Below are 57,671 nucleotides of genomic sequence, written 5' to 3'. Positions count from 1 at the left end.
AAGGGAGTACGGCAGATGGTGCTTTATACTTTCAACAAGAAGTATGAAGACTTTGTTACCGCACGTCTTCATAGTCAGCAGATACCTTTCATTATTCAGCCGGTCGGAAACAGCAGTTTAAACCTGTTCTTCGGGCGCAAGGAATGTTTAGATGCTATACGCTTATTCGTAACCAAGCCGCTAAATCAGCTTACCCCGGAGGAGGATTTCATACTGGGGGCAATGCTTGGATATGACATTCGTGTGCAGTGCGAACGCTATTGCGAAAGAAAGTGCCGCACTTGCAACCGAGTACAATAATACTATGGTTATGGTAGAGGCCATACCAAGGTTAGTAATGAAAATCTTGTTCGCGAAATAAAATTATTTCATAATGTTTTTGTATAGGATTAAGGCTGGCTGTGAAGTCAGCCTTTTCTTTTGTCTTTTCTTCGTCCCCAATAGGTTTTTGTAATGTACGTTGGCGAGTAGAGGAACAATTTATCACGTTCATAGCACCGAAAGAACGGCAAGTTTCCCTATAATTTCTTTTTCCTCTATGTTTCCTGCGAACCTTTAAACTAATATGCAGAAATACCTCCGACCTTGTAAAGATTATTTCTTTAAAAAGTGGTAGTTGCGTTTTGGCATTGCGAAAGCGGCTGTTTTGCAGCGCAAAGCCTACGCTTTTACAGTGCAAAACAGCCGCTTTCGGAACGCAAAACAATAGGTTTTGCAATATGTTGATAGCGAGATGGTTAAGTGCTAAATACATTTACGAAAAACATTTACACTCTTATTGCTCGCTTTTCGCTATGCAAAGGGTTTGTTACAGAGCTTTATCTCCTTTTGCTTGCTTGATAGTATTTCATTGCTTCGGGCAGCCAGCTTGAATGTTCTTAATGCGGTTGGCGTCAGAAGGGTGGCTGCTCAGGAACTCCATTGGCGCACCTTTCGACGAAGCAGCATACGTTGCCAAAAGGGAATGGCGTTTTGAGGGTCGTAACCTGCCATGGCAGCAAAGATAAGTCCCATATAGTCGGCTTCTTTCTCGTTCTTTCTGCTATACTTCAGGTTCAGAAGCGATAAGCCTGTTGAGGCTACCGAACTTACAATATCGCCGGTACCGCTACCAACAGTAGAGTTTAGCACCGTTCCTAAAATAGCCGTGCCAACGCTTTGGTTTTTCTGCTTTGTTATTTGTTCGGCACTGTGCTTTGCTACTGCGTGCGCTATTTCGTGCCCTAACACGATGGCAAGGCTCGCTTCGTTTTGTGTATAGGGCAACAAACCTTCGTAAACAACGATTTTGCCGCCCGGCATACAGAAAGCATTGGCTTGTTTGTCCTGCACAAGATTAAATTCCCATTGGAAGTTTTTTACTTCGTTTGCATAGCCGTTATTGCGCAAATAGGTTTCTACGGCATTGGCAAGTTTGCGCCCAACGCGTGTTACCATTTGTGTATTCTTTGTGTTTGTCGATTTCTTTGTGCTCGACATAAACTTTGCATACTGCGTTTTGCTTAAGCTAAGGAGTTCTGCATCGCTTATGCTAATTTGGCGTGCGCGCCCCGTAAGGGGTACAGTGGAAGTAGTTCCGCATGCGGCAAGCGTGGCGATAACGACGGTCATCACTAAATACTTAATCTTTTTCATCTTTTCTTTTCTTTTAAATATCTTGGCTGTCGTGCAGCCTTCTCTGTTTATTTTGGTTGCGAAAGTACGAACTTTTTCGCTAAGAACGTTGCCTTTGCTGCTTTTTTGTAAAAACAAATCTCTTATAATTTGTTTATTTAACTAAGAATAAATAAATTTGCAGTATAAAAGTTACAAAACTGTAAGTAGGTGTTCATAATTAATTGACATTGTATTTACGGCTATTTCCCAGTTAGTCTTCCGTCTTGAAGAAAGAGTGTAGCGGGCTACACGACTGATGAAAGGCGACAGACTGACGGAAAAGAGACGTGAAGACGATGGCAAAGTGAAAGCATAAAAGATAAAAGCAATATAGATACGTTTAATTTTGAACACCTACTTAACAGCGATTATAATTTATTAAATCATAAGAATATGCGAAGAACTGCCACATTGTTACTGTTGTTGCTCACTACTCTTTGGGCATCGGCACAAAACAAACACACTTATTTGCCCGATTTTAAGAAAGGGCAAACTGTAATTTACGAGTATTTATTGAAGAAGACATATCAGCGAAACAGTGATAATACCACTGTTGATGGGCTGGAATTAAATTCTCCATTTGCAACTTCTATGGGAGAATTTAATTTAATAGATATGGTAAAAATGATTCCTACCGGCGACAATATATCAAATAAATTCTCGCTGAAAGTACTCGAAGCAACACCATACGCCTATATTATGGAATTAAAACTTATTGATGTAGCTTGCCAAAAGAGATTATTAAAGATGAGAGTGCAAAGGAAATCTTAGATATAATTAACTTGGTAAAGAGTCTCAAACTGCGTTTGATGATGTCAAGAAAGTTAGGTGAATGGGTAGTAATCAACACTGATGAGTTGTACAGACAACTTATTGCTGAAGCTCGCAAGCAGAAACTTTCTGTTTTGGAGAACGAAAATGAGGAGAATGATAAAGAGCTGATAGCAGCAATGCAGAGAGAAAATGCAATAAATATCTTCTTTTCTATGTTTGTACCGGGCTTTAATGTCTTTACTGAAGCCTATCACCTACGTTGTGAAGATGGGCATCGGGAAGAAGGAGAACTAAAGGAAGAAGAGGGTAAATTTAAGTTCGTAAGCGATGTAACGAAAGGTAAAGGTAAAGAATTGAACCTTAAAATGAATATGGATATGTATTTTAAATTACGCAAAATTTACGACGATACATATATAAACGATATGGATTCTGTTGTTGTAGACTCTGTTGAAGGATATAATATCGAAATGGATACAATTGCAACAGATGACGAAGACTCGCTATTATACGAAGATTGGAGTGTGTTGTGCAAGGCTCAGAATATAATAGATGTGAAAATGGATAAGAAAAGTTGGTTAAAGGAGTACGAAAATACTGTCATCATTAACTATCCGAATGGTGTTGGCACTATTTATCAAGTACTAAGGCGGCGCAATGACTAAAGAAACAGACAAAATGAAAACAATAAAGAAACAACAAAATAAGATGCGGATATTCTTAACTATCATAACAATGCTTGTAGCCAACGGCTTATGGGCACAGAAGAACAGCGGCTATAGCCCTAAGTTTAAGAAAGGACAGTCTGCTGTTTACGAGTTTTCACTCGAGCAGACACAGAGCGGCACCCCCGATTCGATAAACACAATGCTCGACTTTACCGCTATTATCGGAAGAGATAATCTCCTGTCTAATGAAATAGAAAGGCGAGAACCCAATCTTTCGTGTAAGGTCCGTTTAACGGTTTTAGATGTTTCTCCGTTCACTACAACCATGCAAGTAGACCTTTTAGAGAGTGTCAATTATAGCAAAAAGAAGATAGAATCGTTTTCCGATAGTTTGTTTTACCACTGGTCGGCTGATATTTTGAAAAAGCGTCCGCTTATTCTTACCTTTACTTCCGATATGAAATCATACGTTGTGAGCAATTCGGAAGACTTGCTGCCTGACTTGTCTGAAGTCCTATTAAAGTTGGTTTATGGTGAAAACGCTTCAAGATTGGCAACCCCCTTATACAGCTACAATAGATATGCAGCGCAGGTTTTGCGCTTAATGGATAAAAGTAATATTCGGTTCTTAGCCAATTTTTATATTTTATATGCACCGAGTCTGCTTGATTTAATTCAAACCTTTGCCAATCCATCGCTGACAGAAGGTACTGTTACGAAAGGACGCCCGCTTGATGGAACAAACAGAGAAATGAAGTTTTTTACATCAACGACAACCCAAAATAAGAAGGGCGAATGGACGTATATTTCCGATTTTGAAGAATATACCACTCCTGTTTATAGTAGCGATAGGGAAAGCGACTGGGAATATGGTGCTGCCGTTGATAGTGTTGAAATCGATACGGTGGATAGTTACGATTATGAAGACGATACGGCAATGGTTGATACGCTTTATACAGATACTGCAGAATGGGACTCAACGGAATGGGATTCGGTTGCGGAAGATTATGAATATGAACCCGATACTGCCCTGACCGAAGCCGATAGAATGGCAAAGACACACAGTGAAACACGTATAGGGAAGGACGGTTGGCCAACAGAAATAAACAAAACGATTATGTTAGAAGATGACGGTGTTGCTTGGATATACCGCAGAAAACTTAAGAAGGTGGAGGAAATACAGAGAAAGAAGTAGAGAGAATACAAGAAAAGAAGTAAGGAAAATATAGCAAAGAGGGACTTTTAGTTCCTCTTTTCATTTTCTTTACTAAAAAGTTGTTGGTTTCGTTTTAAAGTATTAACTTTACATTCTAATTATATAAACGTGGCGTTATGATACAATATTTTTTAGAAAATCTTTGGTTGGCATGGCTTTTAGCAAGCCTTTTATGTCTCGTATTAGAATTAACCAATGGCGATTTCTTTATAATGTGTTTTGCCATAGGTGGTGTTGCAGCAACCATTGTCTCGGCTTTCAGCGATAGTTTTACGTTGCAAGTTATTGTTTTTGCCGTGGTTAGTGCATTAAGTATCTTCTTTGTCCGCCCATTTGCACTGAAGTATCTGCATAAAAGCAAGGATACCAGAGTAAGCAATGCCGATGCCATTATCGGCAGAATAGGCAAAGTTACAGAACCAATAACAGCAAATGGACACGGGAGAGTAAAGGTAGACGGTGATTCTTGGAAAGCTGTTGCAGCCAATAACCTTGCTATCGAGGAGGGAACAATGGTGCGCATCGTGGCTTTAAACTCGATTATCGTAACCGTGGAGAGAGCAGAATAGTTTACTTTTTATAAACAAATAAATAACTTTACCATTATGAACATTGGAACTTATGTATTGATTGCCATCGTTATATTGGCAGTCGTCTTTGCTAAAAAAGCAATTGTTATAATCCCACAGAGCGAAACGCGCATCATCGAACGCTTAGGACGATACTTCGCAACTTTGCAACCGGGTATCAATATCATCATTCCGTTTATCGATAGAGCGAAAGAAATGGTGGCAGTGCGCCGCGGACGCTATGTCTACACGAATATTATCGACCTACGCGAGCAGGTTTACGACTTCGACCGTCAAAATGTTATCACGAAAGATAATATTCAGATGCAAATCAATGCTTTGCTTTATTTCCAGATTATGGACCCTTTCAAGGCTGTGTACGAAATAAACAACCTGCCAAATGCTATCGAAAAACTGACGCAAACCACGCTTCGTAACATCATTGGTGAGATGGAACTCGACCAAACGCTCACTTCTCGCGATACCATTAACACGAAGTTGCGTTCAGTTCTCGACGATGCAACCAACAAATGGGGTATTAAGGTGAACCGTGTAGAGCTCCAAGACATCACGCCACCGGAGAGTGTGCTGCAAGCAATGGAAAAACAGATGCAGGCAGAACGTAATAAACGTGCGACAATTCTCACCAGTGAGGGTGAAAAACAAGCAGCCATACTTCAGTCGGAAGGTGAAAAGACATCGCGCATCAACCGTGCAGAGGCTGACAGACAGCAGGCGATATTCATTGCAGAAGGTCAGGCGGAAGCACGAATACGTGTTGCTGAAGCCGAAGCGGTGGCAATTCAAAAAATCACAGAAGCTGTCGGACAAAGCACAAACCCGGCAAATTACCTCATTGCACAGAAGTATATCCAGATGATGGAAGAACTTGCGAAGAACGAAAACCAAAAGACGGTTTACCTTCCATACGAAGCAACGGGTGTAATGGGCTCGATTGGCGGTATAAAAGAAATGTTTAAAGGAGAATAAAAACATAAATGACAGAAACAAATAGCGAACTTAAAATCTGTATTTTCTGTGGCGCACGCCCCAATTTCATGAAGGTTGCGCCCATTATCAGAATTATTAAGAGGAAGCAAAACGAGGGCCGGGACGGTAGAAACATTGCTTATTCGTTGGTCTATGCAGGTAGTGAAACCGACCCGACATTGGAGGACAGCTTGTTTGAAGACTTGCAAATTCCACGTCCTGATGTATATCTCGGTGTGGAATGCGAGAACTTGAACGAGCTAACGGGGCAGGTAATGTCGAAGTTCGAACTGTATTTGCAGCAGAACAACACACACGCCGTTGTGGTTGTAGACGACCTTGCATCGACCATGGCAGCAGCCATTGTGGCAAAAAAGCAGGGCATAGCCTTGGCGCACATTGCTGCCGGAACTCGTTCGTTCGATATAAACATGCCGAAAGAAATAAACCGTTTGGTTATCGATGGGCTGTCGGACGTGCTTTTTACCGCAGGTTTGAGCAACAACAGCATTGCCAACAAAGAAGGCGCAGAGCTTTCTCGTGTCTACATGGTCGGCAATATTCTTATTGATAACATTCGCTTCAATCGTGAACGAATGGGCAATTTGTCGTTAGCAAACATAGCTTCGGTGAGCAATTTGCACTTGAAACCAAAGCAATATTTAATGTTTACGCTAAACCGTAAGGTGCTGATGAACGACAAAGCGAATTTAGAACGTATGTTGAAAGCAATGTTGGAAGCAGCCGGCAACATGCCTATTGTTGCTCCGTTGCGCGAGAATGCCGCCCAAATAGTGCGTTCGCTCGATGCCGCAAAGCACCCAAATTTATGTATTGTCCGGCCTTTGGGCTACTTGGAGTTTAGCTATTTGTTGTCGAATGCAGCAGGAATTGTAACCGATTCGGGCAATGTTGCCGAAGAAGCCACCTTTACCAACGTGCCGTGTGCTACGCTGAACAGCTACACCGAGCACATTGAAACCGTGAAACAAGGTACAAACGTCCTTGTCGGAGAAGATGCGCAGAAACTTCATGCTGCCGTTTCCGATATGGTTGGCGGTAAGTGGAAGACTGCCACAATTCCCGATAGGTGGGACGGTCGCTCTGCCGAACGCATTGTTCAGACCCTTGTCGATTTAGTGAAATAAGTAAAATAGCAAGCGGATATGTCGGTTATGGCATATCCGCTTTTGTTTTATGGCTCTCTATTTAACCGCTGTTTTCTTTCCATTGTGTACAGAAATGTTGCTGTCCGATAGAACTTCAGACTTACAATACATTTCTGAACTTGCCTTTAAACAGCCAATATTATTTCGGTCTTTTCTGCGTTTTCCTTTATCGTTAGATGTGTATGAAATCATCAAAAAGTTTTGTTGGTAGAATTATTTACACGTAAAGAAATATTTATTTACGTGTAGAGAAATATTTACTTACACGTAGAAAAATATTTCTTTACGTGTAAAAAATTTAATAATGTTGCTTTAAAATGACTCTTCCTCCTCATTAGCTAATTCGGTAGACACATCTTTTGCAGTCATACCGAATTGATAGACACAAGCCGGAAAGCTGTGCCGAAAAAGTAAAATCTTGCATCTTTCAATTTTAGTTCTAATTAAACATTCGCATTCTTTTGGTTATTTAGTTTTTTGTATCTTTGCCTTTGATATGCACAAAGGTAAAAATAATTATACGTTTCTTACAGAAGAGCCCATTCATAAGGTTGTCGTAACAATGGCTGTGCCCACCATTATTTCGATGTTGGTAACGAGCCTGTACAACATTGCCGATACTTACTTTGTGGGACAGATAAACACGCAGGCTACAGCAGCTGTGGGCATTGTGTTCTCGGTGATGTTTTTCATTCAGTCGTTTGGTTTCTTTTTCGGACATGGGTCGGGCAATTACATCTCGAGAGAGTTGGGTGCGAAACGCCACCATAACGCTGTTCGTATGGCATCGACAGGTTTTTACTTTTCGTTTCTGTTCGGTCTGTGCATCATGGTAGCAGGCTTGGTTTTCCTCAAACCATTGTCGGTTTTGTTGGGAAGTACTCCTACCATTCTGCCTTATACCGAAAAGTATTTGGGTATCGTGCTTCTTGGTGCGCCTTTCCTTACTTCTTCGCTTACGCTGAACAATCAAATGCGCTTGCAAGGCAATGCCACGTATGCCATGTATGGCATTGTTGTGGGAGCGGTGCTGAATGTTGCACTCGACCCGATACTGATTTTCGGCTTCGATATGGGAATAACCGGTGCTGCCATTGCCACTGTTACAGGACAAGTAGCGTCGTTTCTTATTCTTTTTTATATGGCTCGGCAGGGTGAGAACATCGGTATTTATTTCCGAAACTTTGCTCCTTCGTGGCAAGCGTTCAAGGAAATATTCTTAGGAGGTAGCCCGTCGCTCTCTCGTCAGGGCTTGGCGTGCTTGGCAACCATGTCGCTTAACATTGCAGCAGGCTATTATGGCGACGAAACAATTGCGGCAATGAGCATCGTTACACGCATTTCCATGCTCGTACTCGCCACCGTTATAGGGCTGGGGCAAGGTTTTCAGCCGCTGTGTGGCTTCTGTTATGGGGCAAAACTTTACGATAGATTGAAAGAAGCCTATAAGTTTACCGTGAAAATGGGTACCGTTTTCCTGCTTGTCTGCACGCTCATAGGTTGGATTTTCAGCAGTTCTATCATCGGGTTGTTCCGCAACGACGCACAAGTTATAAGCATTGGTGTTGTGGCACTGCGTTGGCAGCTTTGCACCTACCCATTCAATGCGTTCATTGTAGCCAGCAATATGCTTGCACAGACATGCAGGAAGCCTTGGAGAGCTAACTTCTTGGCTGCCGCCCGTCAAGGATTGTTCTTCATTCCTTTAATTTTTATACTTCCGAAGTTCTTCGGTTTGTTGGGAGTAGAGATGTGTCAGGCGGTGAGCGATGCACTTTCGTTTTTAGCTACAATCCCCATTATGATTTATACGTTCAAGGAATTTAGCAGAGAACAAATAGAATTTAATCAACATAGATAAACAAACAGATTATGGAAAATAAAGTATTTACCGTAAACGGTATGAAGTGTGAACATTGCAAGGCAAGTGTAGAGAATGCCATTAAAGGCGTTGCAGGTGTTGAAATGGCTGAAGTGAACTTGGCAGAAAGGACAGTTAAGGTTTCTTACGACGAAAACTTGGTAAAGCCGGAGCAACTGAAAAGTGCGGTAGAAGCATCAGGTCGTTTTGAAATGATACTATAATAAGGTATTTATAAAGTAGGAATTGGAAAGAGGAGAATAATGTGAAGAAAACTATTCCGGTAATTGGTATGGCGTGTTCGGCATGTTCTGCCAATGTAGAAAGAAAGCTCAACAGTTTAAACGGTGTAACTTCTGCTTCGGTTTCGTTGCCTTCTCGCACCGCATTGATAGACTTTAATCCTGATGAAATATCGTTAGAAGACCTGAAGGCAGCTATTAATGCCATCGGTTTCGACCTTGTAATAGAAGAGGGACGCTCTGCCGTTGAGATTGAAAAGCGCGCTTTTACGTTGTTGAAACGCAAAACTGCTTTGTCGTGGCTGTTTGCCATCAGTATTATGGCGGTGTCTATGCATTGGATAGATGTAGGAAATGCAAACACAACCAACCAGATAGCGTTGCTCATAGCACTTGCCAATATGGTGTATTGTGGTCGTCGGTTCTATGTTTCTGCATGGAAGCAACTGCAAAATGGCTTAGCAACATGGACACGCTTGTGGCTTTGTCTACGCTGATAGCTTTCTTGTTCAGCGTCTTCAACACTTTTTGGGGCGAAACGGTATGGGGAAGTCGTGGCATAGCGTGGCATACCTATTTCGATGCTTCGGTTATGATAATCACTTTTGTGCTTACGGGCAAGCTCTTGGAAGAGAAAGCGAAAGACGGAACAGCATCGTCTATTCGCCAAATGATGGGAATGACACCCAAAACAGCCCATATCGTAGATGGCGAAAGGGTAGAGGAAGTGCCTATTTCTACCATCGAAGTGGGCGATTTGCTTGAAGTTCGTACAGGCGAGAAAGTACCTGTGGACGGCGAAGTGGTTTGGGCGGAGAGCTTTATGACACCCGATGCTGCCTATATAGACGAGAGTATGATAACGGGCGAGCCTAATCCTGCACAAAAACGGAAGGGCGACAAGGTGCTTGCAGGCACTATTCCAAATCAGGGAAAGCTAAGAATGCGTGCCCGACAGATAGGCAAGGACACTGTGATAGCGCAGATTATACGCATGGTGCAAGAAGCACAAGGCTCTAAAGCTCCTGTTCAGCGTATCGTAGACAAGGCTGCTTTGGTATTTGTTCCCGTTGTTGCATCGATAGCCCTCTGCACTTTCCTTCTGTGGTGGCTTATTGGTGGCAATGCGTATCTGCCGCAAGCCATTCTGTCGGCTATTGCCGTGTTGGTCATTGCTTGTCCGTGTGCAATGGGTTTGGCTACACCGACAGCGTTGATGGTGGGCATAGGCAAGGCTGCCGAGAAGCAAATACTTGTCAAAGACGCTGCTGCGTTAGAAAATCTGCGTAAGATAGACGCGCTTGTAACCGATAAAACGGGTACATTAACCATTCCAAATAGAAGCATAGACTTCACTAAATCAGACGATTTGGCTTTGGAAGAACGCGAAACACTAAAGCCCAATGCCAGAAAAGCAATGGAAACATTGCAGGAAAACGGTGTGGAAGTTTATATGATGAGTGGCGATAAGGAAGAAGCTGCAAAGTATTGGGCAGAGAAAGCGGGCATAAAGCACTATCAAAGTAAAGTGCTGCCACAAGATAAGGAAAATATGGTGCGCCGTTTGCAGGCTGAAGGCAAGCGTGTAGCGATGGTGGGCGATGGCATAAACGACACGCAGGCACTGGCTTTGGCAGATGTCAGCATTGCAATAGGCAAGGGAACAGACGTGGCGATGGACGTTGCGCAAATCACGCTTATGGGCGACGACCTTCAAACCTTGCCCGAAGCCTTGTTGTTGAGCCGCCGCACCGTGCACATGATATGGCAAAACCTGTTCTGGGCATTCATTTACAACATTGTTTGCATACCGCTTGCAGCAGGAGTGCTATATTTGTTCGGCATCGATTGGCAGATAACGCTTCGTGGGCAAGTGCATTGATGGCATTTTCGAGTGTTAGCGTTGTGCTCAACAGCTTACGATTGCGACTGATGAAGTAAATTCTATCGGAGATATAGATAGGGTTAGTAGAAATATATAAATGTCGGAACGATTTGGTTCTTGCTCATAGCAGATACTGAAAAACTGCTTTGGCTTTGTAAAAATTGTTCCGTTAAAAAGTGGCAACTACGCTTTGACACTTCAAAAGCGTAAGTTTTGCCCATCAAAACCTATTGTTTTGCTCTTCAAAACCTACGCTTTTGAATTGCGAAACAATAGGTTTTATAATGCGCTGACAGCGAGTAAGTTATCCGAAAAATAGTCTTTCAAAAAATATTTATACTTCTGTTCTCTGCTTTCTGAATACAAAACGAGGAATGCAGGAGCAATAGGGTGGAAGTCTAAAATGTGGCTTCCCATTCCTTTTATAACTTTGTAACAAACTTTATAGCTTACTTTATGCATAATATTTCGTAATTTTGACTTAATTGAGAGGTAATTCTGCTATTTTAAGAAAATAAATTTTGTTTTTGAAAAAAAAATACTTATCTTTGCGAAAACCATATACAATAAGGAATTAACCCTCTTCTACTAAAATGAAGTGATTTCACTTAAATAAAATATTACTAACAATCATCAACCCAAGAACGTATGGAAAAGAGAAAACTATTAATCGCAATTGGGCTGGTTCTCGCAAACAGCTCCTTTGCACAGAGTGTGTCTGAAATGACAATCAAGACAGGCGCAGGAAACAAAACCTACAAGATTAGCGAGTTGAAGAACATCGTCGTTGATGCCGGTTCTAATGTGTTACAGGTAAACAAAAACAATTCGGGAAGTTCGGAAACCTACAAGTTTGCCGACATTCAAGGTATTGTTTTCGATGTCATCTCAGGTATCGGTGAGACTCGGCTGCCCGACAGCAATTTGAGTATCTATTCTCCTGCCAACAGCAATCTCATTTATGTTAATGGTCGTGAGCAGGGCAAGCATTACGAGATAGGCATTTACAACGCCAATGGGCAGGTCGTGCTTCGGGATACCGACTGGCAAGGACAGGCAGTGGATATTTCCGGACTCGCCAAAGGTATTTATGTATTCAAAATTAATAACACAACATTCAAATTTAGAAAGTAACCATGAAGAAGTATCTAATCCTTTTACTTGCCGTATGCCAAGGAATGGCAGCTATGGCACAGCAAAACACTTCATATAAAATGAAGGTAACGCTCAAGTCGGGTAAGAAGATAGCACTTCTTGCAGAAGACATAGATTCGCTCACATTTGCCCAATACGAAAAGGCACAAGTAAATTTAAGCAAGCGTTTCGTTACGTCGAGTACTATTGCGGTGAATATGGAACTTCAGGAAAACTGCGGGCGTTTCTATGCACTCTGCCTGCCTGCTGAACAAAAAATCCCCGAAGATAAGTTGAAAGACTATATTATCGAGCACAAGACATTGGATAAGAAAACTTCTTATAAGAAGTCGTTCGATATGCTCGAACCCGAAAAAGAATATACCGTATATGCACTGGCTTTCGACACGAACGATATTCCGAGCGAAGTAAGCAAGCTGACACTTAAAACCGGAAAAGCGGAAGACGACGAGTTGGCTATAAAAATAAACAAGATTACGTGCAGAACTGTGGATTATTCCGTAAAATCTAAAAAACCGAATGTTAAGTTCTATACTTTGTGCTCTGAACTTGACAAGTATTATCAGGATTGCGACGAACTCGAAAACAAGGGCGATGTAGTTCAGCATTATATCGCAATGTGGACTTACTTTGCCTCGATGTATGGCACAACATGGCAGAGTATAATGAAGAACGACCTTAAATCAGGCAGTTACCAAGACGTACAGAACAGCTTGCGTTGGAATGCAGACAGATGATTGTGGCTTTCGGAATGAACGATGACGGTGAACTCGTTACGCCTGTTTACACGAAAACTTTCAAGACACAGGCTCCTACACCGTCAAGCAACCAAATCAAAATCGAACTTAAGAAAGTGGCATATCGCGATGTTGTCGTAAAAACGACCACAACGAACAACGATAGTTACTATATCGGAGTGCAGCCCGCTTCTTACGTAGAGAAATTTGCAACTGCCGAGGAAATGATTAATCACCTTTGCTACGAATCAAGCATAGAAGAACAAAACTTCCATGGCGATACCGAAGCAGAGTTCTCTCCCGGACGCCCTGACCAAGATTATTATGCAATAGCTGTGGGATTGGACGACAATGCACCATGTACCACACCGGTTTTAGTAAAGTTTCACCACCCAGCTAAACAATAATTTGCATGTAACCGAAACAGTTGATACGTTCAAAAGAAAAAACAAAAGAAGAAGAAAATGAAAAAGATTATAGTTTTAGCGATGGTAGCATTGGTTTCAACCATGTCGTTCGCCCAAACAGACAATAGCGAGATACTACGAATACATAAGAAAGACAAAACCTATACCGGGGTTCTCCTAAATCAAATCAATGATATTGCATTCGAGAAAGTCGAACCTATGGAGATGGTTGTCGATGTAGAAAAAGTTACTAACAATGAAATGATAATAGATTTCAAGATGCCTGAGAAGTGCAAGAAATGGTATTTGAAGGTATCTACGGAAAAATTAAACGGCACACATGCCGAGCTTCGCAAACAGATAACGGAGGCTCATAACAACGAATATACAACAGACCAGTACCTTAAGTTCCAGAACTGCGTTCCCAACACGGATTATTATTTCTATATTCTTATGTTCGATGAAGACGAAGTGCCTTCAGGCATAACAGAGGTTAAGGTTACTACTCTTGCTGTTGTTGCCGATTTTGAAATATCGTACGAAGTTGAAGGAAACGAAATAAAAATGAATGTTACCCCCGCATATAAAGATTCGGTATATCTGTTCGAGATGTATACACGCGAAGAGGCTCCGAATGATGCTGACGTAGTGCCGAAATTGAGAAAACAAATCGACCATTTGGTGGAAGTTGCACAACAGACAGGCTTCTCGGTGGAAGACCTTCTTGCTGAATACACAACAAAGAATAAAGGTGAAAAGGTATTCAAATCGTTGAAAGAAAACACCGAATATGTCGGATTTGCTTTATACATAAATCCTAAAACGGGAGAATTTCTTTCCGAACCGGTTATCAAATCCGTAAAGACGGAGAAGGTTAAACCTTCCGATAATAAAATAACTATTGAGGTTTCCGATATTAAGCCGCGCAGTGTAGAGGTTCATTTCAAAACAACGAATAAAGACAGATATGCAATGGCTTTCTTCAAATGGTCCGGGAAATGGAAGACATATAGTGATGAAGAAATCGTTGATATACTCACCATGCCTACCTATGCGCAATATATTCGCATATATGAAGGCGACAAAGATGTGCAGCTTCCAAATCTTTCGCCCGAAACGGAATACTGTGTAGTTGCATTCGGATATTCGGGCGGAGTAGCCACAACGCCATTAGTAAAGAAGTTCTTCACCACTGCTAAAATAAAAGTAGCCGATGTCTCATTCAGTTTGATTTATAATAAGTATTACGATGGAGATGAACTTATTCAAGCCTATCCCGGTAAATTTGATGGAGCGGAAGGAAAAGCTGTCTTGCCGGTGAAGGTGAAAATAACGGGAGAGGCAACAAAGTTCTATTACGGATTGTATTCGGAAGACCTCACCGACCCATCGTCGCGTACTGACGAAGACCTCGCTAACGAATTGCTGACTTATGGGATTTCCGATGCAGAAACAGCATTCTTTGTTCCTTACGAAACAGTTTGCACTGCTGTAGGCTATGCCGTAGATGCAGAAGGAAATCATGGTCCGGTGTACCGCCAGCGCATTTATCTGACTAAAAGCGGCGTGTCGCCTGTGAGTGAACTTAAGACCACAAATTTTAAGATAAAGAAAATCTTAGAAAGTCATAACACTTCAAAGGAAAGATAGCCTGTCCTTATTTCTTTCTTCTCTGAAAAAGGTAACTATTAAGCAGGTTTCTGCATTTTATAGCTTTAAAATCTGAAGTAGGGAAGAGAACCAAAAATAAGTTATAGCGCATTCCGGTAAATGCCTCTTGAAAGTAGAACAAAACTTTCGAGAGGCATTTCGAATTTTATATACCTTAGTGGATATAGGCGTGTTCTATAAAACTTCCATCATAACGTGAGTTCGGTATAAGAATTATGCCAGTATATTATTCATACTGATACTTGAAGAAAGAACGAAAAGAAGGTAATAAAGGTGTTAATATTTTTCGCAAGCGTATCTATTGATTAACCGTCTGTCTGTCAGTGAATTACAAAATCTATTGTTTTATGTTCCAAAAGCGGCTGTTTTGCACAGTAAAAGCGTAGGTTTTGCGTTGCAAAACAGCCGCTTTAGCAATGCTAAAACGCAGTTATCACTTTTTAACGGAATCATTATTACGAAGTTAAGCTGAAGAACGCTCACTGCTTCATCAGAAGATTTGCTTAAAAACATCTGTGAGATTACCTGTTTAACCTGCTTTCTTATGCCGAATTTACGTTAAGTAGTGCCTTATTAAAGTATATTGAGTTACGGTCTCTGCCCGTTGTTTCTTTGATGGTTATTGCTCTCTTTGGGCTTATGCTCTTAGAGAAGACATTTATAATTCTTCAACCCTATGTTATTATAGTGCAAATTTTGTCTCATCGTTCAAGGTCGTTGCACCAATGTTGAAGTTATCGGTAACGGCAATGCCTTTATGTATTCATAAACAAAAAGCGAACTATTCCAAAAGGAACAATTCGCTTTTTATAAGTTTTTATTAAACAAGAATGACCGTGTTTATTTTGCGTAAGAAACACTGCGTGTTTCTCTAATGACGGTGATTTTTACCTGTCCGGGATAAGTCATTTCGTTTTGAATCTTTTCAGCAATCTCGCTACTCAATTGTTCGCTCTGAATATCGTTCATCTTGTCGGCACCTACAATCACACGGAGTTCGCGACCTGCTTGAATAGCATAGGTCTTGGTAACACCCGGATAGCTCATTGCAATGGCTTCCAAATCGTTCAAACGCTTGATGTAAGCCTCTACGATTTCGCGGCGTGCGCCCGGACGTGCGCCTGAAATTGCATCGCAAACCTGAACGATAGGTGCAATAAGACTTGTCATTTCTGTTTCGTCGTGGTGCGCAGCGATAGCATTGCAGATTTCGGGCTTCTCTTTAAACTTCTCAGCAATACGACCACCGTATAATGCGTGTGGAAGTTCTGTTTCTTCGTCAGGCACTTTACCAATATCGTGCAATAAGCCTGCACGTTTTGCCTTCTTCGGATTTAGACCAAGTTCGCTTGCCATAATGCCACAAAGATTGGCGGTTTCGCGAGCATGTTGGAGCAGGTTTTGTCCGTATGAAGAACGATATTTCATCTTACCGACGATGCGGATTAGTTCAGGATGCAAACCGTGGATACCCAAATCGATAGCTGTGCGCTTACCCGTTTCGATGATTTCGTTGTCTAATTGCTTTTTAACCTTTGCCACAACTTCCTCGATGCGGGCCGGGTGAATGCGGCCGTCGGAAACCAATTGATGGAGAGCCAAACGGCAAATCTCACGGCGAACAGGGTCGAAACCGGATATGACGATTGCTTCAGGAGTGTCATCGACAACGATTTCAACACCGGTAGCTGCTTCAAGGGCACGGATGTTGCGACCTTCGCGCCCAATAATTCTACCTTTTACTTCGTCGCTGTCTATGTGGAACACGCTAACCGAGTTTTCGATAGCTGTTTCGGTGGCAACACGTTGAATGGTTTGAATGACAATTTTCTTGGCTTGTTGGTTCGCGTTCAGTTTTGCTTCATCAACAATTTCGTTGATATATGACGCTGCATCGAGCTTGGCTTGGTCTTTCAAACTTTCTACAAGGCGGGCTTTTGCCTCTTCGGCACTCAAGCCGGAAAGTTCTTCGAGTTTAGCACGTTCTGCTTCTTTCTGCTTTTCTAACTCTTGTTCCTTAACCATCAACAACTTCTTGTCGTTTTCAATGCGCTGCTGCTGTTGTTCAACCTCTTGCTTGCGACGGTTCATTTCGTCTAAACGTTGGTTCAAGGTAATCTCTTTCTGTCTTAGACGGTTTTCGTTTTGCTGAAATTTATGGTTTCTTTGTTGCACCTCCTTTTCAAGTTCGCTCTTCTTGTTAAGGAATTTCTCTTTAACTTCGAGTAGTTTCTTTTCTTTCAACACATCGGCATCTTTTTCAGCTTTCGCCATAATGTCTTTGTATTGACCGTTAATTATGTAACGGAATGCAGTGTAGCCGACAATGAGACCTACAACGAGACCTACGAGAGCTACAATTATTGTTATCAGACTCATTTAAATTATTTATAATGTTATTTATTCTTGGTTATTTCTTAAGTGCTTCCTCTATCTCTAAAGTGAGTTTTCCAAGAATGTCATTGAATGGTGCAGTGTCGTTGCGTGCGCCTTCTTTTTTATAATGAAGGGCTATATCTAACATTGCCATGTACAGAATGTCTTTATCGCTCTTTTTACCTTTAAAATAGGTTGCATAGGTGTTTACAGTATCTGTAATTAGTTTTGAAGCGGCACGGTAGTATTCTTCGTCTTCGCGAGGAATATTTACCGATAGCTCTGTATCGTATACATGTAACCTAATATGCAATTTATCGTCTGCCATTCAATTCGAGGTTATTTCTCACTAATGAGTGTGATGCACTTGTTTACATCGCGGATAAGTTTGGATATTCGTTTCTGTGCGCCTTCCATATCGCCATCAGAAATTTCTATCATCTTAGCCATCTTTAATGAATTATAGTCGCTTTGCGCCTGTTTCAGCTGTGCTTCGAGCTTTGCAATCTCTTTTTCACGCTGATCCACCAAATCGTACAACTCGTCGTTTTCCTTTTTTACCTCTTCATACTGAAGAATCATTTGTCTAACACGAGTTGCAAAAGTATTCAGTGTCTTTTCATTCGCATTCATTTGCCTATATCATTTTGGCTACAAATTTACGTTAAAGTTTTAATTTAACAAAATTTCCGACCGATTTTTTCTATTCTACAACAGAACAAAGTTTTATTTTGTTGCTGTATTGTCGGCATTTTGCTTTGGTTCTTTCTTTGCCAAGAGGACGATTTGGTACACAAATTCTGTTGCCCATTGGCGTGAAAAACCAAGCCGTTGCGATAGCTGACGAACCGACATGACAGCCTTTATAACAGCCGGGTCGGTGTAGCTGTTTTTAGTGTAAATATCATTAATCGTCTTTTCGGTCATCGTGTAGATGATTTTCTTGAAGAAACCCGGCACGCGGAGTTTAAATTTCATCAGGTTCCCAATAAGCATCATCAGGTCTTGGGTATAGGCTTGGAATTGATAAAGATAGCTTTGAGCATCTTGTATCTTCTTACAATTCTTCTTGATGCTGGCGTCTACTTCGTCGAAGAACAGGTCGTTGGTGCCGTATAAGTTCTTCATCGTTTTTCTTATACTGTTCTTTTCGCCCACTCCTAATTTATTATTGACAGTCGGAATGCGGAAAGTTTGCTTGTAAGTACGAAGGTCGGGCAACATGGTTAAATTCGTAATACCCAACCGCGCGGCAAGGGCAGCTTGAAAATACACACGCACTAAAGTCATGTAGTCGTTCATGCCGCCGACTTTTTCTTGTTCTTCGTTATTTCCTTTGAATATTTTAGAGAAAATTCCCATTTTAGTTCATTAATGAATTTGATTAATAATTGAGTTTGCACTCTTTCACGGTTGCAAAGTTAAGAAAATAAAATAAGATTTTAAGGTAATAAGTATATTTTTCTTTTTGTTGTTCAATGTAGATGCTGAAAAATATCTCTGATTTTGTAAGAATAATTCTGTTAAAAAGTGATAACTACGCTTTGATACTTCAAAAGCGTAGGTTTCGCCCGCCAAAACATACGCTTTTACCTTCCAAAACCTACGCTTTCGGAATGCGAAACAATAGGTTTTGCAACACGTTGAAAGCAAGTAAGTTAATCGGTAGATACATTATGGAAGAATATTTACACTTTTGTTATCTGTTTTCTGTTATATGTTGTCGGGAGCGTGATAAATCATTTTCCTACGTTTTCTACGGATTAGTTGGTAAAATCTCTGCTGTATGGAGCTTATGTAAGGGTGTGATTTATTACATTCCTTATACTATTTGGTCTGTCGTAAAAGCAAAAGTAACTAAAGAACTCACTTCCGTGCAGGGAAGTAACCCCTGATTTTATGCGATGCAAAAAGTTTTACCGGATAGTGATAATTTTTTTCACAGATGCCTTGAATATCAATTTAATTGATTACCTTTGCAGGCAATAAACAGAATAACTCAGAATTGAATGAGGAGAACTAACTATTTGCGAGTAACTATTGGAATGTTTCTGCGAAATGTGAAGATTGGAAAAATCGTATTGTCTGCTTATTCTGACTGGGCATAAATCAATATAATAAGTATTTTAAATAAAATAAGTATGAAAGGTATTGTTCTCGCAGGAGGCTCGGGCACTCGCCTTTATCCGATAACGAAAGGCATAAGTAAACAGTTGATACCTATTTATGATAAACCAATGATTTATTATCCTATTTCCGTATTGATGCTTGCCGGCATAAAGGAAATATTGATAATATCGACCCCATACGATTTGCCGGGTTTTAAACGTCTGTTAGGCGATGGGCATGAATTTGGAGTAAGTTTTGAATATGCAGAACAGCCTTCGCCCGATGGGCTGGCACAAGCTTTCATTATCGGCGAACAGTTTATTGGCAACGATTCTGTTTGTTTGGTTTTGGGCGATAATATCTTTTACGGTGCAGGCTTTACGGGAATGTTGAAGGACAGCGTAAGAAATGCAGAACAAGACGGTAAAGCCACTGTGTTCGGTTATTTCGTAAACGACCCTGAACGTTATGGTGTTGCAGAATTTGATAAGGAGGGAAATTGCCTTAGCATTGAAGAGAAACCCGAACACCCAAAGAGCAATTACGCTGTGATAGGATTGTATTTCTATCCAAACAGTGTTGTGGAAATAGCGAAGCATATAAAGCCTTCGGCACGAGGCGAACTTGAAATAACAACCGTAAATCAAGAATATTTAATCAAGAAAGAACTGAAGGTGCAAACATTGCAACGTGGTTTTGCATGGTTGGATACCGGTACGCACAATAGCCTGTCCGAAGCAAGTACATTTATAGAATGTATAGAGAAACGCCAAGGTTTGAAAGTTGCCTGCCTTGAAGAAATAGCATATAAAAAAGGTTGGATAAGCAATCAACAACTTAGAGAAAATGCAGAGCCTATGAAGAAAAACGAATACGGTCAATATCTTCTTTGCCTTGCTGATGAGAACAATCAATAGAATAATGCATTATTATGATAGAAGAAAATAAGAACGTAGAGAAAGAATACGGACAAGAAGAAGCTGGGAAATCGTTTATAAATTTTCAGTTGATTTACCGTACCATTGTTCTTAATTGGTATTGGTTCATACTTTCTACAATTATTTGTGTGGGGTTGGGAGCTATCTATTTGCGCTATACCACACCAACTTATCAAACTGTTGCAAAATTGCTTATCAAAGACCAAGACGATGGCAAGAGAACAGGAATTAAGTATTCATCAAATCTTGGAACTATTTCTAATTCAGAAGGTCTTGATAACGAGATGGAAATACTCGGCTCAAGGTCTGTTGCCCAAGATGCCGTACGCGATTTGAAGCTTTATACAACCTATTCGATAAAGGGCAGATTAAAGACTTTAACATATTATGGCGACCAACCTTTGAGTGTAGACATCGACAAAGAACACTTGGAACGCTTGAACAGACCTATACAGTTTACAATTAAGCGTGATAGCAATACTTTCATTTTGTCGGGCACTTATTTTGTTCCAAAGAACGAACGCGACGCTGAAGGACCATTTACGATAGAGCGTAAGTTCTATTCGCTGCCACATACAATTGTTACTCGTGCAGGAGCAATTACGATAAACTCTAATAATGGTAGAATTTTGCGTAAGGGCGAAGAACTGAATGTAACCATACAATCGCCTAAAGATGCTTGTGGAAAGTATGTTAGTGGTTTGCAAATAACGAACAGTTCAAAAGGTTCAAATATAGCCTTGCTTAGAATAGTAGACGAAATACCTAATCGAAGCATCGACTATCTGAAGCAACTCGTTGTTGCTTATAACCGTCAAGCAAATGAAGATAAGAATACGATAGCACTTAGTACCGACCGTTTCATCAGTTCTCGTCTTGGCAAAATCAGTCAGGAATTGGGCGTAACCGAAGGAAAGCTGCAACACTATAAGCAGCAAAACGGTATGGTAGAACTGCAGATGAATGCTGCAAGCAGTTTTTCGAACCAAACAGCGTCTGAACAAAAACTCGCAGAATTGGAAACTCAAATCCAATTATTCAATAGTATTGCTTCGGAAGTAAAGGGCTCTTCAAAAGATTTCTCACAGGTGATACCTTCAAATATCGGTTTGAGCGATGCTACTGCATCAAGTCTTATAGATAAATACAACGAGCTGGTGTTGCAAAGAAATCGCCTTCTTCGTAGTGCATCTGTAAATTCGCCGGTAGTAGAGCCACTTACTGACCAAGTCAGAACGCTTAATATAAACATTCGTCGCGCTATTGAAACTGCACGCAACAATTTGGAAATTCAGCGAGATGCTATTGTTGGTCAGTTTAATAAATATAATTCGGAAGTAGCTGAAGCTCCCAAACAAGAACGAATGATACAGTCTATCGGTCGTGAGCATGAAGTTATGTCAGGATTATACTTGATGTTGTTGCAGAAGCGTGAAGAGAACAGCATTTCTCTTGCAGCAACTGTAGATAAAGGTAAGTTGATTGATGAACCACAGTTTGCAGGTATAGTAAGTCCGAATACACAAATGATTTACCTTATCGCATTAGCAATAGGTCTTCTTTTGCCTGCGCTTATCTTGTTCCTTATACAGCTCTTTAGATATAAGATAGAAGGACACGAAGATGTGGCACAACTTACCAAGTTGCCAATTATTGCCGATGTTCCTGTTGCAAGTGAGGCTGCAAAGGGTAAGGCAGATATTGTGGTACACGAAAATCAAAACAATCAAATGGAAGAGGTGTTCCGTGCAATGCGTACCAATATACAATTTGTATTGGAAGAAAATCAAAAAGTTATTCTCTTTACATCATCAACGTCAGGCGAAGGTAAAACCTTTACAGCTGCCAACCTTGCAGTCAGCTTTGCATTGTTAGGCAAAAAGGTTGTTCTTGTAGGCTTGGATATTCGCAGACCACGCCTCGCTGAACAATTCAAGATAAATGACCATAAACATGGTATTACCAACTTATTGGTGAAGAATGAGCCTACTTTGGAAGATTTGAATGCTCAAATCACTCCATCGGGTGTGAACGACCAGTTGGATTTATTGATGGCAGGACCTATTCCTCCAAATCCAACGGAATTGATTGCACGTAACTCTTTGAATACAGTGTTCGAACTATTGCGTCAAGAGTACGACTATATACTTGTCGATACTGCACCTATCGGACTTGTTACCGATACATTGCAGATTGGTAGAATTGTAGATACAACCATTTATGTGTGCCGTGCCGACTATACATTGAAGTCGTCTTTCGATATGATTAACGAGCTTTCAGAGGAAAAGAAACTTCCAAAAATGAATATCGTTCTCAACGGTGTCGATATGTCGAAAAAGAAGTATGGCTACTACTACGGTTACGGTCGTTATGGGAAGTATGGCCGCTACGGACAAGGAAAATACGGCAAATATGGTACATACGGTAAGTATGGAAGTTTCGGAGATTATCGCAATAGTAAGTATGGAAATAAGAACGATAATTCTATTAAACGATAATAATTAAGTAAATGATATACAAGAAGTGTGTCAGCGTTTATACATTGCCACACTTCTTTTTCTTTATACGACTATGGTTATAGCAGTAGACTTTGATGGAACAATAGTGGAACATAGGTATCCGCGCATTGGAAACGAAATTCCATTTGCTATTGACACTTTAAAAGAATTGATAAAAGACGGGCATCAGCTTATACTTTGGAGCGTCAGAGAGGGCAAACTATTAGAAGAGGCTGTAGACTGGTGCCATGAACGTGGTGTTGATTTTTGGACAGTAAATAAAGATTATCCGGAGGAAGAACCGTCAAAGAATAACCATTTCTCGCGAAAATTAAAGGTAGATATGTTTATCGACGACCGTAATATAGGCGGATTGCCCGATTGGGGAACTATCTACCACATGATAAAACATAACGAAACGTGGGAAAGTATGCGTTACAGCCATAATAATTCTGCTTACGAACAACCTAAAAAGAAAAAGCATTGGTGGAATTTTTAGTAACTTTCCTATCACCTTTCTAATATACAAAAACCACCTCCATTGCAATGCAACGAGGTGGTTTTTCTCTTTTTATACAGTAAAACCGCTATGCTTTAATTGTCCATTCCATGTTTTCGTTCGACATCTCATCAGTCTCTTCCTCAATAGAAACTGTTGATGGGTCGGGACTTTTAATTACAATCTTAATATTTGTCATCACATTGCGTTTCAGTACAAACCCTTTCGTTTCTGTCTTTATCGTTCCATCGCCTTTTGTCCATTTCAACACAAAGTTAAATTTACCGCTATAACCATCTTCTGTTGCTTTATCTGTCTGGGTAAAAGAATAAATAGCCTGATGGTCGAAAGTTGTATCAGAAGCCTTTATCGTTTCCTTGTAATCGTCTAAATAGCTGACTTCGAGAGTTCCTTCTTCGGGTGGCGCAATGGTTAGATGCAATCCGAACACTGCCCGTTTTACTTTTAACGATACGGCATCGGTTGTCTTAGGGGTGAAGTCCGATAATGTACCATATTGTTTTATCAGTTTAGGACACCAAACTTGTTTATTTCCCGTAACAGTAGTTTTGCCTTGTGGAGGAAATGCAAAACTTACCGAACTTGATTTTACGAACAAGTTGTCTGCTTTAGTCGGCTTTTTGTTTGTTTTCACAAAAGGTTCCATATAGCCATCTATTGAAAGATAGACACCGTCTTCGCCCTCTTCAACTATCAGACATTCAAAGCGGTAGAGGCAATCCTCGTTTAAAGCAATTTTTATTTTTGAAGGGTCATCAAACAATCCGTAGGCATATTTGGTGTAAGACTTTCCGTTTGCTTTCTTCTGAAAAACATTAATGCCATACAGTTTCTTCCCTGCACCCCGGGTTCCATTTGCAAATAAAGGTGTTTCAGAAGTCGTTATTTCCTCGTTTATTCTGACCGAAACCGTTTTCATCTTACCTTTACCTTGATTCTCTTTCCCTATTCCTTCTTCCAAGATAGCTTTCCCACAGCTCGCAAAGCATACAGCCATTGCGACAGATAGTAATGTGTAAATTGTCTTTTTCATTTCTATTTTAATAAGTTAACGACTGCAAAGGTAACATATTTTTATCTTATATCCAAACCATATTAGCAGTATTAGAACATGAGTTCGATATAAAAGTTACGCCGGTATTTATTTATAAGATATTTAAAGAAGAATTGATTGTGATTTAATATGCTTATAATCAAAAAGTAACGAAGTATATTTGTCTTCAAATTCTTACACCAAGCTCACGTTATTCATGAACGTTTTCGTTCCGCCAAATGAGCAATGCCAAATTTATTTAAGCATTTTCATGGCGAGGAAACGCACTTTTCGGGAACGAGAAAAGAGTGAAAAGAAGACCATAAAAACGTAAATATTTTTCACAAGAGTAGCTGTTGCATAACTTGTTATGTATCAATGTATTACAAAACCTATTGTTTCGCGTTCCAAAACCGTAGGTTTTGCACGGTAAAAGCGTAGGTTTTACATTGCAAAACCTACGGTTTCGCAACGCCAAAACGCAATTATCAGTTTTTAACAGAATTATCTTTACAAAACTAAACGAAAAACCTCTCTCTTTATTTCATTAAGTGGGCTTGCTTAAAAGCGTCTGTGAGATTACCGGTTTAACCTGCTTTCGTATATCGAACTCACGTTTTTAGAGTATCTGTATTTGTCGATAGCGCAAGTTCAATATTTGAACTTTCCCCACCTCAGCTGAATACTCCATCTCCCAATAATACAAAAAATCTACTTGTTTGTTCCTCCATTACAATTTAATTTGGTATTTTTGCACTAATCAAATTTAATTTGATTAGTTAAGAAACTTACATACTTATGATATTGAATATTATTATTAAAAAGGTTCTTCCTATCTTAACTTTAGGCATCGGCTTTGCTTTTGCCATTATTGTTGGCTTCAGTAATGTTGAAATCATTCCGTTACACATAAACATTCACGGCGAAGTGGACAACTATGGCTCCAAATGGGAACTATTTACACTCCCTGCTATCGCCTTGCTCACCTATCTGTTGATGTGGTGGTTGGAGAGAAATCCTAAACTCTACAACTTTCCAAGCTCGAAGAAACACAGTCGGAAAGAGCAAGAGAAAATCGGAGTAGAACTCATCAGTTGGCTGAAAGTAATTACTATTCTGATGCTTGTTCTAATAGAAATTTTGTTGATTGTAAACCCCAACCTTGTACTTTGGGGCACTTTTCTCTTCAGTGCTCTGTTGCTTTATGTCTGCATTAAATACACATTGAAATTGCTGTAAACAGGTTGATATTTTGAAAAAAATATGTAAGTTTGCATATTATAAATAACGAATAAATTGAAGACGATGGTTCGTTCCTTCGTTACACATAAATAAACCTAAACACGTATGAACTTTTTTCAGAAACTATTTGGTAGCAAAGAAGAAACCAAAGAAGAAGTAAAAGTACAAAACGAAGCAAAAGATTTCGATGTATTGAAATATGACGGCGTCAGAGCATGAAGACAGGCGAGGTAGATTATGCCGTGAGATGCTTTAAGCACGCATTGGAAATAAAAGACGACTTGGAAATTCACGACCACCTTTCTATCGTCTATGCCTCAAAAGGTATGTTTTCGGAGGCTTATGAAGAACTGCAAACACTAAGCAAGGCACAGCCCGACAATGTTCAGATATTCATTCGTATGGCAAATATAGCTTCATGATGGAGAACTATGGTGCAATGGCAACTGCCTGCGAAAAGGCGATACTCATAGATTCAGAGAATGCAGCAGCGCACTATCTGTATGCCGAAGCCTGCAAGGGACAGGGCGACGACGTTAATACCATAGCCATGGCAACAAAGGCTATCTCGTTAGACAGCAAGCAAGGCAACGCTACTTGCTGCGTGGCGAAACCTATTTGCACACACAGCAATTTGCAGAAGCCGAAGCTGATGTTGCTTGGTTGCTTGAACACACGGAAGACAACGAAGATGTGCTGTTGCTGAAAGCCCGTTTGGAACACGCTTTAGCGCATAACGCCGCCGCTATACAGTGGTACACAAAAGTTATCGATACCTATCCGTTCTCTCTTCCTGCCTACACAGAGCGTGGTGAACTGTATGCAGAGATGGGAAAAACAAACGAAGCTGCCGACGATGCCGCAAAAGTAGCAGAACTAAACGCAGAGACGTGATAAATAACGCCTCTGCAATATCGGACAAAATTATAAATAACAAAATGAAGGAACGTGATAAACCACGCTCCTTCAAGACTACAAAAATGGAATTGGAACTACAACCGTTAGGACTCCCACATAAAGAACACCAACCCATCATAATAGCAGGACCATGCTCGGCAGAAACCGAAGAGCAAGTGATGAATACTGCCCGACAACTTTCGGCAAGGGGTTGCGAGATATTTCGAGCCGGTGTTTGGAAACCGCGCACCAAGCCCGGGGGCTTTGAAGGCAACGGCGAAAAGGCATTGCCATGGTTAAAACGGGTGAAAGACGAAACGGGAATGCTTATCGCCACCGAAGTAGCAACGCCCGAACATGTGGAATTAGCTTTAAAATACGATATGGATATTCTTTGGATTGGTGCACGTACAACAACCAATCCATTTGCCATGCAAGCATTAGCCGACTCGTTGTGCAGCGTAAAAGACATTCCTGTTTTGGTGAAGAACCCTATAAATCCTGACCTTGATTTATGGATTGGCGCATTGCAACGCCTGAACCAAACAGGCATAAAACGGTTGGGTGTTATACATCGTGGCTTTTCAAGTTACGAGAAAAAGATATATCGCAACTTGCCAATGTGGCAAATTCCAATCGAATTGCATCGCCGCATACCCGACCTGCCCATTATTTGCGACCCCAGCCATATTGGTGGACGACGCGACCTCATAGCACCACTTTGCCAGCAAGGACTGGATTTAGGTGCCGACGGACTGATAATAGAAAGTCATTGCAATCCCAATAAAGCGTGGAGCGATGCCGAACAGCAGGTAACGCCCGAGCAATTAGAACTCATTCTTTCGCAACTTATCGTGCGCAGCAAGCACACAACAAGCGAAGAACTGCACCAACTGCGCTCACAAATAGACGAAATGGACAGTTCGCTCATCAATTTACTTGCCGAACGATTTAAACTTTGTCGAGAAATAGGCAAGTTTAAAAAAGAACATAATATGACGGTTTTACAATCGGAACGCTACAACGAAATGTTGGAGAAATGTTCGCAACAGGCAAATGCAAGCGGAATAGATGCTAAATTTGCAGCTCGCATTCTCGAAATCATACACGAAGAAAGCGTACGCCAGCAACTTATTATCCTCAACAAGTAAGTGCTTGACCCGATGAAAAAACTGTGCTTGTTGGTTTTCTGCTTTCTTTCTTGCACATTGGTGGCACAAGAACGTTTACGCATAGTAGAATGGAACGTAGAAAACTTGTTTGACACAGAACACGATTTGCAGAAAAACGATTTGGAATTTACACCTAACTCGCCTCGCCATTGGACACGCACAAAGTATTGGGAGAAGCTGAACAAAGTAGGACAAGGTATTATTTCGTGTGGCGAAGATTCTATAAGGACTTATCTGCCTGACTTGATAGGACTGTGCGAAGTAGAAAACGACAGCACCATGATTTACCTTACGCAACGCTCGCTACTGCGAAAAGCACGCTACCAATACATTATGACTGCCTCGAACGACAAGCGCGGCATAGATGTCGCCCTACTTTACTCGCCTTTCACCTTCCGAATTTTGAAAGGCGACACCATTCATATCCCTCCATTAAAAGAAATGAAACCTACTCGCGACATACTGCACGTTATGGGCGAGTTGGCGAATGGCGACACGCTGCACGTCATTCTCGTCCACGCACCAAGCCGTTCGGGCGGTGCAACCTTTTCAGAACCATTCAGAATACACGTTGCCACACAACTTTGCAACACCATCGACTCAATTAAAACAACTGAAAAGAATGCTAAAATAATAACAATGGGCGACTTCAACGATTATGCTGACGATAAATCGTTACGGAAAATCTACGAACACGGAATGACAAACATATCGCGCAATGCTACAGGAAAGAACGGCGCAAAAGGAACCTACCGTTATCGGGGAAAATGGGGCAGCTTAGACCAAATACTTGTAAGCGAGAACTTACTGCCCCAAATACAGCAATGCAGAATAAACGATGCAACTTTCCTGCTCGAAGAAGATACCGAATATGGAGGTGTAAAGCCTCGCCGATTTTACAATGGCATGCGCTATAATGGCGGATTTAGCGACCATCTGCCACTGGTATTCGACCTTTTATATTAAGGATTTGCAATGATGCAAGTCTCGCAAAAATACCCTGCTAAACAGCTGTTAAAGTCTTAACGGAGTTACGGCATTCATCGCAACTCCGTTACGGCAATCGTCGCAACGGAGTTACTGTAATCGTCGTAACTCCGTTACGAAAAATGCCGCTGCGTAGTACCGATGGTACCCGTCTTTCAACAGATGGTTATATGGAACCTTTTATAAGAACAAAACGCCAATTAAAGCATAGCGATGCTACTGTATAAAAAGAGAAAAGCCACCTCGTTGCATTGCAATGAAGGTGGCTTTTATATGCTGTCCGGTAAACATTTTCCACACATAAAAGTTAAGGGCTGAAAGCCTCACTTGGATTTCAGCCCTTTTTAGTTACTCTTGTTTTTCCGGAAAGAACGACCATTATCTAACAATGCATGTATCTTAGCAAAGATGATGCGTCATGTTTACTTCTTCTCTTGTTTGTCATAATAAAACCCCAAAAGTTTTATGTCTGACTTTTGGGGTTTGGTTCACAGGTTGCAATAATAACTTCTGTTATTATATTGCGTTCCTGACTTATTTTACAACTACCTTTTCAATCTTGCCGTTCTTGTACTTCAAGATGTTCACACCCTTTTGTGGAGTGTCAATCTTCTGACCTGCGAGGTTGTAGCGAGCTACGATTTCATTATCAGCATCCATGCTTGCATCTTTAATGCCTGCAGTAGTAGTAACTTCAACCATATTGGTCTGGTTTACAACAAGTTCAGAGATAGGAGTAGTGCCCAACTTAGGAGCTACGAAAGCAATAACGTGCATCTTCTCTGCATTGTATCCGGCAGGTACATCGTAAGTGAATTGCTTGTTGAAGTTGTCGCCGGTCCAAGCAATGTTGTCGCCATTAATGTTTGTCAAGCACTGACGGAATGTGTTGTTGTGAACATAGTTTTTAATCGTTTGTCCATTATCAATCTGTGGATTAACGAGTCCATCTTCTGTTACATAAACATAAAGTGCATAATCCTTGAGGAAGTCAGCTGCGCTCTTAACGCCGGTACCCTTCACGTCAATGACCATTTGATTGTTTCCATTTGCGAGTTTGTCAGCCTTTGCAACAATGTCGATATTTACAAATGCAGGGAGTTCTTCGTCTGTTTGGTCTAAAATTTTGCTAAACATTTCAACAGCTTGGTTAATTGCTCCCTCTTTGAAAGCAATTACTGTTGTAAGTGCACCATCCATAAGAGTTCTGTTAAATGCTGCCATTGGATATCCATTTGCACCAAGTGCCTTCATGATAGCAATACTTTGGTTTGTTTGGTATGGGTCGTTCTGCCCCATTGGACCATGAAGTGCTACCCATGCTAAGTCTTTGCGCTTCTCTTGCAGTTTCTTCAAAAGTCTTGAACCGGTAGGACAATAAGTACAAGTTACAGCGGTAAACTGTTCTATGAGTTGCTTTTGTCTCTTATAGCCTGTATCGTAGATGTTTATATCCGACTCGTAAACATCGTCTTTTGTGTCGCCGGTTGGTGCAGCACCGTCTACCTTTGTGATAGCGAACTTAAGCTTGTGCGAACCAAAGTCGATATTTGCTGTAGAGAATTCAATCTCATTGCTCTTTATATTTCCATCTATAACACCTGTTATTGTTTGTTCTTTTACTTGTTTGTCATCGATTGATGTTACCAAGGTATAAGAATTGATAGGGTCTGTACCTGAGTTAGAAACTTTCAACCAAACCTTTGTGTTGCCTGAACGTTTTATGAACTTAGTATATACGGCACCTTTAATAGCGATGTCTTTTGCAGGATAGTCTTTTTCTACAAGTGCCTGAATGCAAAGGTTTCCTCTTTTTTCTGAATCAAAGGTGTACAGCTTACCGTTGAATTCAACGTATGTTGTAACAATCGTTCCTTCCTTCAGCAATGAGATAGGATAGCATTCTTCTGACTCTCCTTTCTTCTGTGTATAGGTGTATCCTAACATTACGCCTTCTATCTTGCTGAAGTCAAGCGTGTAAGGTGTATTAAAGGTAACGTCGTTCCAGCCTTTCTTGGTATTTTCTATCTTCTGTTCAGCTACTAAACTTGTTTGTATTTTACCGTCTACAGTTTTATAGGTAAACAGTTTTGCCGTGATAGCACCAACACCATTGGCAGCCAATGCGACACGCATGCCAACAACTTTACCTTTATCGAACGCACTAACAAGGTCTTTGTCTACTGCTGTCATCAAGGTAAGTACGCCTTCATTGCTTGTAAAGCCGATACCTTTTTCTTGATAGTTGTCGCTAGTGTAGTTGCCCATGTAACGCTGGTTCTTGGGCAAGTTAGCTCTTGTAGCTTTAGCGTTATTTTGATACTTTACAGAACTAATGGGTTGAGCAAGAGTGAAATCTGCTTCTGTCAGCTTTAAGCTACCGTTCTGTGCTGTAGCAAAAGTTGTCATTGCAAGTGCAATACAAGATAATAGAAATTTTTTCATTTGTTTTTGGTTTAGTTAATATTCAGTTATTACTATCTATCGGTTTTTCACATAGCATATCTAAATCTTTAGATTAAGGATTAGCTATTTATTTTCCATATCATGAAATCCATTTGAACTTCTTTTTGACGTGAAACGTTTATTGTAAAATGATGACTTCGCAAAAGTACAAATAAAAAATAAAAAAAACTATTTTTTTTAGAAGATTTTTTTCTTATTTTATCTCCATTAACTGTGTATTATAGTTAATGCACCAATAGGAAAGAGTTGGTTTTGATAGTCCTCCTGTGGGGGAATAAACTATCGGACACAAAGCAGCCAGCCCACATCGTACAGCAAGGCGAAGTATCTCGTTTTCTTAGCCCCTGCCTCGATGTACTTTACAAACTTCTTCGCGAACACACAACCTTTGCCTTTCCTTGCTGCCTTGTTGTAGGGGCTGGTAAATCTTAAGGGAGTTTTCTTTACAAAACTGTGGCTAATTTCAATTATATGCATTGAAATAAAAAAGGAAAGCCACTTGTCGGTAGTTGTGAAATGATGATATAAAATAAGATGGACTTGACAAGCAAATCCACCTTATATATAATGTGTAAATTTATGTTCTTAGAAGAACAAGTAGCGATTGTCTACTACCTTTGCGTTCAATACTAAGTCTTGTATGAAACTGCTTGCAACCTGCATATTTTGCTGCATGCACATTTGCATCTGCTTTGCTTCTTCGTACTTAACGCCTGCGCGCATTGCTTTCTTCACTACTTGGAATACATATACGCCTGCATTACCTTTAACCGGTTTCTTAGAGAACTTGCCTGCGGCTGTTGCTGCAACTGCTCCTGAGAGTGCCGGCTCGGTAGCACCGGTAGCTTGAACAAAGGCCGGAGCAGCGAAAGTGATTTGGTTTACTTCGCTAACCTTGGCACCTTTGGCTTGCGCTGCGGCGATGGTGTTCACGCCATTGAGCTTAGATATAAACTGTTCTGCTTTCTTATCTTTGATAACTTCGCGCTTTAAGATTTCCTTTACTTCGGCGTCGTCCCATGGGCGATAGCCTTGTGGGTGAATCTTTGTCAATGCTACCACCATAAAGTGGTCGTTGTCGCCACATTCGTAAAGTGGAGAAACATCGCCTTCCTTAGCTTCGAATATCCATTTCAAGGCATCGCGAGTAGCGTGAACGCCTGCAAGATAGTGTTCGGCAGTGGTTACGTTCTTGTTTTCTTGTACCTTGTAGCCATATTTTGCTGCGTTCTTTTCCAATTCGGCAAGTGTTGTGCCCTTTGCAACGTATTCAGAGAATTTGTTGAAAGCTGCACTGCGGGTTTCCTTAGAGAAGTCGATGGCTTTCTTGATAATTGCAGCATTGGTCTTTGTCTTCATCGCTTTTTTGTCGAGCACCTGAAGAATTACGTTGCCTTGTGTAAGTGCCAAGTTCTGAACACCGTTTACTTCGCCATTCATAATGGCTGTGATGTACTGGCGGTTGTCTTGGTTCATGGTTGTAGCGTGTTCGTATTGCTGACCTGTGAACCATACCTTTTCGCCTGTTTGGCCGTAACGCTTGGCAATTGCTTCAAAGTCTGCACCACCTGCCAATGCCTTTTGGATTGAGTCTGCCTTTGCAGCAGATTGTTCCTTTGTTGCTGCAGCAACTTGGATTTGGCGGAACTGAACAGAGTCCGGTAACTGTTCCTTGCTTAGAACACGGATAATATTCAATGTGTTATCTTCCTTATTTTCTGTAACGTTTGTTGTTCCAACGTTCAAAGAGTCAATCTTGCCTGCAATGTCAGAATATGCCTGATAAGCATTGCTGCTTACCGGCAAGCCGATGTAAGGTATTTGGCTGCCGCTTTTGCTGATAACAAGTGCCGGGTCGGCTGCTGTTGCCAGTTGCTGTTGGTAAGCGTTCATTTCCTTTACAATAGCGTTGCGGTCGGCTTGGCTTGCCAAAATTTGGAAGTCTACATACTTCACATCGCGGGTTTCGATGGTCTGACGGAACATTGGCTTCAGTTCTTCGTACTTAGCCTTCAAGTCTTCGTCGGTGTATTTCACGTCAGCATCTTTCACAGAAGTGTATGCCATTGAAGCCAACTGCACCTGCGCTTCTTCGTTCTCGTCGTTGAAAGCAAGTTTAGCTTCAGCCTTGTTAGAAAGAACGCAGCTTGCATAAAGTGCTTGGAACTTCTGACCTAAGAGCTGTGAACGGAGGTTCTTTTCTACAAACATCCAATAGTTGTAGGCTGTCTTCATTTGTTCAGCCTGCTGCGGATTTGCAGTCTTTGCCTTGTTGTAGGCATCGATGAACTGCTTCAATGCGTTTACGTCGAAGCGTCCTGTCTGCTGGTTGATGAAAGGAGTTTGAGATAACATTGGGTCTGTACCTTCGTTGAGAACGTTTTGCAATTCTTGTTCGGTAACAGTCAAGCCAACTTTCTTTGCATCAGCTTCAAGTACGTGGTTTGTTACCAGCTGCTGCCAAACTTGGTCTTTTACCTGATTGAGTTCGCTCTCTGACAAGTTGTCGCGTTGCATTGTGAACTTGATGGCGTCTTGATACTCATCAACGAGCTTCTGAAAGTCTTGCACGTTGATTTTTTCTCCCAAGACTTCGCCCACTTGTTGTCGTGCTTCGCCTTTGATACCGTTACAAGAACGGAAAGCCTCTTCAGCAATAAATGCAAAAAGACCCAAGCCGATTATAACAATCAGCGTGATGCCTCTGCGTCTGATTTTTCCTAATGCTGCCATTTTTTTTATTTTATTTATTTTTGATTTATTTCTTTATCAGTGCAAAAATTGCGTACAAAAATACAAATAAAAAGATAATTAAAATAATAATTACCGAAGAAAATGCGCTAAACGCTAACTTTTAGTTTCACAAGTTCTATTTTTGTCATTGTATTCTTGATTATTTTAAATTCATATTTCCCTATTTTAATTAATTCGTTTAATTTAGGAAAGCTCTGGTATTCGTGCAGTATAAAGCCGCTTATGGTCATATAGTCATCGCTTTCCGGTAAGTCCAAATCGAACATATCATTTACCTTTTCTATCTCTAAACGAGCGGAGAGAATGTATTCGTTGTCTGCAATTTTCTTTGCAATGTACTTTGCATTGTCGTGTTCGTCTTCAATATCGCCGAATATTTCCTCTACAATATCCTCCAACGAAACAATTCCACTGGTTCCGCCAAACTCATCGACAACCACGCCAAGGCTCTTTTTCTGTTGCAGGAAGGTATGCATCAGCTTTTGGGCTGTCATTGTTTCGGGCACAAAAGGCATCTTTCGGATATGGTCGTGCCACACTTGTGGGTTCTTGAACATTTCGGAAGAGTGGATATAACCCTCTATATGGTCGATGTCGTCTTTGTAGACAACAATCTTGGAGTTCCCGCTTTCAATGAATTTCTGTTGTAATTCGGCAACGGGACAGGTTATATCAACAGCTTTTATTTCTGTACGAGGCACCATACAGTCCTTTACTTTCGTGTCGGTAAACTCTAATGCGTTCTGGAATATCTTTACTTCCTCTTCCAACTTTCCATCGTCTTTTGCGTTCTCGATGGAACTTTGGAGCAGGTAATCTAAATCTACTTTAGTGAAAGTACCATCGTTTTTCACTTCATCAACTTTCACGCCTATGGTTCTTAACATGATGCGCGATATAAAAGTAGAGAAACGACTGATGGGCCATAATACGATGAAGAACAGATAAGCGAGTGGGGCAAAGAAAGACAGCAGCGCGTTGGGACTGCTTTTAAACAATACTTTCGGAATAAATTCGCCTGTAAATACAACGATAATGGTTGAAAGAATGGTGTTTAAGGCAACCTGCGTGATGGGTGAAAATGACAGGAAGAGTGTGGCGTTGAAGATGTCGGCAAACAATATTCCATACAAAACCAACACGATATTGTTACCTACGAGCATTGTTGAAACAAAGCCGTTGGGGTTGTGATAAAATATTTGCAGGCATCTTTGTGCAAAGCCATTCTTTTCTTTGTCCATTTCTGCAAGCATTCTGTTGCTTGAAACGAAAGCTATCTCCATTCCTGAAAAGAATGCAGACAATGTCAATGACACTAAAATTCCTATTATTAAACTAATATTCAATGTTTCTCCTTATCGATTTAATACTACTCCTTGTAAGTTCTTGTGAGCCATTGTGTCTGTCGGCGCAGGCGGCATCGACACTGCTCCGTCGCTGTTTGGTACAAGTTCCCGCTCGTTGAATATACCCCAACCTTTCGTTTGTCGTATTTCATAGACCGTCATTTGCTCATCGCTCTTGAACCAGTTGCCTTCCAAAACCTTGTCAGGAGTTTTTATACGTGAATACTTGCGCGACCATATTTCGTGGTTTCGTTCGTCCCAAAATAGTTCGCTGCTATAAAATTTCACCTTCTTTGCGGTAACTATCTGCACGTGTCCGTGAAGTTCCCAACGGCGTTCTTTGTCGTAATAGATGGCCGTGTCGCACTGCATAAATCCCACAATGTGCTTTTTAAGGTCGAACTGTGTAAGTAATAAACCCTTGTTGAAAGTCCACCGTGAAGGGTTCTTAACTTCGTTCACTTCCCATTCTTCGGCAATAATACGATACTTGATGACCCCTGAGTCGGAAATCAACGTATTGACACCGTATGTTGTCATGATAGGAACAGAATCGCGCTCGTGTATGGCAGGGGCTGTATTTCCACGTTTTTCGCTGCATGAAGCCAAAAAGGGTATGACACATAAAGCAATTATCATGCAAGAGATGAAAAGTTTGCTTTGTTTCATATTGCAAGTATAACAGGTTTTATCGTACCTTAAACTTAGCGAACCAGCGTTCGTTGAAAGTAAGACCTACATTGATGCGGAACATATTTTCTTTTATCAAACCTGTGGCATTTCTGTTCACCCATTCTACACCGATGTTGAGCAAGCTCCTGTGGTTATAGTTGTTTGCGATAGGAATGCCTAATCCAACGCTTGCAGATATTTCTTTTGGACCATCTTGCTTGTTTATTATTATATAAGGTGTAGAATAGCTTACACCTGCACGGTAGTGCAACTGGCTGAAGAAATTGCGATAGCGTTCGCCTTTGCAGTATTCGCCACCCAATGTCAGCTTTTGCATATCTTTAAGTTGTCCTCCCTCAAGCGTGTAGCTTGCTTTATCATTGACAACGTTGAACTGTGGCATTTTAATATCTGCCCACTTCTGTAACTGATAGTCTACTCCCAACTTCAGGCGGTTGTTGTGGTTCCACATCAAGCCTACACCGAAAACGTGAGGCAGCCTCAAAGCGTCTTTTATTGCATAGTTTGTTGTGTCATTCACAGCAGTCTGCGAGTTCTTGGATATAATGTTGCACACTGCATCAGAGTTGAGCTTGTGTCCTAAAGAATAGGTCAAGCCCAAAGTAATGGCATTCTTTTTAGAAAGTTTCTGCGTATATTGCAAGCCGAAATCAACTTTATAGCTTTTAACTTCGTATGTATAAGTTTTCGACAGCGTGTTTATATACGAGTCGCTGTAACTATTTACGACAGTACGTTCCAAGTCTCCCCAAAGGTAAGCAACGTTCGCACCGATGGCAAGTCCTTTAAATGGCTCCCAACCAAGCCCAAAATAAGCCTGTCTTATACTACCTGTTCCTGTGAAAGTATTAGAATATGTAGGCTCCGGCAACGATGGATTGGGAATGGGGTTTACATTACTGCGGTTTGTATAACTGTATCCTACATTTGTATAAGGCATCAAACCGAAGCTGACACCTACGTGCTTAAAAGCCTGAAAGGCTGCGTTGATATATTCTATATTGCCATTGTTGGCATTCTTCTTGCGCCCATTCTCCTCAAAGTTGGTCATTTGCAAACTTACACCTGCATCGAATATAAACGAAAGCGAATCCAAGGCTGAGTATGAAGCAGGGTTTTGAAAGTTTATTTGGTTGTGTTCGTGGAAACCGTATGCCAATCCGTTCATGCTGCGATTGAAGCTTGACGACTGTGGAGACAATGTTCCTAATCCAAATTGACTATATGGAGAATTAGTGCACTCTGTGCCATTGCCGTAATTGCTAAGGCTACGCAGAGGACTGCTGTGAGTATTTTCTTCATTTGTTTGTAATTTCAAAAAATATAAACAGTGCAAAGTTATTAAAAAAAAATGATAACATAGAAATTCTATATACTATTTTGATTTTTAATAAGGTTTCTTTGCGGTATCACAGTTTTTCATTACCTTTGCCAAACAAATGAAAAAGCTCGTTCGATATATAGTTGTCTGCATTTTGCTATCAGTTTTGCCACTGGCTGCAAAATCGGAATTATTGACCTATTCGGACTCTGTCGAAATATCTCTTTTAACTTGTACGCCCGGCAATGAAGTGTGGGCGCAATACGGGCACACAGCCATACGCTATAACGATGTTGCAAACGGTAACGACCTTGTTGTAAATTATGGCGTATTTTCGTTTGAGCAATCTTATTTTATTCCTCGTTTCGTATTGGGATTGACCGATTATAGTATTGGCATATCTACAATGGAAGAGATGCTTTTCGTATATTCACACGAGGGTAGGGGCATTGTTGAACAGGTATTGAACCTTACCAAGGAGGAAAAGTATAAGATTTATCTTGCTTTAAAAAAGAATTTGCTTCCCGAGAATGTTGTGTATAGATACAATTTCTTTTACGACAATTGCACCACAAGAGCACAACATATGCTTCTCGACCATTTAAGCGGTAGCACTAAATATATCTCTGAAAATACAAAACCCCTGCCTTCATTTCGTGAAATGATACACGAATGGAACAAGAACGATGCTTGGACGCAGTTTGGCGAAGATATATTATTAGGTGTAACTGCCGATTTGCCCGTTAAAACAGAAGAACAGAAACTGTTTTTACCTGATAACCTACGCAAATACATCGCAAATGCAATACACAACGGACAGCCTTTGGTGAAGCAGACATCGGTTATCTTGCAACCGAACAAACCTTCAGGAGAGGAAAGTATCTTTATTTCACCCTTTCAAGTTGCAATTGTATTCGCCGTTCTTGCTATTTCCATATTGCTCATAGAGTATAAAAAGAAAATGGCTTTATGGGGCTGGGACATTCTGCTGATGGCTGTTTCAAGTATCATAGGACTTCTACTTTTCATTATGATATTCTCTCATCACCCCTCTGTAAGCCTCAATATGATAATATTTTTGTTCAATCCGTTGGCATTGTTCCTCATTCCTTCGGTTGTAAAGAGTATCAGACACAAGCAGAACCATTGGTGGTGGACAGCTTGGGAAGTGTCAATCATAATTGGATTTATCGGTGGCTTTTTCCAAAAAATTCCTGTTCCGGTGTTAATTGTGGCACTATTCTTGCTATTCAATTGTATCTTCCATCGATGGTTGATTAAAAATGTCTATGTAAAGACAATAGAAAACAAAGCAAAATGATGAATAAATACATTACCGCACTGCTCGTAGTGTTAGCAGCAACAGGCGTAGAAGCACAGACATACCAGTCTGCGCTGAAGGCGGCAATGGGCAATTCTACCTTGGAAGAGTTTTGCAATCATCTTGAATTGAAGGGTGTAGAGACTGACATACTGTCGATTATCGAAGCCTACAAGAATATTTCAAAGGAAGAAGAAAACAAGCCTGCAGCCACACGTCTTGCTTTGTTTGAGAGACGGAAAGCTGTACTCAACGTAGGAAAATTAGGAAAACCTCGAAAAACAATATCAAGCTATTTGCCGAATCCCTCGGTCAATTCGGCTATATTAATACGTGCACCGAGTCGTTTTATCTCATAAATACGCTTTGATAAGTGTAACCAATTACAGCGAGAAAATAAAACAATATTCACACAGTGGACTTATAACAGATTAAATTAATGACAAACAAGCACGTCCGCTGAAATACAGACATTAAAATGAACTTCACAAAATTAATGAAGTCTCTATTTGGAGACAAATCAACACGCGATATGAAACTCATTCAACCGTATGTTGATAAAATTAAAGCTGCCTATCCGGCTATCAAGGAACTTAGCAACGACGACCTGCGTGCTAAAACAAAGGAAATACAACAATATGTTCAAGACGCCGGCAAACAGCAACGCGAGGAAATAGCAAAGCTCCGTGAAAGCATTGAAGATACACCAATTGACGAGCGTGAGGATATTTTCAACAAGATAGACAAACTTGAAAAGGAAGCATTGGATAACTACGAAAAGGCATTGGACGAAGTTATGCCTATTGCTTTCTCTATCGTAAAAGATACCGCTCGCCGCTTTACAGAGAACGAAGAAACCATTGTTACGGCAAACGACTTCGACCGTGAGCTTGCAGCCGACCCACGAAAAGACTTCATAACCATCGATGGCGACAAGGCTATCTACCACAACCATTGGACAGCAGGCGGCAACGACCTCAAGTGGGAAATGGTTCACTACGACGTTCAGCTTTTTGGCGGTACGGTACTCCATCAAGGTAAGATAGCCGAAATGGCAACGGGTGAAGGTAAAACCCTCGTGGCTACCTTGCCTGTTTTCCTCAACGCTTTGACAGGAAATGGCGTTCACGTGGTAACGGTGAACGATTATCTTGCCAAACGTGACTCTGAATGGATGGGTCCATTGTACGAATTCAACGGTTTGTCGGTCGATTGTATCGACAAGCATCAGCCAACTCGCCGGAACGCCGCCGTGCTTACCAAGCCGACATAACTTTCGGTACAAACAACGAGTTCGGTTTCGACTACCTTCGCGACAATATGGCAGTATCGCCTGCCGACCTCGTGCAGCGCAAGCACAACTATGCTATCGTCGATGAGGTGGACTCTGTGTTGGTAGACGATGCCCGTACACCTCTTATTATTAGCGGTCCTGTACCAAAGGGCGACGACCAGATGTTTGAAGAATACCAGCCATTGGTGCAGAAACTTTTTGAAGTTCAGCGCAAACAAGCTACCGAACTGCTTGCAGAAGCGCGCACCAAGATTTCAAGCGCAGCTAACTGCAAGGACGAAAAAGAACGTCAGGCAATGCTCGAAGAAGGCTTTTTGGCACTTTATCGTTCGCACAAGGCACTGCCAAAGAATAAGGCACTCATTAAGTTCTTGTCGGAAGACGGCATTAAATCGGGTATGCTGAAGACCGAAGAGTTCTATATGGCAAACAATAATCGTGAAATGCCAAAGGCAGTAGAGCCACTTTACTTCGTTACTGAAGAGAAAATGAACTCTTGCGACCTTACCGATAAAGGTGCGGCGTGGTTGGCTAAAGAGGTAAACGACGATAAGCTGTTTGTCCTTCCCGATATTACAACAGAACTTTCGCAACTCGAAAAGGAAAAGGAAGAAAAGGCAATAGACGAGCAAACCTACATCGACAAGAAAGACGATATGATGAGTAACTATGGTGTACAGAGCGAACGTGTTCACACGTTGCAGCAGTTGCTCAAGGCTTACACCATGTTCAATAAGGACGATGAATACGTTGTTCTCGATGGCGAAGTGAAAATCGTAGACGAACAGACAGGTCGTATTATGGAAGGTCGTCGCTGGAGCGATGGACTCCACCAAGCTGTGGAAGCCAAGGAACACGTAAAGGTAGAAGCTGCTACACAGACTTTCGCTACCATTACTTTGCAGAATTACTTCCGTATGTACCATAAACTAGCCGGTATGACCGGTACTGCCTCTACCGAAGCAGGCGAATTTTGGGACATCTACAAGCTCGATGTTGTTGAAATTCCTACCAACCGTCCTATCCAACGTAAGGATATGGAAGACCGTGTCTACAAAACGGCTCGCGAAAAATATGCTGCCGTAATCGACGAAATAGAAGAAATGCGCAACAGCGGGCGTCCTTGCTTGGTGGGTACTACCTCGGTGGAAATCAGTGAGTTGCTCAGCAAGATGCTCAGCATGCGCAAAATTCCGCACCAAGTATTGAATGCCAAGCAACATTTAAAAGAGGCACAGATTGTTGCCGAGGCAGGACGCTCTACCAACGGACTCGGTGCCGTTACCATTGCTACCAATATGGCAGGTCGTGGTACCGACATTAAGCTCTCGCAAGAAGTGAAAGAAGCCGGTGGTTTGGCAATTATCGGTACCGAACGCCATGAAAGTCGCCGTGTAGACCGACAGTTGCGTGGTCGTGCAGGACGTCAGGGCGACCCGGGTTCATCTGTTTTCTACGTTTCGTTGGAAGACAAACTGATGCGTCTTTTCGGTTCTGAACGTATCGCAAAGGTCATGGACAGACTCGGTTTTGAGGAAGGCGAACGCATCGAAAGCTCTATGATTTCAAACAGTATCGAACGTGCGCAGAAGAAAGTGGAGGAGAATAACTTCGGTATTCGTAAGCGTTTGCTGGAATACGACGACGTTATGAACAAGCAACGTACCGTGATTTACGAGAAGCGTCGCCACGCTTTGATGGGCGAACGCATTGGTATGGATATTTCAAACATCATCTGGGACCGCTGTGTAAGTATCATTGAGAACAACGATTACGAAGGTTGCAAAGAAGAGTTCCTCAAAGTGTTGGCAATGGAATGCCCATTCACCGAAACTGAATTTGAGAATACAGGTAAGGAAGAATTGGAAGAACGTGCTTTTCAGGCTACTATCGAGAACTTTGAACGTAAAACAGAACGCATTCAAACCGTGGCATGGCCTATCATTAAGCAGGTTTACGAGAACCAAGGTGCTATGTACGAGCGCATTATGGTGCCAATCACAGATGGCAAGCGTGTCTACAATATACCTTGCAACTTGAAGGAAGCCTACGACTCTGAAGCTAAATCGGTGGTTAGACAGTTCGAGAAAGTCATACTCCTGCACCTCATCGACGATGACTGGAAGGAGAACTTGCGTCAGCTCGACGAATTGCGACACTCTGTGCAGAATGCTTCATACGAACAGAAAGACCCATTGCTCATTTTCAAACTTGAGAGTGTGAAACTTTGGGACAATATGATTAACGATATGAACAACCGCACCGCAAGCGTTCTGATGCGCGGACAAATTCCTGATATGCAGCCTGCAGAAGAAATTCAAGAAGCTGCTCCGGAGCAACGCACGCAACGTTACGATGAGAAGAAAGACGACTTGATTGACCAAAATCAGCAAGCTGCCGCTCATCAAGACACTCGCGAAACGGCACAGCAGCAACGTCGTACACCATATATGGCTGAAAAGATGCCACGTCCAAACGACCCATGCCCTTGCGGTAGCGGAAAGAAGTTCAAGAATTGCCACGGACGCAATTTACGATAAGCCGTAAAACATCATAAAACAAATACAGGAGCGAAACCTTTTATTGGGTTTCACTCCTTTTTATTACCTACTGGGCAATAAAGGGAAACGATGTTTTGTCAGTGCAAAACCGTTGCTGTGTCAGTGCAAAGTAGGTACGACATCGGTACACAAAAGTTTTGTACTGTGCGTGTAGCCGTTGTGCTGAAAGTGCAGAATACTTTACACTGAAAGAGAAATACTGTGAACTAAATCTCAATTTCTGTTTTCGTTTCTCATTGTCTATATTTTGCAGTTATTCTTGGTGCTGAACCATCTTGTTTCTTACAATCAGACATCTTTGTTTATAATATTTCGGAATGTTTGGTAGTAAGGCAGAGTAAATAAATTTATTTCCAAAAAAAGATAATTTTGTTTGGTCGGTTAATGGAAAATTGCTATCTTTGCACTCGCAAAAACGAAATATGCACCCTTAGCTCAGTTGGTAGAGCAACTGACTCTTAATCAGTGGGTCTAGGGTTCGAGTCCCTAAGGGTGTACACCTTAAGTGCAAGTTTCGTTTCAATGCACCCTTAGCTCAGTTGGTAGAGCAACTGACTCTTAATCAGTGGGTCTAGGGTTCGAGTCCCTAAGGGTGTACAAACCCATTGTTAAAAGCCTCAAAGTTCAGCTTTGAGGCTTTTTTTATTTTGTATTCGGAACAGAAAAGAAGTGCCGACAGTACTTTCAGGGAAGTGCTGAAAGTTATTGAGAGAAAACTTATTTTACGGGTGAAAAGAGTTTGTGATATGTAAAGATTTTCCACAAGAATTACTATCACTTAACGTTCTTGTTACCAATGTGTTACAATACCAGTTTATTTGCATTGTAAAAGCGGCTGTTTTACAGGGTACAGAGATATTTCCTAAAATGTATCTAATTGAAAATAAAGAAGTTACCTCGTTGTGTGAACTAAATAGGTAACGATTTGGAAACGAGCGAATTACTTTTAGTCGCAAGTTTCTGCATTAACAAAGAACGCTTGTTATTCTGTTTGCAAAGATAATCATTTGCTTTGAATAACAAGCGTTTTTGATGAAGATTCCTCTCTTTTGCTTTGTCTCCGTTTTGGGATAGAGACTGGGAATAGAGAAAAGTGGTTACAATCCTCTCCCTCTTTTCTTCTTTTTCTTGGCTTGGTTTCTGAGCCTGTGCTGCCATGCTGTCTCGACATAGTCTTCGCCGTGTGTCTGTGGGTTGATTAACCCGCCTGCTCCGGAAATGATTTCTTCGGCTGCATTTATGGCAGTACTTGCCACATTGCCTACGGCTTGTGCAATAGATGAACTTTCATTTGTGTTGGCAGGTGAGATATAGCGACGGCTGGGAGGAACAAGTTGATAACCTGTATGGGATTGAGTTTTGTTCTTTGCCGGCTCATCTTCTATTGCCGTAGCTTTCTTTGGTTCTATATTGTTGGTTATCTCAAAATTCTTCTGCAAGGAACGGTAACCGAACTCCCTTCCGATTTCAGAAGCCTTGAACGATTGTTCTGCACATGAGAACTTCAAGCCATAGACCTTGCCCTGCTTGTTTTTCAAACGTTCAATGACTACTCCACTCTTGCCAAGGCCATAGAGAAACATGGAGTGCCCTGTGATGCCTGTGCCTTTGTATTTTTCAAGTAGGGCATAGCAGATTTGCTGTATCTGCTGTTTGGTTTGTTCTCTCGTTGGGTTGGCTTTTAAATTCTGATGCAGCCTTTTCGCCTTTACTTCCTTTGCGATAGTCAAGCCTTTCTCCCGACTGATGTCCTCCGCTACCCTCGCTGCCTTGTTGCTCACAAAGGTGGTATCATAGACTTCTCCGTACAGGCTGATACGATTGGCGATGATATGAATGTGCCTGTTGTCGGTGTCCTTGTGCGTTACCGCCAACCATTGGTGGTTGTCAAGTCCCATTCGCTTGGCAAACAAATGGGCTATCCGCATAAGTTCGGATACAGACAGCTTTTTCTCGTCCTGTGGTGCAATGCCGATTTCGATACGCAGGAACTTGTTTCTGCACCGTGTGTTGTAATCGCTGACCATCTTCATTTCCTCGTTAATCTCCTTGGGCGTAGTGCCGCAGAGATTGTGAAAGAGAAGCGTCTTATCGAGTTTTCCCTCTCTGAAAATATATTCCAGTGCATTGCTGCCATGCGCGATTGCCTTACATTTTCCTATCATTCTCCATCAGATTTAAGAGTTTAATTGCCCTTTCCTCAATACGGTATTTGGGATTAAAGAAACGCTTAAATGCTTCCCTTGCCAAATAGGAAAGGCTTTGAGTAATCAGTACCCACGCATCATCCTTTACCTTGATAAGGTTGGAAATATGTATAAAGAAGTAGCAGTTCGTCTCAACACTTCTATGGCTTCCTTTTCATTGTCGGTCATCTTGGGAACAGAAACGACCTCACCGTTAAGGAGCATCTCACGGCAATAGTCGGAGAACTTCCGCCCCGTACTTTCCGCCCTTGATTTGATACATTGCTTCTCCTCTAAAGTACACCTTACCTTGATGAACTCCGTCTTGTTCATCCGCTGTTCTTCTTTATCCCGTTGCTGCCATCGGGCAGTCTTGCTGTTGTATCTATTCATATAAAAGTCCTCTTTTCGTTGTTGCTTAATTTCTGCTGGCTGACCGATGAGAACGGAGTGATTACGGTCTAATCTCCCCGATGGCTTAGCAAGGGGAGCAAGCGCAGTTTGTGGGTACAAACTGACGTCTTGCAATGCTACCCAATACGCTGTTTACACATAAAGCATTTTTCTGCATGAAAACGAATGCACCGCATTCCGTGTCTAACTGCGTTCGTGGCATTCCCACCGTTCTGCCTGTTCAGTAAATTGCCGTTATCGTATTCTCTAAAAAAGGTCGTGGGTTTTGAGTAAAACCGTCGACCCTTTCCTGCGCTTTACAGTCTCCTCCATTTTTCTATGTCCTCTCCGTATTCATCCAAATGCGTGCGCACGAGGTTCTCAATGAAGCTTGACACGTTGGCTCCCTTGTCTCCCAACCTGCGTACGATGAAGTCCGCACGTTCCTGTGTCTCCCTGCTCAGATACACCGCCTTTCGGTCGTTCAACTTTGTAGGAACAAGAAAAGCCTGTTTGTAGGCTTCTAGCGTTCCCCGTCTCATCTTGGCACTGATACGCCGTTGAACGGTTGCATTCTCTGTGTGCTGCGCAGACTCGGAAGCTATTGCTTCTTGGCAATCAGTTTCCTTTGATGGAGCTTTTGCCTGTGGGTGTTCTTCCTCCTCGTCTTTCTCTCCCAAGTAATATGAAAGACTTTTCCTGTCTGCTCTTTCATCACTTTCCTGCCTGTTCATGTTGAACGCCTCTTTTATGGATTGGTCTATCTCCTCTCTGCTTGCTTTCATCTTTTTCATTGCTCTATCGTATTTTAAGTTTGACTAGTTTTGATTTCTTGTTTTGATTTTGCTCCGTAACCGACATCCTTGTCTGTTCTTGCACTTTCATCTTCTCTTTCTCACGAACACAGCTAACATGATACTCGTTGAGGTCTTTAAAGTCCCCGTAATGTACAGACATATCTTCTACCTTAAAACCTGCCTTTATCAGCTCCTGTGTTGCTCTCCGTCCCGCGTCGTCGTTATCAAGGAAAGCACGGATATGAGTTAGATTGTGGGCGTTCAGATAGTCGACTGTCCTTGTCACATTGCTCACAGAGTTCATCACAAGACACTGGTTATTCACTTCTTCTTTCATTGAAAGAAAAGAGAGAAAGTCCATAAATCCCTCAAACAGACAGACGGGCTGCGCCTTGTTCTCAAATATTGGAGTGATGTCCTTTGGGGCAATCGTTCCTTTGAATGTCTTGTCGTCCCGAAGTTCATAGCCGCCAGAGAGGTTGGCAAAGCCGATGGCTTCGTATCTTCTTCCCCTTACCTCATAGCTGATGGATTTGAGAAAGGGTATCGCCTTTTCCAAGTTGATGCAGCGCACCTTTGTAAGATACTCCTGTAAATGTGACGGTAAGGTGTCTGATACATCTATCAGTCTCCTTGCCCCGTTTGCCATTTCCTCTTTTGGTAGTCTGATACTACCATTGCTGCTGTATGCCTTCTCCTTTGAGGGCTCGACATTGTTGCACGCTGTATCAAAGGAAGTGGTCTGCCCCAAACGGCAGATGGCTTCCGAGAGCGTGCAGTTCTCCAATCGCATACAGAGGTCGATGATGCTTCCACCCCTGCCTTCGGCATAGTCTATCCAGAGGTTCTTCTCTGTGTCCACCTTGAAACTTGGATGTGTTTCTTCACGAAGTGGTGAACGGTACAGGGCATAGGCAGGTGTCCTGCGTACAGGCTTGATGCCTTTCCTTTCGAGATACGCCACAATGGGGTATCGCTTGATGAGTGATAAATCTTCTTCTTTCATTGTGATATGTTTTAATTGAATTGAATGAATAATTTTTTGTTTGAATGACAATGGTTGGTTTGAATGATATTTGAATGTTGTTTGAATGAAATTCTCTTTTCTATTTTCCCCTTTCCAAACTTTTCCATCTTTCTTCTTACTACATACTATTTTAATATAAATGATTGATAATCAGCAACAGTTAGTAGTATGTGGATATACTACACATTCTACTACATTTGGCTACTACAAGTTTGAATGAGTGGACATGGCAAGATTTTTCTAATCTTGTAGACATAGATAGGATTTCCACCGTTTCTTCGCTTACTCACCTTTATATATCCTGCTTTCTTCAAGGCTTCGCCCATACGTTTGGCAAGAAGTGGCTGGTGGGTATAAATACCCAAATAGGTGAGTATCTCCGTAGTGGTCATTAACGAATAACTTTCATCCTCCGCCGGCTTTTCAAAGCAACGCAACAAAAGTTCCATCTCTGCGGTCTGTACTTGAAAGTCTTCACTCTCCCTATATAGCTCGGCTATCTCATCATCGTCAAACCAATAGCGGAAACCTGACCTTAACAGGGCTTTGGCTTCTGTATAGACTTTATCCATCGAAATAGCCTTTGCCCTGTTGATGTCGATAGACAAGACCTCAAAGGGCAAAAAACGTCTGCTGCCTGTCGGGTCTGTAAGAAAGTCATTACCGTTCACTGATGCCACGAAACTCGCCAAATGAGGATGTTCCTCCACATACTTGTCATAGGGCATACGGTACTTGACCATCGGACAGGTGATGAGGTTTTTGAGTTCGTTCTCGTCCCGTTTGTTGAGGGCTTTGAGCTGGTCATCAATGTTTACGATAAGATTCTGCCCGATATAGGTAAGTGTGTCCTTCTCCTGCGGATATATCTTTCCCGTGTAACTGTAACCGTGCAATGCCGGCGGACAGAGCAAATCAAGGAAAGTTGTCTTGAACTTGCCCTGCTCGCCTGTCAGCACAAGACAGGTATGGTTGCGGCACTCACGGTCGTCCATCGCGTTGGCAACCACTGCCACAAGCCATTTGGTGAGATACGGCAGCCACTTTTTGGAGTTACGGACAACCACACAGTTTGCCAAATCAGAAATAGCTTTCAATGAAAAGGAAGAAAGAACAACACTACCATTGCAACCACCACAGCTATTATCATCGCCTATATCTATCATCGGCAATCCTTTGAAATATTCCTGTATGGGATTGATGCGCGGAGAAAAGCTGCTCTCGATAATGGAATACAGGTTCTCGGAGGAAGTCGATATGCCTTCCTCGCAATCGAGTTCCCTACGGAGCGTATTGATTTCATAACGACCGACTTTTGTAAATATGCCGCTGTTCCTACTTCGGTATTCAGTTCTGCCCAATACTGTATTGTATCTGAACTCGTAGTGCATGGATAGGTAGGTTTCTATCTCTGCGTTCTTGGACGAGCTATTCTTGCGATTGTGATTTCGCCTGTCGTTTATATTGCCTGCATCTGCTTCTCTTTTCATTATTTCCTTGAATTGGTTTCCAAGAGTGAAGTTAGGGTGAGAATGCGTAACTTCCAAGCATTCAGAAGTGTCTTGCATAATGTTGCATCAGTCTGCGGCGAAATTCTTAGGGAAGCAAGTCAAAAAGAAGAGCATTTATCGCCTCACTAAGCAAAAATCGGATGGTAAGAAGAAAAGATTGGCTGAAATATTGATGTCGTTGTTTGTTTTCAGATTGCAGTCTTTTGCTTTGATTTATCTTATTATCCTCATTTGGGTAATGACGAGAATATCAATCTGTCTCTTTTGTCCCTGCCATAGCGCCACAAGCTGCCAGTTGAATGAAAAGTGATGGAATAAGAAATGTCCTATCTTAATTTTGCAATGAAAGGAAAAAGACGGGGCAGGAAAACGCAAATACAAACCGATGGAACGGATTGCTCTTTTCCCTATTGTTCCCGATACTTCCCCACTGCCCCTGCTTGCTTTGAGAGGCGTACATACGTCATTACCTTTGCCAGAGGAAACAGGAAAAAAGCCTGAAACAACAAACAATAAAACAAGATAAGATTATGAACTATTATGTCATTACAGAAAGCAATTGGGCAAAGCTGCGAGATGAAATCTTGAGCCTTGCTGAATGTTGCCACCAAGCATTCGGAGAAAAGAGTAAACACACCGATTGGCTGCACAACGGCGATGTGTGCAGGCTGCTGAATATCAGCAAGCGCACCTTGCAGCATTACCGCGATACAGGCGTGCTGCCGTCTACGCAAATCGGGCACAAGTGCTATTACAAGCGTGAGGATGTGGAACAACTGCTCCTTGCAAGAACAGACAAACCTAAAAACAACAGTAGATGATGGAAATGGCAAAAGATTTGAACATGGAAAGCGACGAGATGCAGCTGGTTGTCTCGGCACTAAGAAGTGTGGGGAAAAGAATTGTGGAAGTGGCAGAAACGCACAAGCCACTCTTTGCTGGAGAACTTTTCCTCACGGGTAAGGAAGTGTGCGAGCGGCTGTATATCAGTCCCCGTACCTTACAGGACTATCGGGACAGGAGGATTATCCCCTACACGCAGTTTGCAGGGAAAATCCTCTATAAGGCTTCGGATTTGGAAAAGATGTTAGAGGAGAATTACAAATAATAATTTTAATATATACTATTTGCAAACAGTATTTGTGATAAAAAATCCACAAATACTGTTTGTTGATTATACATATACTATGGATTAATATCCTCCTCCCAATGCACGGAAAAGGATTATATAGCTCTCTATTTGTTCATACTCGGAAGAGAGTTGTTGCAACCGGGCAGTCAGCAGCGACTGGCGAGCCACGATTATTTGAAGTGTATTGCCATCGCCATAAAGCATTTGAGCGTGGGAGGCATTGACGGCTTCTTGCAACTTTTCTATCTGTAGTTGCTGAAGCCGCGTCTGATTGTTTGCCGCATGATAGGCTTTCAAGGCATTGTTCACTTCGTTACCCGCTTCAAGAAGCGTTTGAGAAAAATGTACAAGGGCCTGTTTGTGTTGTGATTGGGCAATGGCAAGGTTGGCACGGTTCTGTCCGTTGGCAAAGAGCGGCTGTGCCAGTGAAGCGACGGCTTGCAGGAGTATTCCTCCGGGATTGACGATACCTGTACCGCCATTGTTTATCCATCCCAATGTTCCGGACAGGCGCAACGAAGGATAGAAAGCACCGCGCGCCACATTGACCTGATAGAAAGCAGAGCGGAGAGCAGCTTCAGCCTGACGCATATCGGGACGAGTAGCAAGGGCGGTGATGGGAAGATGATGCACCAAATGATAAGAGAAATCCTGCGTAGAGAAAGAACCTCGGTCGATGGCATCAGATGTCCTGCCCAACAATATCGAGAGTGCGCTTTCCGTTTCAAAGCGTTGTCTGTCGATTTGTTCGAGCAGGGTCTGTGCCTCATAACGGCTTGCTTCTGCCTGTGCTATGGAGCCACGCTCTGCCTCTCCTGCCTCCATCAATGCCTGCATGACGAGAATTTGCTGTTGCCAACTCTCGATGGTCTCTTGCAACACTTTTCGTTTGGCATCCAACATTTCAAGCGTGTAATAAGATTGGGCAATGGTGGCAATGAGACGTGTCTGTACCAACTGCCGGTAAGCCTCACGCTCTGCTACGCTCGCCATAGCTCCCTTTACCGCATTGCGTTGTTTCCCGAAGATGTCGGTCTCCCAACTGATGCTTGTACCTATCGAATAAGTCTTGTCAGGCTTCGCCCTTTCAAAGCTGCTGACATTGCTCTCGGCCGTTATACTCGCTGATGGGCGCAGCAACCCTCGCGCCCCACGAAGCGATGCGATGGCTTCTTCGGTGCGAAGCCGTGCCGTTTCCAATTCGCTGTTTCGCTCCAGTCCTTCGCGTATGAATGTTTGCAGACGATGGTCTTTATAGAAATCCTGCCAGTGCAGCAGGGCGGTGGTATCGCTGACGGTAACACTATCGGTCAGTTCCTTTCTGACAATGTTATCTGTCTTTATCTGCTGTGCCTCATAGTTCTTGAAAGTTGCACACGAAGCCATGGCAATCACTAACCCCATACCATATATTATCTTTTTCATACTTACTTGTCTTGAATGATTTCTTTATTGTCGATCAGAGGTGTGGCATCCAATGCTCCTGTATCCACTGGAACACTACGAACAGTGCCGGAACGAGGAAAAGCAAGGCAACGCTTCCCGCCAGCATTCCACCTACGACACCACTCGCCAGCGAACGGCTGCCATTGGCTCCTGCACCTGAAGCCGCCATTAGGGGTAACATACCCAGAATCATGGCAAGTACAGTCATCAGAATGGGACGAAAGCGGTCTTTCGCTGCACTGTAAGCCGCCTGTACCAGTCCCATACCCTCTCTGCGATGCTCCACGGCATACTCTGTGATAAGAATGCCCGTCTTGGAAAGCAAACCGATGAGCAAAACGACACCCGTCTGCATATAGATGTCGTTCTGAAGTCCAAGTGCCTGTGCCAGCAGAAAACTACCCAAGATACCTACGGGTACGGTGAGGATAACAGCCAGTGGCAGCACCAAGCTCTCATAAAGTGCAGCCAACACCAAATAGATAATGAGTACGCTAAGGAGGAATACCAACGCAAAGTTGCTTGACGATTGGCTTTCCTCAAGACTCAGACCGCCCCACTCGTAGGTATAGCCCAATGGTAGATGTGTTTTGGCGACACGCTCCACAGCTTTCATTGACTCGCCGTTGCTCCGTCCCGGTGCAGGAGTTCCCGTAATATTGATGGAACTGAACAGATTGAAGCGGCTCAAGCTCTGTGGTCCCTTAGTGGGAGTGAGGCGCATGAAAGTGGACGCAGCGGCCATCTCACCGTTTGAGAGGCGAACAAAGATATGGTTAAGCGATTCGCTCGTTACACGGCTCTCGGGACTTGCCTGCATCGTTACGTTGTAAAGGCGTGAGAAACGATTGAAGTTTGATATATAACTGCCACCATAATAGCTCGCCACCGTTTCCAATATCTCGCTCGGTGTAATGCCGGCTCGCTGGCATTTGGCAGCGTCAATATCCACCCAGTATTGAGGATAGTCGGCACTGAAATCCGAATAGGCCATTCCTATCTCGGGTTGTTTGTTCAAAGCCTTTACGAATTTGTCCTTCACTTGTTGGAAACGCTCAATGCTTCCCCCTGTGCGGTCTTGCAGATTCAGGTCGAAACCGTTGCTCATGCCATATCCCGAAATCATAGACGGAGCCATCACCAATACATTGGCTTCGGGAATGCTGTGTGCCACTTCGTTAATTTTCCCGGTAATGGCAGCCACGCTCTCGTCTTTGCCCCGTTCACTCCAATCTTTCAGTGGGGCGAAAATCATTCCTGCATTCGAACCTGAAGAGGTGAACGAATAGCCATTGGTAACTGCATAATGTGCTACACCGGGAATGGTCTTGATTTTCTCTTCCAATTTCTTCAAGGCTCTCTCATTCTCATGGAGAGACGTGCCCGGTTTCGTCGTGAGGTTGATGTAGAGCATACCCATATCCTCATCGGGGACAATGCCCGTTGGCGTTCTCTTGATCAAAACGAACAAAAGAACACTGGCAGCGGCAATGATGGCAAACGCCCAATACTTATGACGGACAAAGCGCAAGACTCCCTGCGCATACTTTCGGCTCATCACCTCGAATACCGCATTGAAAGCCCTACGGAAACGTGCCGCAAAGTTGTTCTTCTGTTGTCCGTCCTCGTCCATATAAGGGCGCAGCAACAACGCACAGAGTGCTGGAGAGAGTGTGAAGGCATTGACGGCGGAAATGCCGACGGCAACAGCCATCGTCAGACCAAACTGCCGATAGAAAGTGCCCGACGTTCCGCCTATCAAGCTGACGGGAATAAATACCGCCATAAAGATAATGGTAGACGTAAACAGGGCCTTGCCCACGTTGCCCATTGCATCACGGGCTGCCAAATATGGCGAGCGATAGCCTTTATCGAAGTTGGCCTGTACACCCTCTACAACGATGATGGCATCGTCCACTACCGTTCCGATGGCAAGCACCAATGCAAAGAGCGTAAGGAGGTTGATGCTGAAACCTATCAATTGCATAAAGGCAAAGGTACCGATGAGCGACACAATGATACTTACCGATGGAATCAGCGTGGAGCGCAAATCCTGAAGAAAGACATAGACTACCAGAACAACGAGTAGCAAAGCCTCGAACAACGTATGCACCACCACATTCATGGATGCACTGAGAAACTGATTGGCATCGTTGATGTTCTGGAACTTCATACCCGCAGGCAACTGTGGCTCCATTTGCTTCAACTCACCCTTAATTTCCTTGATAATCTTAGAGGCGTTGCTTCCTGCCCGTTGCTGTATCATGGCAATAGCTGCCGGCTTTCCGTTGAGCGTATTGGTATAACTGTAGGTTTCGCTTCCCATTTCCACTTTTGCCACATCTTTCAGACGGAGAATCTCCCCATTGTCCAAACTGCGGATAACGATGTTGCCAAACTGTTCCGGAGTGGATAAACGACCACGATACTTCATCGTATAAGTATAGGTGTTGTCGTGATTCTCGCCGAAAGCCCCGGTGGCAGCCTCAATGTTCTGTGCCGCCAACGCGTTGTTGATGTCGGCAGGAATGAGTTTGTACTGCGCCATCTTTCCTGGATCGAGCCACAGTCGCATGTTGTAGTTGGAGCCATAGAGCATCACTTTGCCTACGCCAGAAATGCGTTTCAGACGTGGCACTACGTTGATGTTCATATAGTTGTTGAGGAAGTTCTCATCCCATTGCCCGCCCTCGCTGTACAGACTGACGGTCATCAGTTCGGAGTTCTGTTGCTTCTCGGTCATCACGCCCTGTTTCGTCACTTCGGCAGGCATATTGGCAAGAGCCGATTGCACACGATTTTGTACATTGACGGCAGCCATGTCGGCATTGATGCCATTTTTGAAGAACACTGTAATGCTCGCTTCGCCCGTATTGCTGGCTGAGGAGGTCATATAAGTCATGCCTTCCACACCGTTGATGGCTTCTTCGAGCGGTGTAATCACGCTCTTGATGACGGTCTCGGCATTGGCTCCGGGATAAGTGGTCATCACGTTCACCGTAGGGGGCGCCATGTCGGGATATTGCTCCACGGGAAGGGAGAAGAGCGATACGACGCCCATCAGCACAATGAGCACGGAGATGACCGCCGAGAAAATGGGACGCTGAATAAATATCTTGAGATTCATATTGCAATCTTGTATTCTTTAATGTTTCTTGATTCTATCCCCTGCTTTCAAGCCTTCCGTTACGATATAGGTCTTGCCGTCATTGATAGGATAGACTTTAATCTGCGTCATTTTGGACTGTCCGTTCACCATCCGGTAGACAATCATCTTGTCCTGCAATTCGCTGACGGCTGTTTGCGGAATGACGATAGCACGTTCTATCTTAATGGGCAGAAGTACATTACCTGTGGCACCGCTGATGAGCAGCCTGTTTTCATTAGCAAAAGCCGCACGCACACTCACACTTCCGGTCTGTGGGTCAAGAATACCGCTGATAGTAGCAACCTTTCCTCGATGTTCGTACACATGGCTATTGCTCATCTCCCATTGTACCTCTGGCATGTTCTTCAAGGCTTTGTCCTTGCTGCCGTATTGGTAGAACAAGGAGGTGAGTTGCTGTTCGTTGAGCGAGAAATAAGCTATCATTCGTGCGTTGTCCGATACGTATGTGAGTGGTTGTGTCATGGTGGGCGAAACAAGCGACCCAATCTTATAAGGCAAAGTCCCGATCACACCGTCCGACGGGCTGCGCACGACGGTATAAGACAGGTTGTTGGCAGCGTTGTTGCGCTCGGCCTTGGCTTGCGCCAACTCCGCCTGTGCTGTTTTCAAGGCATAAGAGGCCTGTGCCACGGTGAAGTTCGATACCACATTTTGTTGCTTGAGTTGTTGCTTGCTCTCCAATCTCAGACGAGCATCGCCTACCTTTGCCCGTGCTGCCTGAACATTGGCCTGTGCCGTGGCCAGTGATGCGCGATAGCCCACTTGGTCGATGACGAAAAGTGGTTGTCCCTGTTGTACACGCTGTCCCTCTTCGACACAAACCTTCACTATCTTTCCTTCTATCTGCGGATAGATGGCGATATCTTGCTCTCCACGCAATATGGCAGGATATTTCAGAGTGAGTGTGGCAGGTTGCGCCTTAACAATAATGGTTGCTGTTTTCTGTTCAGAGGTTGTGGCTTCCGAGGTTTTCCCTTGTTGGCAGGCTGACAGCATCAGGACTGCTGCCACGCCCACATAGTATCTAACTTTCATTTCTTCCGCTTTTAATTGTTACAACATATTTTCGGGCAGCAAAGTTACGCCTATTCCCATCAATGGCGAAAGGCTAAATGGCTGAAACGGAAAAAATGCCGCTCGAAGCGGAGAATACCGCTTCAAGCCTTGATTTATACGTTTCGGACATTCTGTTGCTCCTTGTATGCAGGTTTTTGACTATCTTTGCAATCAAAAAAACAAGCATCGATGAAAAGAAAGGGGTTACAACTTTTGCTCTATGCCTCGCTATGGCTGACAGCCCTTGCGGTTTCGTTCACCTTTTGGGGCGTGCTGGACTATGGCGACACGGCAGATTTCAAGACCGCCTACTCACTGTCCGACTTTCTGAGTGACGGGGCGGTCATGGCGGCTTTCCTCTGCGTGTCCTTGCTGTTCAACCATCTGTTCATCCGCCTTTTCCAGCCCTTGCACCATTACCGTTCCAAGTTGTTTCTCTACGCTGTCATGCTGCTTGCCACAAATACCCTTGCAGCCATTCTGCTGACCAAGGGAATGGTGCTGATATGGGGCGAACTGCCTCGGCAAGAGTACATCAAGACGGTTTATCTCTTTTCGCTGGTGGCCACATTCATATCGGGCATTCACGCCAGCATTTACTTTCAAGAGAAGTATAAGAAGGCAACAGAAGAACAACACCGGTTGGAAATAGAGAATATCCGACAAAGGGAAATCAACCTGCAAAACTCGCTGATGGCACTCAAAACACAGGTTGACCCGCATTTCCTGTTCAACAACTTCAGCATTCTCGCCGACCTCATCGACGAAAGCCGCGATGAGGCACGTGCGTTTCTCGACAATCTTTCGCGGGTCTATCGCTACAAACTGGTCAATATGAATGCCCACTTGGTCAGCCTTGAAAGCGAACTGCGTATGCTCCGTTCATACGTCCGCTTGGTCGAGACCCGCTTTGGGACAGCCATCCACGTGGCGTTTCCCTCGCAAGACGAAATTGCCTCCGTGCAGACACTCGGTGTGCCGCCATTGGTCGTTCAGCTATTGGTGGAAAACGCCATCAAGCACAATGCCCACAGCACGGCTCGCCCGCTTAGGGTCAATATCCGTATTGAAGGGCAGCAGGTAGTGGTGAGCAATCCCATACAGCCCCTCTCCTCGGCGGTGGAATCGACCGGGATAGGACTTTCCAATCTGCGAGAACGCTACCGCTTGCTTTCCGATGCACAGCCCACCGTCTGCAACGACGGACATCATTTCACGGTTACACTGCCACTCATAAAAATTTAGTGACGATGAAAATGCTGATTATAGAAGACGAATTCCGCAATTACAACCGCCTGCGACGCATGCTCACGGCCTATGACCCCACGATGACCATAGAGGGACCGCTGGAGTCGGTAGCCGAAGCACGCCAATGGCTTGCAGCCCATCAAGGGCCGGCGGCTCCCGACCTCGTATTTGCTGACATACGTCTGAGCGATGGCATCAGTTTCGATGCACTCGACACGTTGGACGATGCCACAAGTCTGGTATTTACCACGCTTACGATGAGTATGCCCTCAAAGCCTTTCAATACAACGGGTTGGCATATCTGATGAAGCCCATTGAAGAAGAAGAATTACATCAAACACTTGACCGTATTCTGAAACTTCGTGGGAACAGCCATCAGGATAAACCCTCCGATATGCAGGGGGTAAAGGAACTTGTCGGACAGATGCGTGCCGGCAATTATCAGTATCGTGAGCGTTTCCTCATTCCCTACAAAGATGGCTTCGAGATAGTCAATGTGAACGATGTGAGTTTTATCTGCACCGAACATAAGGACACACGGGTGTATCTGCGTTCAGGAAAGTTCTACAGCCTTTCCATGTCGCTCGACGAATTGGAACGGCAACTGAATCCCCGTCGCTTCTTCCGAGCAAACCGGCAATATATCGTTCATATTGACAGTGTTGATGGAGTAAAGATTTACTTTGCAGGGAAGCTCCGTATTCTTCTTCGGGGCTACGAGAATATTGATGTGATGTGTAGTCGTGAGCGAGCTCCACTACTGAAAGAGTGGCTCAATAAATAACATTCAAGATGAACATACAGTTAAGGCAAATAGAAGGAAATCAGTTGTATGGTTTCAAATTGGAGATGCAGGAAGCATTCCAGAAAGGTTTTGAGGACAATTACGGCACAGATTCAAGAAAGGTACTCCCTGAGAGGGATATAGACCGTTCTCTCCAAGCAGCAGGTACTGTAGCTTATGAGGCAATTGTAGATGGAGTACGTGTAGGGGGAACCATCATTAACATAAGCGAGGATAAACGTCGCAATCATCTTGACTTTCTCTATGTCAAAGTGGGAAACCAAAATAAGGGTGTAGGAACAGCCATTTGGCAGCAGTTGGAGAGGCTCTATCCCGACACCAGCATGTGGGAAACTTGTACGCCTTATTTCGACCAGCGCAACATACACTTCTA

General features: G+C 42.7%; 49 protein-coding genes, 2 tRNA genes and 5 pseudogenes (1 of these 56 running past the window's edge). 34 read left to right on the top strand and 22 right to left on the bottom strand.

Features of this window, described 5'->3' with window-relative positions:
* On the top strand, positions 1 to 300 hold the 3' portion of the coding sequence (locus JCM15124_RS03815; protein ID WP_036885010.1) for a DUF2023 family protein. The gene continues 48 nt to the left of window position 1, outside the view; the window shows 300 of its 348 coding nt (coding positions 49-348); its start codon lies beyond the left edge, outside the window; it ends in the stop codon at positions 298 to 300.
* 31 nt (positions 301 to 331) lie between these two features.
* Here the strand turns inward: JCM15124_RS03815 and JCM15124_RS03810 are convergent, their stop codons facing one another.
* From JCM15124_RS03810 to JCM15124_RS15735, 3 genes and pseudogenes are all read right to left on the bottom strand, one after another.
* On the bottom strand, positions 332 to 754 hold the full coding sequence (locus tag JCM15124_RS03810; protein WP_036885002.1) for a hypothetical protein: 423 nt from the start codon (positions 752 to 754) through the stop codon (positions 332 to 334).
* 64 nt (positions 755 to 818) lie between these two features.
* Positions 819 to 1,635: pseudogene (locus JCM15124_RS13110) on the bottom strand (M48 family metallopeptidase).
* A gap of 171 nt (positions 1,636 to 1,806) precedes the next feature.
* The gene (locus tag JCM15124_RS15735) at positions 1,807 to 2,010 is read right to left on the bottom strand and encodes a hypothetical protein (protein ID WP_156930629.1); all 204 of its coding nucleotides are present in this window, start codon (positions 2,008 to 2,010) and stop codon (positions 1,807 to 1,809) included.
* Positions 2,011 to 2,049: 39 nt separating this feature from the next.
* Here JCM15124_RS15735 and JCM15124_RS16435 point away from each other — a divergent pair, with 39 nt between their 5' ends.
* The 9 genes and pseudogenes from JCM15124_RS16435 (at position 2,050) to JCM15124_RS13100 (ending at position 11,086) form a co-directional block, all read left to right on the top strand.
* Positions 2,050 to 2,427, top strand: a complete 378-nt coding sequence (locus tag JCM15124_RS16435) for a hypothetical protein (RefSeq protein WP_232220072.1) — start codon at positions 2,050 to 2,052, stop codon at positions 2,425 to 2,427.
* A 38-nt stretch (positions 2,428 to 2,465) separates the two neighbouring features.
* Positions 2,466 to 3,095 carry a hypothetical protein gene (locus JCM15124_RS16430; protein WP_232220071.1) on the top strand — a complete coding sequence of 210 codons (630 nt, stop codon included), beginning with the start codon at positions 2,466 to 2,468 and terminating at the stop codon, positions 3,093 to 3,095.
* 13 nt (positions 3,096 to 3,108) lie between these two features.
* Positions 3,109 to 4,293, top strand: a complete 1,185-nt coding sequence (locus JCM15124_RS03795) for a hypothetical protein (protein ID WP_024998370.1) — start codon at positions 3,109 to 3,111, stop codon at positions 4,291 to 4,293.
* 137 nt (positions 4,294 to 4,430) lie between these two features.
* Positions 4,431 to 4,883: an NfeD family protein gene (locus JCM15124_RS03790; RefSeq protein WP_024998369.1), complete on the top strand. Its 453-nt coding sequence runs from the start codon at positions 4,431 to 4,433 to the stop codon at positions 4,881 to 4,883.
* Positions 4,884 to 4,919: 36 nt separating this feature from the next.
* Positions 4,920 to 5,873 (top strand): SPFH domain-containing protein, encoded by a 954-nt coding sequence (locus tag JCM15124_RS03785; protein WP_024998368.1) that lies wholly within the window; start codon positions 4,920 to 4,922, stop codon positions 5,871 to 5,873.
* A gap of 8 nt (positions 5,874 to 5,881) precedes the next feature.
* Positions 5,882 to 7,021: a UDP-N-acetyl glucosamine 2-epimerase gene (locus JCM15124_RS03780; protein WP_024998367.1), complete on the top strand. Its 1,140-nt coding sequence runs from the start codon at positions 5,882 to 5,884 to the stop codon at positions 7,019 to 7,021.
* Positions 7,022 to 7,538: 517 nt separating this feature from the next.
* Entirely contained in the window at positions 7,539 to 8,903 is a 1,365-nt protein-coding gene (locus JCM15124_RS03775; RefSeq protein ID WP_024998366.1) for an MATE family efflux transporter, read from the top strand.
* 11 nt (positions 8,904 to 8,914) lie between these two features.
* Positions 8,915 to 9,127 carry a heavy-metal-associated domain-containing protein gene (locus tag JCM15124_RS03770; protein ID WP_024998365.1) on the top strand — a complete coding sequence of 71 codons (213 nt, stop codon included), beginning with the start codon at positions 8,915 to 8,917 and terminating at the stop codon, positions 9,125 to 9,127.
* A 41-nt stretch (positions 9,128 to 9,168) separates the two neighbouring features.
* Positions 9,169 to 11,086 (top strand): annotated as a pseudogene (locus JCM15124_RS13100) (heavy metal translocating P-type ATPase).
* 223 nt (positions 11,087 to 11,309) lie between these two features.
* Here the strand turns inward: JCM15124_RS13100 and JCM15124_RS15730 are convergent.
* Positions 11,310 to 11,447 carry a hypothetical protein gene (locus JCM15124_RS15730; protein WP_156930627.1) on the bottom strand — a complete coding sequence of 46 codons (138 nt, stop codon included), beginning with the start codon at positions 11,445 to 11,447 and terminating at the stop codon, positions 11,310 to 11,312.
* 231 nt (positions 11,448 to 11,678) lie between these two features.
* Here JCM15124_RS15730 and JCM15124_RS03760 point away from each other — a divergent pair, with 231 nt between their 5' ends.
* The 4 genes from JCM15124_RS03760 to JCM15124_RS16155 are packed head-to-tail and all read left to right on the top strand — an operon-like array spanning position 11,679 to position 14,979.
* Positions 11,679 to 12,164, top strand: a complete 486-nt coding sequence (locus JCM15124_RS03760; RefSeq protein WP_024998364.1) for a T9SS type A sorting domain-containing protein — start codon at positions 11,679 to 11,681, stop codon at positions 12,162 to 12,164.
* Positions 12,165 to 12,166: 2 nt separating this feature from the next.
* Positions 12,167 to 12,922: a hypothetical protein gene (locus JCM15124_RS13095; RefSeq protein ID WP_232220070.1), complete on the top strand. Its 756-nt coding sequence runs from the start codon at positions 12,167 to 12,169 to the stop codon at positions 12,920 to 12,922.
* Positions 12,904 to 13,329 (top strand): hypothetical protein, encoded by a 426-nt coding sequence (locus JCM15124_RS16425; RefSeq protein WP_232220069.1) that lies wholly within the window; start codon positions 12,904 to 12,906, stop codon positions 13,327 to 13,329. Before JCM15124_RS13095 ends, JCM15124_RS16425 begins: the two co-directional genes overlap by 19 nt.
* A gap of 57 nt (positions 13,330 to 13,386) precedes the next feature.
* Positions 13,387 to 14,979, top strand: a complete 1,593-nt coding sequence (locus JCM15124_RS16155) for a hypothetical protein (RefSeq protein ID WP_024998363.1) — start codon at positions 13,387 to 13,389, stop codon at positions 14,977 to 14,979.
* Between the two features lie 861 nt (positions 14,980 to 15,840).
* Here JCM15124_RS16155 and rny read toward each other — a convergent pair.
* From rny to JCM15124_RS03730, 4 genes are all read right to left on the bottom strand, one after another.
* Positions 15,841 to 17,379, bottom strand: coding sequence for a ribonuclease Y (gene rny / locus JCM15124_RS03745; RefSeq protein WP_024998362.1), 1,539 nt, complete (start codon positions 17,377 to 17,379; stop codon positions 15,841 to 15,843).
* A gap of 31 nt (positions 17,380 to 17,410) precedes the next feature.
* The gene (locus tag JCM15124_RS03740; protein WP_024998361.1) at positions 17,411 to 17,704 is read right to left on the bottom strand and encodes a cell division protein ZapA; all 294 of its coding nucleotides are present in this window, start codon (positions 17,702 to 17,704) and stop codon (positions 17,411 to 17,413) included.
* A gap of 11 nt (positions 17,705 to 17,715) precedes the next feature.
* Entirely contained in the window at positions 17,716 to 18,009 is a 294-nt protein-coding gene (locus JCM15124_RS03735; protein ID WP_024998360.1) for a coiled-coil domain-containing protein, read from the bottom strand.
* Between the two features lie 93 nt (positions 18,010 to 18,102).
* Positions 18,103 to 18,738, bottom strand: a complete 636-nt coding sequence (locus tag JCM15124_RS03730; RefSeq protein WP_024998359.1) for a DUF8491 family protein — start codon at positions 18,736 to 18,738, stop codon at positions 18,103 to 18,105.
* Between the two features lie 779 nt (positions 18,739 to 19,517).
* Here JCM15124_RS03730 and rfbA point away from each other — a divergent pair.
* The 3 genes from rfbA (at position 19,518) to JCM15124_RS03715 (ending at position 23,420) form a co-directional block, all read left to right on the top strand.
* Positions 19,518 to 20,402, top strand: a complete 885-nt coding sequence (gene rfbA, locus JCM15124_RS03725) for a glucose-1-phosphate thymidylyltransferase RfbA (protein WP_024998358.1) — start codon at positions 19,518 to 19,520, stop codon at positions 20,400 to 20,402.
* Between the two features lie 14 nt (positions 20,403 to 20,416).
* Positions 20,417 to 22,921, top strand: coding sequence for an exopolysaccharide transport family protein (locus JCM15124_RS03720; RefSeq protein ID WP_036885000.1), 2,505 nt, complete (start codon positions 20,417 to 20,419; stop codon positions 22,919 to 22,921).
* Positions 22,922 to 22,994: 73 nt separating this feature from the next.
* Positions 22,995 to 23,420 (top strand): BT0820 family HAD-type phosphatase, encoded by a 426-nt coding sequence (locus JCM15124_RS03715; RefSeq protein ID WP_024998356.1) that lies wholly within the window; start codon positions 22,995 to 22,997, stop codon positions 23,418 to 23,420.
* A gap of 88 nt (positions 23,421 to 23,508) precedes the next feature.
* On the opposite strand, the gene JCM15124_RS03710 is transcribed toward JCM15124_RS03715, so the two are convergent.
* Positions 23,509 to 24,474, bottom strand: a complete 966-nt coding sequence (locus JCM15124_RS03710; protein WP_024998355.1) for a hypothetical protein — start codon at positions 24,472 to 24,474, stop codon at positions 23,509 to 23,511.
* 798 nt (positions 24,475 to 25,272) lie between these two features.
* On the opposite strand from JCM15124_RS03710, the gene JCM15124_RS03705 reads away from it, so the two are divergent.
* From JCM15124_RS03705 to JCM15124_RS03675, 6 genes are all read left to right on the top strand, one after another.
* The gene (locus JCM15124_RS03705) at positions 25,273 to 25,713 is read left to right on the top strand and encodes a DUF1648 domain-containing protein (protein WP_024998354.1); all 441 of its coding nucleotides are present in this window, start codon (positions 25,273 to 25,275) and stop codon (positions 25,711 to 25,713) included.
* Between the two features lie 218 nt (positions 25,714 to 25,931).
* Entirely contained in the window at positions 25,932 to 26,138 is a 207-nt protein-coding gene (locus JCM15124_RS16420) for a hypothetical protein (RefSeq protein ID WP_024998353.1), read from the top strand.
* Complete coding sequence (locus JCM15124_RS16415) at positions 26,135 to 26,422, top strand: tetratricopeptide repeat protein (protein WP_024998352.1); 288 nt, start codon at positions 26,135 to 26,137, stop codon at positions 26,420 to 26,422. Before JCM15124_RS16420 ends, JCM15124_RS16415 begins: the two co-directional genes overlap by 4 nt.
* Complete coding sequence (locus tag JCM15124_RS16410; RefSeq protein WP_232220068.1) at positions 26,410 to 26,610, top strand: hypothetical protein; 201 nt, start codon at positions 26,410 to 26,412, stop codon at positions 26,608 to 26,610. Before JCM15124_RS16415 ends, JCM15124_RS16410 begins: the two co-directional genes overlap by 13 nt.
* Before the next feature lie 86 nt (positions 26,611 to 26,696).
* Positions 26,697 to 27,764, top strand: a complete 1,068-nt coding sequence (locus JCM15124_RS03680; protein WP_024998350.1) for a bifunctional 3-deoxy-7-phosphoheptulonate synthase/chorismate mutase type II — start codon at positions 26,697 to 26,699, stop codon at positions 27,762 to 27,764.
* 12 nt (positions 27,765 to 27,776) lie between these two features.
* Positions 27,777 to 28,751 carry an endonuclease/exonuclease/phosphatase family protein gene (locus JCM15124_RS03675; RefSeq protein ID WP_024998349.1) on the top strand — a complete coding sequence of 325 codons (975 nt, stop codon included), beginning with the start codon at positions 27,777 to 27,779 and terminating at the stop codon, positions 28,749 to 28,751.
* Between the two features lie 555 nt (positions 28,752 to 29,306).
* On the opposite strand, the gene JCM15124_RS03670 is transcribed toward JCM15124_RS03675, so the two are convergent.
* From JCM15124_RS03670 to bamG, 5 genes and pseudogenes are all read right to left on the bottom strand, one after another.
* Positions 29,307 to 31,217, bottom strand: coding sequence for an Omp28-related outer membrane protein (locus JCM15124_RS03670; RefSeq protein ID WP_024998348.1), 1,911 nt, complete (start codon positions 31,215 to 31,217; stop codon positions 29,307 to 29,309).
* A gap of 606 nt (positions 31,218 to 31,823) precedes the next feature.
* Positions 31,824 to 33,971, bottom strand: coding sequence for a peptidylprolyl isomerase (locus JCM15124_RS03660; protein WP_024998346.1), 2,148 nt, complete (start codon positions 33,969 to 33,971; stop codon positions 31,824 to 31,826).
* Positions 33,972 to 34,078: 107 nt separating this feature from the next.
* Positions 34,079 to 35,338, bottom strand: a complete 1,260-nt coding sequence (locus tag JCM15124_RS03655) for a hemolysin family protein (RefSeq protein WP_024998345.1) — start codon at positions 35,336 to 35,338, stop codon at positions 34,079 to 34,081.
* A 9-nt stretch (positions 35,339 to 35,347) separates the two neighbouring features.
* A complete protein-coding gene (lptC, locus tag JCM15124_RS03650) occupies positions 35,348 to 36,007 on the bottom strand; it encodes an LPS export ABC transporter periplasmic protein LptC (RefSeq protein WP_024998344.1) in 660 nt (219 codons plus the stop codon).
* A gap of 19 nt (positions 36,008 to 36,026) precedes the next feature.
* A pseudogene (bamG, locus tag JCM15124_RS13080) lies at positions 36,027 to 37,333 on the bottom strand (BamG family beta-barrel-assembly machinery protein).
* 137 nt (positions 37,334 to 37,470) lie between these two features.
* On the opposite strand from bamG, the gene JCM15124_RS03640 reads away from it, so the two are divergent.
* From JCM15124_RS03640 to JCM15124_RS03620, 5 genes and pseudogenes are all read left to right on the top strand, one after another.
* Complete coding sequence (locus tag JCM15124_RS03640; RefSeq protein ID WP_024998343.1) at positions 37,471 to 38,673, top strand: Lnb N-terminal periplasmic domain-containing protein; 1,203 nt, start codon at positions 37,471 to 37,473, stop codon at positions 38,671 to 38,673.
* Positions 38,670 to 39,032, top strand: a complete 363-nt coding sequence (locus tag JCM15124_RS03635; RefSeq protein ID WP_036884997.1) for a hypothetical protein — start codon at positions 38,670 to 38,672, stop codon at positions 39,030 to 39,032. The genes JCM15124_RS03640 and JCM15124_RS03635 overlap by 4 nt, the downstream gene beginning before the upstream one ends.
* Before the next feature lie 119 nt (positions 39,033 to 39,151).
* A pseudogene (gene secA, locus JCM15124_RS13075) lies at positions 39,152 to 42,507 on the top strand (preprotein translocase subunit SecA).
* A 445-nt stretch (positions 42,508 to 42,952) separates the two neighbouring features.
* Positions 42,953 to 43,025: transfer RNA gene (locus tag JCM15124_RS03625), tRNA-Lys, on the top strand.
* A gap of 27 nt (positions 43,026 to 43,052) precedes the next feature.
* Positions 43,053 to 43,125 (top strand) — tRNA-Lys (locus JCM15124_RS03620).
* A gap of 500 nt (positions 43,126 to 43,625) precedes the next feature.
* Here the strand turns inward: JCM15124_RS03620 and JCM15124_RS03615 are convergent.
* The 5 genes and pseudogenes from JCM15124_RS03615 to JCM15124_RS03595 form a co-directional block, all read right to left on the bottom strand.
* Positions 43,626 to 44,693 (bottom strand): relaxase/mobilization nuclease domain-containing protein, encoded by a 1,068-nt coding sequence (locus JCM15124_RS03615; RefSeq protein WP_024998341.1) that lies wholly within the window; start codon positions 44,691 to 44,693, stop codon positions 43,626 to 43,628.
* Positions 44,677 to 45,107, bottom strand: a pseudogene (locus JCM15124_RS13070) (plasmid mobilization protein). The gene JCM15124_RS03615 and the pseudogene JCM15124_RS13070 overlap by 17 nt, the downstream one beginning before the upstream one ends.
* 317 nt (positions 45,108 to 45,424) lie before the next feature.
* Positions 45,425 to 45,901: a DUF3408 domain-containing protein gene (locus JCM15124_RS03605; RefSeq protein WP_024998340.1), complete on the bottom strand. Its 477-nt coding sequence runs from the start codon at positions 45,899 to 45,901 to the stop codon at positions 45,425 to 45,427.
* A 4-nt stretch (positions 45,902 to 45,905) separates the two neighbouring features.
* A complete protein-coding gene (locus tag JCM15124_RS03600; protein ID WP_024998339.1) occupies positions 45,906 to 46,910 on the bottom strand; it encodes a toprim domain-containing protein in 1,005 nt (334 codons plus the stop codon).
* 212 nt (positions 46,911 to 47,122) lie between these two features.
* The gene (locus JCM15124_RS03595; protein WP_024998338.1) at positions 47,123 to 48,421 is read right to left on the bottom strand and encodes a virulence-associated E family protein; all 1,299 of its coding nucleotides are present in this window, start codon (positions 48,419 to 48,421) and stop codon (positions 47,123 to 47,125) included.
* A 551-nt stretch (positions 48,422 to 48,972) separates the two neighbouring features.
* Here JCM15124_RS03595 and JCM15124_RS03585 point away from each other — a divergent pair.
* Complete coding sequence (locus tag JCM15124_RS03585) at positions 48,973 to 49,263, top strand: helix-turn-helix domain-containing protein (RefSeq protein WP_024998336.1); 291 nt, start codon at positions 48,973 to 48,975, stop codon at positions 49,261 to 49,263.
* Positions 49,260 to 49,550, top strand: coding sequence for a helix-turn-helix domain-containing protein (locus JCM15124_RS03580; protein ID WP_024998335.1), 291 nt, complete (start codon positions 49,260 to 49,262; stop codon positions 49,548 to 49,550). Before JCM15124_RS03585 ends, JCM15124_RS03580 begins: the two co-directional genes overlap by 4 nt.
* 84 nt (positions 49,551 to 49,634) lie before the next feature.
* Here JCM15124_RS03580 and JCM15124_RS03575 read toward each other — a convergent pair whose 3' ends face one another.
* From JCM15124_RS03575 to JCM15124_RS03565, 3 genes are read right to left on the bottom strand one after another with little or no spacing between them, the layout of a single operon-like run.
* On the bottom strand, positions 49,635 to 50,999 hold the full coding sequence (locus JCM15124_RS03575) for an efflux transporter outer membrane subunit (protein ID WP_024998334.1): 1,365 nt from the start codon (positions 50,997 to 50,999) through the stop codon (positions 49,635 to 49,637).
* Positions 51,000 to 51,033: 34 nt separating this feature from the next.
* On the bottom strand, positions 51,034 to 54,147 hold the full coding sequence (locus JCM15124_RS03570; RefSeq protein WP_024998333.1) for an efflux RND transporter permease subunit: 3,114 nt from the start codon (positions 54,145 to 54,147) through the stop codon (positions 51,034 to 51,036).
* A gap of 18 nt (positions 54,148 to 54,165) precedes the next feature.
* On the bottom strand, positions 54,166 to 55,224 hold the full coding sequence (locus JCM15124_RS03565) for an efflux RND transporter periplasmic adaptor subunit (RefSeq protein ID WP_024998332.1): 1,059 nt from the start codon (positions 55,222 to 55,224) through the stop codon (positions 54,166 to 54,168).
* A gap of 210 nt (positions 55,225 to 55,434) precedes the next feature.
* On the opposite strand from JCM15124_RS03565, the gene JCM15124_RS03560 reads away from it, so the two are divergent.
* The 4 genes from JCM15124_RS03560 to JCM15124_RS03550 form a co-directional block, all read left to right on the top strand.
* Positions 55,435 to 56,490: a sensor histidine kinase gene (locus tag JCM15124_RS03560; RefSeq protein ID WP_024998331.1), complete on the top strand. Its 1,056-nt coding sequence runs from the start codon at positions 55,435 to 55,437 to the stop codon at positions 56,488 to 56,490.
* Positions 56,491 to 56,495: 5 nt separating this feature from the next.
* Complete coding sequence (locus JCM15124_RS14520; protein WP_051527350.1) at positions 56,496 to 56,798, top strand: LytR/AlgR family response regulator transcription factor; 303 nt, start codon at positions 56,496 to 56,498, stop codon at positions 56,796 to 56,798.
* On the top strand, positions 56,798 to 57,277 hold the full coding sequence (locus JCM15124_RS14515) for a LytR/AlgR family response regulator transcription factor (RefSeq protein ID WP_051527349.1): 480 nt from the start codon (positions 56,798 to 56,800) through the stop codon (positions 57,275 to 57,277). Before JCM15124_RS14520 ends, JCM15124_RS14515 begins: the two co-directional genes overlap by 1 nt.
* An 8-nt stretch (positions 57,278 to 57,285) precedes the next feature.
* The coding region (locus tag JCM15124_RS03550) for a GNAT family N-acetyltransferase (RefSeq protein ID WP_024998330.1) at positions 57,286 to 57,671 on the top strand (386 nt) is incomplete at its 3' end.

It is taken from the genome of Prevotella falsenii DSM 22864 = JCM 15124 (assembly GCF_000613945.1).
Taxonomy (GTDB): domain Bacteria; phylum Bacteroidota; class Bacteroidia; order Bacteroidales; family Bacteroidaceae; genus Prevotella; species Prevotella falsenii.
Note: the sequence above shows the minus strand (reverse complement) of the source record. Positions and strands in the feature narration are given on the sequence as shown.

Coding starts and splice junctions, on each gene's coding strand:
- JCM15124_RS03600 (WP_024998339.1), bottom strand. CDS start 46,910: ATGAAAGAAGAAGATTTATCACTCATCAAGCGATACCCCATTGTGGCG.
- JCM15124_RS14520 (WP_051527350.1), top strand. CDS start 56,496: ATGAAAATGCTGATTATAGAAGACGAATTCCGCAATTACAACCGCCTG.
- JCM15124_RS03670 (WP_024998348.1), bottom strand. CDS start 31,217: ATGAAAAAATTTCTATTATCTTGTATTGCACTTGCAATGACAACTTTT.
- JCM15124_RS03680 (WP_024998350.1), top strand. CDS start 26,697: ATGGAATTGGAACTACAACCGTTAGGACTCCCACATAAAGAACACCAA.
- JCM15124_RS03715 (WP_024998356.1), top strand. CDS start 22,995: ATGGTTATAGCAGTAGACTTTGATGGAACAATAGTGGAACATAGGTAT.
- JCM15124_RS03790 (WP_024998369.1), top strand. CDS start 4,431: ATGATACAATATTTTTTAGAAAATCTTTGGTTGGCATGGCTTTTAGCA.
- JCM15124_RS03720 (WP_036885000.1), top strand. CDS start 20,417: ATGATAGAAGAAAATAAGAACGTAGAGAAAGAATACGGACAAGAAGAA.
- JCM15124_RS03635 (WP_036884997.1), top strand. CDS start 38,670: ATGATGAATAAATACATTACCGCACTGCTCGTAGTGTTAGCAGCAACA.
- JCM15124_RS16430 (WP_232220071.1), top strand. CDS start 2,466: ATGATGTCAAGAAAGTTAGGTGAATGGGTAGTAATCAACACTGATGAG.
- JCM15124_RS03705 (WP_024998354.1), top strand. CDS start 25,273: ATGATATTGAATATTATTATTAAAAAGGTTCTTCCTATCTTAACTTTA.
- JCM15124_RS03775 (WP_024998366.1), top strand. CDS start 7,539: ATGCACAAAGGTAAAAATAATTATACGTTTCTTACAGAAGAGCCCATT.
- JCM15124_RS03585 (WP_024998336.1), top strand. CDS start 48,973: ATGAACTATTATGTCATTACAGAAAGCAATTGGGCAAAGCTGCGAGAT.
- rfbA (WP_024998358.1), top strand. CDS start 19,518: ATGAAAGGTATTGTTCTCGCAGGAGGCTCGGGCACTCGCCTTTATCCG.
- JCM15124_RS14515 (WP_051527349.1), top strand. CDS start 56,798: ATGAAGCCCATTGAAGAAGAAGAATTACATCAAACACTTGACCGTATT.
- JCM15124_RS15730 (WP_156930627.1), bottom strand. CDS start 11,447: ATGGGAAGCCACATTTTAGACTTCCACCCTATTGCTCCTGCATTCCTC.
- JCM15124_RS03730 (WP_024998359.1), bottom strand. CDS start 18,738: ATGGGAATTTTCTCTAAAATATTCAAAGGAAATAACGAAGAACAAGAA.
- JCM15124_RS03710 (WP_024998355.1), bottom strand. CDS start 24,474: ATGAAAAAGACAATTTACACATTACTATCTGTCGCAATGGCTGTATGC.
- JCM15124_RS03615 (WP_024998341.1), bottom strand. CDS start 44,693: ATGATAGGAAAATGTAAGGCAATCGCGCATGGCAGCAATGCACTGGAA.
- JCM15124_RS03675 (WP_024998349.1), top strand. CDS start 27,777: ATGAAAAAACTGTGCTTGTTGGTTTTCTGCTTTCTTTCTTGCACATTG.
- JCM15124_RS03810 (WP_036885002.1), bottom strand. CDS start 754: ATGTATTTAGCACTTAACCATCTCGCTATCAACATATTGCAAAACCTA.
- JCM15124_RS03735 (WP_024998360.1), bottom strand. CDS start 18,009: ATGAATGCGAATGAAAAGACACTGAATACTTTTGCAACTCGTGTTAGA.
- JCM15124_RS03795 (WP_024998370.1), top strand. CDS start 3,109: ATGAAAACAATAAAGAAACAACAAAATAAGATGCGGATATTCTTAACT.
- JCM15124_RS03770 (WP_024998365.1), top strand. CDS start 8,915: ATGGAAAATAAAGTATTTACCGTAAACGGTATGAAGTGTGAACATTGC.
- JCM15124_RS03595 (WP_024998338.1), bottom strand. CDS start 48,421: ATGAAAAGAGAAGCAGATGCAGGCAATATAAACGACAGGCGAAATCAC.
- JCM15124_RS03560 (WP_024998331.1), top strand. CDS start 55,435: ATGAAAAGAAAGGGGTTACAACTTTTGCTCTATGCCTCGCTATGGCTG.
- JCM15124_RS16420 (WP_024998353.1), top strand. CDS start 25,932: ATGAAGACAGGCGAGGTAGATTATGCCGTGAGATGCTTTAAGCACGCA.
- rny (WP_024998362.1), bottom strand. CDS start 17,379: ATGAGTCTGATAACAATAATTGTAGCTCTCGTAGGTCTCGTTGTAGGT.
- JCM15124_RS16415 (WP_024998352.1), top strand. CDS start 26,135: ATGATGGAGAACTATGGTGCAATGGCAACTGCCTGCGAAAAGGCGATA.
- JCM15124_RS03575 (WP_024998334.1), bottom strand. CDS start 50,999: ATGAAAAAGATAATATATGGTATGGGGTTAGTGATTGCCATGGCTTCG.
- JCM15124_RS03780 (WP_024998367.1), top strand. CDS start 5,882: ATGACAGAAACAAATAGCGAACTTAAAATCTGTATTTTCTGTGGCGCA.
- JCM15124_RS03760 (WP_024998364.1), top strand. CDS start 11,679: ATGGAAAAGAGAAAACTATTAATCGCAATTGGGCTGGTTCTCGCAAAC.
- JCM15124_RS03605 (WP_024998340.1), bottom strand. CDS start 45,901: ATGAAAAAGATGAAAGCAAGCAGAGAGGAGATAGACCAATCCATAAAA.
- JCM15124_RS03785 (WP_024998368.1), top strand. CDS start 4,920: ATGAACATTGGAACTTATGTATTGATTGCCATCGTTATATTGGCAGTC.
- JCM15124_RS03640 (WP_024998343.1), top strand. CDS start 37,471: ATGAAAAAGCTCGTTCGATATATAGTTGTCTGCATTTTGCTATCAGTT.
- lptC (WP_024998344.1), bottom strand. CDS start 36,007: ATGAAACAAAGCAAACTTTTCATCTCTTGCATGATAATTGCTTTATGT.
- JCM15124_RS03565 (WP_024998332.1), bottom strand. CDS start 55,224: ATGAAAGTTAGATACTATGTGGGCGTGGCAGCAGTCCTGATGCTGTCA.
- JCM15124_RS16435 (WP_232220072.1), top strand. CDS start 2,050: ATGCGAAGAACTGCCACATTGTTACTGTTGTTGCTCACTACTCTTTGG.
- JCM15124_RS03570 (WP_024998333.1), bottom strand. CDS start 54,147: ATGAATCTCAAGATATTTATTCAGCGTCCCATTTTCTCGGCGGTCATC.
- JCM15124_RS03740 (WP_024998361.1), bottom strand. CDS start 17,704: ATGGCAGACGATAAATTGCATATTAGGTTACATGTATACGATACAGAG.
- JCM15124_RS03580 (WP_024998335.1), top strand. CDS start 49,260: ATGATGGAAATGGCAAAAGATTTGAACATGGAAAGCGACGAGATGCAG.
- JCM15124_RS03660 (WP_024998346.1), bottom strand. CDS start 33,971: ATGGCAGCATTAGGAAAAATCAGACGCAGAGGCATCACGCTGATTGTT.
- JCM15124_RS13095 (WP_232220070.1), top strand. CDS start 12,167: ATGAAGAAGTATCTAATCCTTTTACTTGCCGTATGCCAAGGAATGGCA.
- JCM15124_RS16155 (WP_024998363.1), top strand. CDS start 13,387: ATGAAAAAGATTATAGTTTTAGCGATGGTAGCATTGGTTTCAACCATG.